Raw genomic sequence first — 57671 nt, 5'->3', positions numbered from 1 at the left:
CGCAACCCGGTCAGGTCCTAAACCAAATGCAAAACCTGAGTATTCTTTGGAATCGATCCCGGACATTTCCAATACATTCGGATGTACCATTCCAGCGCCTAAAATCTCGATCCAACCGGTGTGTTTGCAGACATTACAGCCGGCTCCCCCACATTTGAAACAGCTGACATCTACTTCTACTGAAGGCTCTGTAAATGGGAAGTAGCTTGGACGCAAACGAATGCTGCGATCAGCCCCGAACATTTTTTGCATCATGACTTCTAGTGTCCCTTTAAGATCACCCATCGTCACATTCTTATCGATTACCAGTCCTTCGATCTGATGGAACTGATGACTGTGAGTCGCGTCGTCGGTGTCTCTCCGGAATACTTTTCCTGGTGAAATCATTCGCAATGGCCCTTTGCTGAAATCATGTTTTTCCATGGTACGAGCTTGCACCGGTGAGGTGTGTGTCCGAATCAAGACTTCATCTGAAATATAAAAAGTATCTTGCATGTCTCTTGCTGGATGGTCTTTTGGCAAGTTCATTCGTTCAAAATTGTAGTGATCTTTTTCGACTTCGAATCCTTCAACCACTTGATAGCCCATCCCCACAAAAATATCTTCGATTTCTTCCATGATTTGCGTCAAGACATGACGGGTCCCTTGTGGCATCTGCTTGCCAGGCAACGTCACATCAATCGATTCTTCAGCCAATGCCTTTTCTAGTGCGGCTGCTTCTAATGAAGTTTTTGCTTCCTCAATCGCTTGTGTAATCGCATCCCGGATCTCATTGGCATAGCTGCCGACTTTTGGACGCTCTTCTGCTGACAACTCTTTCATTCCCCGCAAAACTTCCGTGATGGGTCCCTTTTTACCAAGGACATCCACACGAATTTGATTCAATTCATTGATTGAACGGCTTTCTTTGATCTTTGAAAGCGTTACTTCTTTCAATGACTCTAGTTTCTCTTGTAAAGACATGTTTTTCCTCCTTATTCTTTGTGAATAGCTGATAAGTCAAGACGAAAAAAAGACCCCGTTCCTAAAAAAGGAACGACGTCTCGTGTTACCATCCTCATTCGTGGACAAAGTCCACGCACTCACTTCTACTAACGACAGTAGGACTGCCGACTGATTCTTGTTCAGTAAGCTCCAGAAATGAAATTCATTTTTCGAATACAGAACTTGCTTTCAGTCTATGACAAGTCTCCCTTTCCTGTTTCAGCCAAACTACTAGTTTCCATCAACGCTTTTTAACTATTCGATTGACCTTAGTGTACCTAATTATTTGCCAGAAATCAACTGCATTCTTCTTCTCTGACCCAAGTTTCTGCCCAGCGCTTCACACTCATCATACTTTTTTCAAGTGCGACCCCTCTTGGTGTTAAACAGTAAAGATTGTCTTCTTTGCAGACGATTTCTTCACGTTCTAATTCTTTCAAGCGCTCCACCAATACCCGATCGCTCACTTGGGGGATTTTTTTGGCAAGATCCACAAACCGTTGTTTGCCATCTTCAAGAAGCACATCAATGATCAAGCCATTCCACTTTTTCCCTAGAATCGAAAAAGCTTTTTCAAATTTAGGACAAAGGGCGTAATCTGTTTCCACTTTTATCATTTTCTATCACCTCTTTGCATCATTATAGCACATCGCTTACGAATTGTAAGGAATCCCGTTCGAGGGCCTACCATTCGATTATTTTCTTAGCGGCTAGTAAAACCAGATATGTCTCAGTCACAGGTTTCTGCAAAGCTTGTTCTAACGCTTGGCAATACAGTTTTAGCTGTCCATAATACCGATCCCGCATGCGCTTTTCAATCTGTGCTTCACTGCCAAATACAGCATCCGTCTTAAAATCATACAAAATGATTCGATCTGGCAACTCCACATAGCCATCAATAATCCCGTGGATCAATAATTCGGCATCTGGTTCATCAAATCCTTCAAAAATAGTGGCAGCTTCTTTTAGCATTGAAAATGGCTGCTCCCGTTTTACCTGTGTTGCATACTTGATCAAAGTTTGCCCCACGGCTGTTTGATAGAACCACACGATGCTCCCTTGATCAATTTTGTCGGCAACATCTTTCGTAAAGAGCTGACGTTCAACCAATTCATCGATAAAAGCTGCTAAGGATGCTTCCGTCGGTACTTCAGTCAGCGGCAGCATTTGCATAACTAGATGCGTAGCACTCCCGATCGAAGCAGCTTGCGGTTTTTGTTCTTGTAAAAAACGCGGTTTAGCTAATTCAGTCTCAACATAACGAAAGCGCTGAGGTGCCAATTTTTGATCCGCGGAATGCCATTCCAGTAAAGTAATATCTTGATCGTCCGGATCATTATATAGACGTTTTAACTCTGAGACCGACTGATAGCTGGTGGTTTGAGTCGCTTTGCTGTAAGGATACTGATAGTCTAAACGGTTCAGCAATCTTTCTGGGGCTGTAGTACTTGGTGTCGGAGCCACAACTGCCTCTGTTGGCGGCTGCACCTGCAATTGCTGATCAATCTGATCCTGATTCCACCAATGGATCTGGAATCTTGCAGGATGATGGATCGTCATTTTTCGTTCACTGGCATCAGTAAAAAACTGCTCCATCTCTGGATGACGAATCAATGTCAAACCGACCCAATCCATTAGACTGCCTCTTGCAACTAAACGTAAAGCCGGGTCAAGGACTGTCTGACTTTGTGTCAACCCCGCTTGCCAAGCTTTAAAGGCTGCCTGCCGATCCTTATAAGAACCAACTAAATACAGTTTCTGCTCGGCCCGTGTCAATGCTACGTATAGTTTACGCATTTCTTCAGAGAGGGCTTTTTTCAAACGAACTTGTTTGATGGCTTGAAAAGGAATCGTTTCATATTTGATATTTTCCGAAGCATCGATATATTGGATACCTGCGCCAAGTTGTTCTTCAAAAATATAACGCTTTTGAAAGTCTTGGTAATTGAAAAATTTCGTTGTATCCAATAAGAAAACAACGGGAAACTCCAACCCTTTACTAGCATGGACAGTCATGACCCGCACAGCATTTTCAGCTGGCGTCGCCAACGGTTCTGCCAAATCTTTATCTTTTTCTTGCATTTTTTCAATAAACCGAATGAATTGATACAATCCTCGGAAACTGCTTTTCTCATATTTCTCTGCTCGGTGGATCAATGCAATCAAATTGGCATAGCGCTGTTGCCCTGCTGGCAAGCCAACCACGTAATCCAAGTAAGCCGTTGTATCATAAATATCCCATAATAAATCAGGGATCGGCAGTCTGCGAGCTGCTTCCCGCCAACGATTCAATTCGCTTAAAAAATCATCCACTCGTTTGCTTAAAGCGGAAACAGTCCCCTTTTGGTTGTCTTGATAAGTCAAGACCGCTTTGTAAAACTCACTGGTACGATCCGCTAGCCGAATCTCTGCTAGTTCGTCTTCCGTTAGCCCTACCATAGGTGAACGGAGAACAGCCACTAATGGAATGTCCTGATAAGGATTATCAATGATTTGCAACAATGCGATCATTGTTTGGATCTCTGTTGCTTGAAAATAGTTCTGGGCATCATTGACTTCCAGAGGAATCCCGAATTTTTTGAAAACATCTAAGATGACCAAATTATTTTTGCGGGTAGGAGTCAGTAAAACGATATCCTGATAAGTGACTGGACGTTCTTCCCGTCTTTTTTTATCATAGATCATAAATTGGGATTGGATCAGTTCTTGAATTTTGATTGCGGTGACGTGAAGTTCTCCTTCCGTTTTGTCTTCAATCAAATTCGTAGTACTTTCAGCTTCTTTTTCATAGAGCAAAAGTTCCGGAATGAATGCGTCGCTTTCAGGAAAACTCGGAAATCCCGGAACTAAAGCCGCTGCGTCATCATAAGGGATCTGTCCAACTTGTTCGTCCATCAATTGTTGAAAAACCAAGTTCGTAAAATCAAGCACTTCGCGGCGCGAACGGAAATTTTCTGCTAAAACGATTCTTCGTCCCCCGTTTTGATGTTCAAATGCCAAATATTTTTCTATAAACAAAGTGGGGTCTGCTAAGCGAAATGAATAGATCGATTGTTTGACATCCCCTACCATGAACATGTTTCCATGGTCTCCTGAAACTTGCCGAACCCAATACAGAATCGCTTCTTGCAGTCGATTGATATCCTGATACTCATCCACGAGCACTTCTTCAAATTTATCGCGGTAATAAACAGAAGCATCGCTGCCTGTGCCATCACCCAATAAGATTTTCAACGTGAAATGTTCTAAATCATTGAAATCCAACAACCCTTTTGCTAGCTTGCGGGCTTGAAAAGCAGTCAAAAACTCTTTGGTCATCTCTGCCATAGTCGCAACGATCGGTTCAGATAGTTGCAGCATTTGCAGCATGTCTGCTGGTGGATAAGGAAAATATCCTTTGAGTTGTTCTAATAGTTTTTTGGCATCATCCCGCAACGGTTTGATTTCCTGTGAAAGTTCTTTTTGTTCTTCTTTCCGATAGCTTGGGTAGCGATCAAAGGTCAAATGAGTCAAGCGATCATATAAGACGGATAGATCGTCTGTTGCCAGAACTCGTTGAATTTCTTGGACTTGAGAAATCTCTGCTTGAACGAGTGCTGCTGCTTTTTCCATTAATGGTGACTGATCTGCAAATTGTTTGGCCGCTGCCAGCAAATGCTCTGCCGTTGCGGCAATTTCTACCAACGTCGGTTTGATTTGAGCCTGATAGAGATGATTATCCCCTAAATTGTCCGCGGCTTCATAATTTACCGCTAAACCGTCCAGCCACTTTTCTGGATCAGGGTTGGCGCGGGCAAAATCATAGAGTGACAAAATCAAATCACCAACCGTCTCATCGGAACGATCACTGGCGAAGTTTTCGGTTAATCGAAAGAAGGCTTCATCATTTGCTTCGTAGTGTGCATCTCGCAATTGTGTCCAGATTTCCTCTTTCAGCAGCAAAATCTCCGTTTCATCTGTCAGCATCCGAAATCCAGGATCCAAATCGATCAGATAATAAAAACGCCGAATGACCGTTAAACAAAAGGCATGTAGTGTTGAGATATTTGCGGTAGGTAATAATTGCAACTGCCGAACGAAATGTTGTCTTTTTTGCTCTTGGCTTTCTTGATTAATGGCCGTTTGCAGAGCTACTTGGATCCGTTCTTTCATTTCTCTTGCTGCTGCTTCGGTAAAGGTCACGATCAGCAATTCGTCGATCTGACTTCCTGCTTTTAATTTCTCGATCACACGTCGCACAAGGACGGTGGTCTTTCCTGATCCAGCTGAGGCAGAAACAAGGAGATTGTCTCCTTTATCAAAGATCGCTTGCCACTGAGTATCAGTAAATGTTTCATTTTGTGGTTTTAGAGGGATCTTAGTCATTCTCTTCCTCCTTTAATCGCTGTAAAACCTCTTCTTTCGATAAATTCTCTAGACGATGATAATTATTTTCTTGCAGCATCACATCGAAATCGCAAATACTGCGAAATGGGCAAAACTCACAGGCGCGCTTTTTGTCTTTCAGCTTATAAGACGGATTCAAGGCAATTTCGCCACTGAGAAGTTTCTCCGCACCTTGCTGCATATTTTTGCGGTTGTGCTGCCTCAACAAGCGAATCTCTTCTTCAGTGTAAAACTTGTTTTTGGCTTGTGGTGTCTTTTGGTACGTCCCGCTTTTGTCTTTGCGAATCGGAAAAACTGCCGAATTGCTGCTGTCTGACAATTCATGATCCAAAAGTGGAAACAATGAGGGTTCATCCAGAAACAACCCATCATATTTGAATTGCTTCAACCGTTCCTCTTCAGAGGATTTTTGACCATCTAAGACTGGATCATGGACATGTAAATAATAAGCCCCAGCCGGGCGCACATTTTCTGTACCAACTAGCTGCACAGCATCATTCAGCGCAACGTCTAAATAAGTGATCAACTGCATTGCTAAGCCATAGTAAGCTTCTGTCAAATCAAATTCACGACTGCTTGATTTGTAATCTACGACTGAAAGCCACTGCTCTTCTTCGGTTTTTGCTGCATCTACCCGATCGATTTTTCCTCGCACATGCAGTTTGCCCCCACTGCTTAAAGGCAGCTCGATGCCATTGATCCCTTGAGCGCCAGCGATCTGTCCAAACAGTACTTCGGTTTTTTGCGGTGAGAAGTGCATTTTTTGTCCTTGCTTCGTTAATGCCCAAGCTACTCGCTGAATCGTCTTACCTAGTTGATAACGAATAAAATTCATTCTGGCCGAACTGGACAATAATGTATAGCGGACTTCTCCAAAAATCTCTTGCAACACTTTTTCAACAAATTGGAGCCGTTGATCCATGGTCAACTGCGTCAATGAGATGTTCTCACTGATCAATACTTTGACAAAGCGATCGAGTGCATCATGGAAAAATTCACCAGTCATCGCTGAGTTAAGTCCATAGATTTCCCGCTCTTTCAAGCGTAGTCCATAACTGACAAAATACTTGTATTCACACTGGTAGAATGTCTCCAGTTGCGAGATCGAACTGTAGATGGATGGCCCATATAAAGCAACGGCTTTATCTTGAGACAACGGGACTGGAATGTTTTGATGGGTCTGGCTTTCAAATACTCTAAGGGCTAATTGCTTTTCAGGCGAATGCAATAAAGCCTGTTTGAACCGTTGCCACTGTGCCGGCAAATTCTGTCGTTCTTTTCTTGCCTGCTGACTTAGATTATTCAACTGATAGATTAATCCCCGATACGTGCCGACGTAGGCTTCTGGATCACTGGTTAAAGATAAGATGCCCCGGTCTTGTAAAGAAACATCTAACCATTCAAGCAGACGAGCCAGATATGGGGACAATTTGATATTTTGCTGGGTATCAAAATTGCATGCATAAGACAAATAGAGTTTATCCGTGGAAGACAATAAGATCGCATAAAAAAGAAACGGCTCTTTGGCGCTACTTTCGATAATCGTATCGCGTAGATATTTTTCTCCCGCAAACAATTGATTGAGATGTTGTCTTTCTTCGTTAGTCAACAATGTTTTATTTTCGATCCTTCTTGGCAACACCGTCTCATTCAATCCTGGTACGAAAGTGATTTTTGCTTGCCGAGGTCGTACTAGATCAAAACGATTAATATTGACTTGATCGATTGCTGTCGGAATTTTCCCGAAAGTCAGATTCTCCAAACCCGTCATCAATACTTCTTCAAAGAGTGACTGTTCGAAAGGATCATCGCCATAAATAGCCACAAATTCATCTAAAAGATCGATCAAAGCTTGCCATGTTTGTTCATGGTTGCGAGCTTGCTCTAGTTTCCCTTGTGAGATTGCTTGATCTCGCCAATGAATCAATTGCTGTTCAACACCTGCTGAAAGTAAAAATTGGTATAAAGCACCTGCAGCTTCCCGGTTCGTCTTTGTCTCTTGAATGTTTTTCAAGGAGCCAAAAATATCTTGACGGAAATAGCGGCGCAATTGATTCGTATAATCTGTCAATTCAGCGATGCCAGATGCGTTTTCTCCTGTCAATGTATAGTCCACTAAGAGCCAGTCTCTCTCACGGGTCCAATCTTTTCCTTGGAAGTTATGAGCCAGTGCTTGGTTTTCTGTAATGTCTACTAATTGTCGAAATGCATCCCGGGCAGCCAGCCAGTCTTCTTGTTGTTGGAATGCTTGTGGCAAATAAAGTTCCGTACGCAACAGTCGAAAAATGTCATTTAAACGAAAGCCATAATCTGCACAAGCAAAGAAGGCATTCAAGAATTCAACGAGCGGATGCTGAGCCATGAGTTGCTCTTCGTCAATATAAAACGGAATCTCATATTCTTTAAAAATCGTTGGAATATATTGATGGTAGATCTCTGGTTGCAGTGTCAAGACTTGAATGTCTCGATAACGCAGTTTTGCTCCTTTTTGCTCGCTGATCAATGCGCGGATTTTCGCAGCCATTTGCCGGACTTCTTCTTCAGGATTGCCAACTTTCCACATTTCTAGATACGGTGAAACTGGTTGCTGCTGCTGATAATGGAGCTGATTCTGGGTTTTACGCCAAAAGGATTCCACTTCATTGTATGCGGCAGCTTTCTCTAGTGTCACTTGCTGTGCTTCAGAAGGTGAAAGCTTTTGATCCAAATAAATGGCGACATTTTCCGTTCTAGCGTCAAGAAATAATTGATGGTAACTGCGGCCCGATTCATAGAACAAATCTAATGGTGAAGGTAATTCTTGGGGATATCCATGATCTAAAAGCAAATCGACAACGACGTGCCCTTGTTTCATCAATTCTTTTAATACACTCTGTTCTTGAGTTGAAAATGCTGAAAAACCACTGATGATAAATAATGATTCCGAAAGATCAGGCCGATCGTTCATTAATTCATTGGGTTTAGACCCTTGCTGCAGAAAACGTGTTAGTAGTGCCAGCGGTTGTTCCACTTGCAGTTCCCGGGTCACCATTTCTAATTCGAAACGCTGAAAGATCAATGCGAGTTCGGAAAACTTTAACGCATCCTCTCCGTTGCTCCTATTCATCGTTCCACCGAGATGCAGATCTTCGGTTGCGATATTACTTGTCTGCATTTCTTGATAAAGAGACAACAGTTGTTGAATAAACCCAGGTTTATTGATTTCTCCTCGAAAAAGAATCAACTCCTCTTCCAAATCGAGAAGTATTTTGCGAAGGATCATGGTTGCACCGGTATCTGTGATGGCCGTTTTTGACAACCAGCCAGTTTGTTGAAGATAGAACCAGGCCAGACGGTGAAAACTATAGACTTGAGCTCGAATCGAGGCAAAATCTCCAGTGCCTTGTTTTAGCGCCTGCAGAATCTCTCTTTCTCGTTCAAACTTATTGTAGTTAGGGACAAGAAAAAAGACTTCTGTTTGTGGCTTTTCCAACCAAGCGTTAGCTGCGTCCAAAATCGCTTGTTCGTGATCGCAGCGTCCATCGCCTAGTATAAATCGTAAACTCATACGAAGACTCCTTTACTTTTATCGTCGCTTCTATCGTAAGTAAAGATCAACTCCTGCATCTACCAAACCTGCTCATGAAAAATAACAGTTTTGATGCTCTCTATTGATCCGTTGACAATTTTTCTTTCATTGTCTTCATAACAAATAGTATAACAAATTTTCTTTTAAAAAAAAGCTCTGAGCGAGTCGGACTTCCGCTTACTCAGAGTGTTGATTCGGAATGCTTCCGAAATCTTTAAGGGGCCAAAAAATAAATTTGACATCTCCTAATACGGCTGACTGATCAATCAAACCAATGGTCCGGCTGTCTTTAGAGATTCGGCGATTGTCCCCTAACACCAACAATTTTCCTTCTGGAATTTGTTCAACACCGAAATCAGCCATCGTAAAGTCAGAAGTCAGTGGATAACCATCGGTTAATTTTGAACGAAAAGCAGAAAGATAAGGCTCTTCATATGCTGCCCCATTGATGAATAAAGTGTCTTCACGGTATTCCACCACATCACCAGGTAATCCGATCACACGCTTAATGTAGTTTTTTCCCACCTCATCAGGGGCTTCAAATGTGATGATATCAAACCGGCTGATTTGGGTGTTTTTCATAGCGATCACACGCTCCCCATCATGCAATGTTGGATCCATAGAATCTCCTTTAACGATCACAGGGGTGAAGACGTATTGTCGCAACGAAAACAGTAACAGCCCAAACAGAGCAACGAACAAAACGGTTTTGAGGACCTCTTTTATTTGTACCAACAGCATCGTCCTCCTTTGTATGTAAACCTATTCAATTAAAACAATAAAGTTGATACTCAATTCTACCATATTCCCTTTATTTAAGGGTAAGACCCTGTTCTTCTTAAACAAAAAATAGCAAAACGTTCGGTCAGAAACCTAGCTTGCTTCCTGTATTCGGCGTACTCGAATTTTGCCAAAAAAATCAACTGGATAGTCCCTTAAATTAAAAAATTGACCGGGTCTCTTTGCTTTTGCAGTCAAAGGGGCCCGGCCAATTGATTCTCTCAATTTATATGATCGCTTAAAGAAATTCAATGACCTTTTGGCTCTTGATCAACTAGAATATCGATCGGTGTTCCTTCATTTAGATGCTCCGTCAAAAACAGGACCAATTCTTCCATTGGACGCTCGAATTTCAGCAGTGGTCCTCGCATCCCTCTTCGAAAGAAATTCATTTTGATCCATTGGTCCTTGCTCTCCTGATACAGTACCACCCGATCCACTTCCTGATACAAGATCCCGCGAATATTTAGTGGATGAATAATGAATCGATCTTCAGCTAACCCTCTGCTATCAAAAACAAAACTTAAGAAAAGCAATCCAGATACGACCCCTCGCAAGCGGTTCTCAAAGGTTTCTTCCATAAAAAACATTGCTATAATGACCACCAATGAAAAGAAAGCAATTGCTGCTTTTCCGCCTTTACGGCTGGCTGCAACAATTTGTATGTCTTTGCGGACGACAGCGAGAAACAAATACAAGACGACCGTGAACAGACACATTAAAAGCGTTAATACACTCATAGTTTTCTCCATTCTTTGTTGTTTCATCTATCTTACCAAATAATTTGCTGCTTCAAAAGCAGAATTATCCTACAACGCGTTTCTATTTTCTATTTTGAAAGAAATCCGCTACAATAGTAAAAAAAAGGAGGAACTGAACTTATGAATACTTTTTTCGAGAAAATCCAACGATACGATTTATTACGAGCGATTTTATTTTTGATTGCTGGATTGATTATTTTGATTGCTCCTCGCAGTGTCTTTAATACGATTGTCTATTTAGTTGCCGGATATGTTGCCTGCCTTGGGTTGATCAATCTCTATTCCAGTTACAAAGAAAAACGGCAAACCGGCTATGTGAATATGCAGATGACAACGGGGATCCTGCTTTTGATTGCCGCCGCAGCTATTCTCGTTTTTGCAAAGGGACTATTATCGATCGTACCATTCTTTTTGGGAATCATGATCACGATCAGTGGCTGTACGCGTTTGATGGCAAGCTTTAATCAAAAACGCAATGGCTTACCATTTATCACTGGTTTGCTTTTCAGTTTATTCGTGATTGTGGCAGGTATCATTCTTGTTTTCAATCCGTTTCAAACGTGGCTTTTGTTCTTCCAAATTTTTGGCGGAGTCTTGATTTTTATGGGGATCTCGGATTTAATCAATCATTTTCAAAGAAAACGTAGTTATTAAGATGAGAATGCGCTAAAAGAACAATTCTTTTGACATCTTCATGTAGACTTTTTGTTGCTTTGCTTTTACAATAGACTGTATCAACGAGAAATGATCAGTAAAAACGGAGCAAAAAACGCAGGAGGTACGACATGAAAAAAATCAAACAAGAAACAAAACATCCCAATGACGTCCCTGTGATTTTTTTGTATGACGATTTGGGAAATATCCAAAAAAAAATTTCAATCAACGAATGGCGGGATTTAAAAGCAAATTCCCAAAAAATCGAAGAATTTGAAATCAAGTTATACCGGGAAGCCATCACTTATTATACGCAAGAAGCGTATATGCAGGCAGCAGATCTATTGAAGTTTTTGATCAGCCAGACGGACTACACCCATTATGAATATGTGGAACGCTTAGCCAATATCTATCGAATCCAAGAAGATTTGATGCAAGAAAAACAATTATTGCTTGCGGCTCGTTCTTCTATCAGGAACCTCGAGTTTTCAGAAGGCATCATCAAACGAATCGATCAGCGCTTAGCAAAAATCGACCAATTTCCTCGCTCTTCTGCAGCGTACAATCAATGACATTGTTTAATAAAAAAGCGAACGCTTATGCTGGATGGCCATTAAATCAGCATAAGCGTTTTTTGATTATTTTTTTGATGTATGGGCGACTGTCTCACTCATTGGTGCAAGCATGCGCAAGCTGTTGAATAAAACGAGTAATGTACTGCCTTCATGAGCAAAGACGCCTAACCCAATATTCATTTTGCCTAGCAAATTCAATACGATCAGTAATGCCACAATAAACATAGAGAAGAAAATATTTTGCCAAATAATCCGATCTAGTTTTTTTGCGGTCTTTAGTGCGTAGGTAAAGCGTGTTAGATCATTTTTCATGATCACCGCATCCCCCACTTCAATTGCAACATCCGATCCTTCCCCCATAGCAAAACCGATATCGGCCTGTACCAATGCAGGCGCATCATTGATACCATCTCCAACCATGACTGTCTGACCGTATTCATTTTGCAACTGCTGGATAATCTGAGCCTTATTTTCTGGCAGAACATTTGCAGCAACTTGATCTACTCCAAGCTGATCACCAATCGCTTGTCCAGCTGCTTGACTGTCTCCTGTGATCATGACTGTTCGAATACCAGATTGCTGCAGTTCATCTATGACCGCTTTAGATTGAGGATTCGGTAAGTCCATCAATGCGATCAGTCCAACTGGCTGATCATCCACCGAAAAAACAACTACCGTTTTGCCTGATTGTTCCAGGGTTTCTCGTTGCTCAGCAAATGATGAATGCGCAAACGTCGCCGCTGGCTTGCCAATTCGATAGGTTTTTCCCTCAACTACAGCCGTCAGACCGGAACCAATTTGGTTGTTAACGGAAAGTTCTAATGGTTGTGCCTTTTCTTGTTTCTCAAAATGCTCTACGATGGCAGCCGCTAATGGGTGATTTGCTTGCTTTTCCATGGCCAAGATCAGCGATACCCACTCTTGACGGTGCGCTTCAGTTGTTTCTTCAGCAAAGAAAACATCGGTCACTTGTGGTTGACCAATCGTTAATGTGCCAGTTTTGTCAAAGGCGGCTACTTTTGTTTGTCCCATATTTGCAAGATAAGAACTGCCTTTAAATAAGATGCCCCGTTTTGCTAAGTTTGAGATAGCAGACAAGCTAGCAGGTACTGCACTAGCGGCTAATGCACAGGGCGAAGCAGAGATCATCATCACTAGTCCCCGGTAAAAACTGGTTGACCAATCCCAACCAAAAAGAAAGGGTGCTGTCAAAATAAATAAGGGTACCAAAATCAAGACCGTTGTCACATAAAGCGGCTCGATTTTTTTGATGCGGGTTTCTGTTTTTGATTGATTGTTTTGTGCCGATTCCACAACAGAGAGTATTTTAGCAAAAACTGTCTCACTGCTGTCTTTTGTCACTTCCATCATAAAAGTGCCGTTACCGTTGATCGTACTTCCGAAAACTTCATCCCCAACAGTTTTTTCACGGGGAACACTTTCACCGTTGATGGAGGCTTCGTTGATGCTGCTGATTCCCGAGAGGATTTTACCGTCTGTTGCGATTTGGTCCCCTGGTAAAACTTGCAGCCTATCCCCTTTTTTGACTTGCTCTGCTGCAATTTTCTCAATGCTGCCATCTGCCTTAACCAGACGGGCTTCTGTCGGATTCAACTTCAAGAGGTTCGTGATTTCTTTGCGGCTTTGGCCCTCTGCATACTCTTCCAAAAAGTGAGCCCCGGCAAAAATCAGAATCAGCAAGGCAGCTTCATTGAAGTTGCCGATCAATACTGAACCAAAGGCAGCCAATGTCATTAATAAATGAACATTCGGTTTAAAGTGTCTGCTTTTGCGGGTATCTTTGATGGTGTCTTCGATCCCTTCCCAAATAATATGATACCCTGCTAAAAGAATAGCGGCAGTGTATAATAAATCTTTAACGACCAATTGCGGTACCAATAAAGCAGCAATAAAAAGAATAACTCCTACTAAATAATTGCGTAACGGGGCGTTGCCATGGGAATGGCTTGCCTCTGCTGCATGGGTGTGTGGTGTTGAATGATTGCAAGAGTGGGTAGACATAAGAAAAGCCTCCTTCAAAGTTAGTTCATCATTTGCTTACAAATGAATATATGTTCATATCTACATTTTTATTATATATGAACGTGCATTCATGTGTCAAGCGTCAATTACTACTTTTGTCAGCGATCCCATCATTGCACACCGATCCTTCGTTCTTGTCGCTCTTCAGGTGACAGGATCATTGTTTTTGTTTGCAAAAAAAGCCACAAAAAAAAGACAGGCCCTCTGTGCCTGTCTCTCACTACATCCTATTTTTGGTCGAATTTATCTTTGACATCTTGTGCCATTGACTCAGATTTGTCTTTAAGATCTGCAATGATTTCTTTAGAATGCCCTGCTGCTTGATCAACAAAGCCTTCTGCTTTTTTTGTCGGATCATCCGTGATATCGCCTGCTGCCTCTTTGGCTTTACCAGCCACCTTGTCTGGAGTTCCAACCCCAATGGCAGAGGTCACAGAATTTTTCAAGTCCATTAGTACTTCTTTAGAAGCACCGACAACTTGATCCAATGTTCCTTCTGCTTGCATTTTTTCGTTGCCAACGACATTTCCCGCAACTTCTTTTGCTTTGCCTTTAACAGAATCTTTGTTGACAGTCATCTTCTGCATTTTATTATAAACTGCCAGACCAAAAGCCGCGCCAATCAAACCTACTACGAATCCAGATTTTTTCATATGTGTCTCCTCCAATTCTTTTATAGTTATTATTTTAACAGAAATCTGCTGAAATGCCTGTTTTCAAGCTTGCAGTCCTCGTTCTTTTACAGGTGCCATTTCCTCTAGAAGAACGTATTTCTGCTTAACTCCCTTTCTCTAAGCTACTTAAAAAAAAAGTTGCCTTTTTTAAACGTTAAGAAATGATATGTTTTCACACGCTTTCTCTTTAAGTGCTATCAAAAATCCTTGTTTATTCGTGTGCTTCTTATTTATTCATTCTTTGTGTTCATTCCTTTTGTCTCGCCGTTTCAGATCTCTTTATTCTGTCTTTTTTTCTGTATCTTTTTTTCTGTGTCTTTTTTCTGTAAAAACTTTCTGCCATTCAATCGGGTAGTGATTCCTCTTCACCAGTTGTTTTATTCCGTGATTTGCGTTGCTAGGTGTTTTTCCAGAATTGCCTTTCCTAGATAAATCGGGTAACATAGAAAAGAAGAATATTCGAGAATTTATTTTTCTCAGAAAGGATCGAATAATGAATGAAACACATGTAGGATTGTTAGTCAACAGTCGTGTTTTTCAAGAAACTCCGATGATGCTGACTGGAATCCAATTATTAGAAGACCATAAAATCATCAACTGTATTATTAAAGACCGTTACCTTTCTAGTTACGTTTTACGCTTACCTCTCAACAAGTACCAGCTAGAAGTCGAAGGCAAATGGAACAAACGTGAACAGTTAGTGATCAAACATATGAAAATCAAAAATATCGATGAATACATCAAAATTGTGGGAACCCCAGAATAAACGAACGGATCAATCCGCCAGCTTGGCGTTTGATCCGTTTTTGATTTTTCCTCTAAAATAAGTAGTCAGCTCGCCATCCGGGTAAACGTATCGATCAACTGTTGCTGCTCTTCTTTGATTCCGATCGCCATCGGTTTAATCAAAACCTTGATAGTTTTAGAAGGCGTCTGGATCAACACTTTTTTGTTCATGACACCAGTAATTTTCAATGTGGTGATCTCATGGATCAGCACGGTTTCCATGGCTTTTTGTTCAAAGTTCAAATCCAATTGAATCAAACTAATTTTTTCTTCATCAACGATTACGATATAATACTTTGGCAAAGGAATCGCCATTACTTTAGCTTCTTCAGCATAGCCAGCCAGTTTCCCATTGAATCTCGTCCGATATGCTTCTAGATCTTCTTTTTTTACGATCCACTTCATTGAAACCGCTCCCTTTCCAGTATAGGTTAAGAATACCCGATTTTGTAAGAGAACAACACAATTATGCTTGTAGCAGTATCTACAAGGAGAATCTTGCCAGATATCGATATAAAAAACAGTGTCATTGATCATTCTTTGAGACAGATCAATGACACTGGCAATGAATGCAATAAAGCGCTGAATCAGCAGATTGCACTAATGAATGAGCTTTTTAGCTGGATAATAACGGTGAAAAAGTCGTCGAAATATTGGCGCAAGTAGTCCATAAAAGAAGCCATTTCCAACAGCATGCAGCGTATCAAAACTTATTCCTTGCAGATAATAGCCCCAAAAGCTTGGTAAGCCTAGCAGATACACGCTGAGTAAGGAGACCACAAATCCATAAAGGAACCCTGCTAAAATACTAAAAATCACTTGCAAGATCAAGGAACGTTTAACGATGGGAACATGTCTTAATCCGCTCATCATGAGGATCACAACTGTATAACTTACTGCCTGAGCAATCGTCCAAATCCCCATCCCCATGTAAAAATTCGTAATCAAAAGGGATAACAATGCGACGATCAGTCCTCTGACACAGCCTAAATAAAGAGCCACCAATAAGAAAATAGCGGTCATTGGTTGTACATTTGGCAGTGGTTGAAACAATGTACGCCCCACCACTGATGCTGCTACTAGCAAAGCAAGATAAGCAATCTCTTGCACGGAAAAAGACATTTTTGTCGGTTTAAAATTTCTCATAGGTAAAAACGACTCGATCCTTTTCGGTAAGAGATGTATCTTTTGCGCCGGTATTGACCATCTCGTCATTGATCGTATAGGTCCAATAATAACCAGCCGCTTCATCTTGCGCTAATCCTTCAATACTGGTGATCATGCCTTTGTCTTCCACTAAATCAAAATTTTCCTTCATTATCTCCATTAAAGAGGTTCCTTCTTTGAATGACACCGTTTTGGCTGGTATTTGTTCAGGCTGCGCATCTGTCTTGTTCACAAATGAGATCTCAGCCGTCTGTTGCTTAACCACCGAGCTAGCTGTAGCTTGATTGCTGCCAGTCGTTGTTGTCTGGGTAGTAGCTTCAGAACAGCCGCTCAACCCAATCCCTGCCAGCCACAGCAAACTAAAAATAACGATTCGTTTCATTTTCTTCACTCCTTCTTTCCTATTTTACTAAAAGTCACACAGAAAGCGAACTAATTTTTAGTCGAAAGTTGATTGTCAATTTGTCTTTTACTCGCTATACTATGTTCAATTATCAACAAAATAATCTGAAGATCGGAGTTTTGTCAATGACACGCAAATCAGCTTCTTGTACAACCATGCTGGTAGGCAAAAACGCATCACTCGATGGCTCGACCCTCATTGCTCGCAATGAAGATGCCGGGGCAGTGTCCCTACCACAAAAATTTGTCGTAATCCAACCTGAACAACAGCCTGCTACGTTCCATGCTGTTTTAAGCGGGTGCAGTATTCCTTTACCGAAAGATCCCCTAAGGTATACTTCTACGCCTGAGGCAGATGAATTTCAAGGAGTCTGGGCTGCTTCAGGAATCAACAGCGCCAATGTCGCCATGACCGCCACAGAAACGATCACTACCAATGCGAGAGTTTTAGCTATCGATCCTTTGGTAAAAGAAGGCATTGGAGAAGCAGATTTTGTCAGTATCGTGCTGCCCTATATCCGTTCTGCTCGAGAAGGAGTCTTACGCTTAGGCGAGTTACTAGAAACTTATGGTACCTATGAGTCTAATGGTTTGGCTTTTGCCGATCGAGAAGAAATCTGGTATATGGAAACGATTGGCGGACATCATTGGGCAGCGATCCGAATTCCTGATAATGCTTATGTGATCGCCCCGAATCGAATGAATATCGCTACCTTCGATTTTGATTCTCAAGATACTTTATTTTCCGACGATTTACCTGATATGATTGTCAGCAATCACTTAAATCCAGACTTTGAAGGAATCAATTTACGTCATATTTTCGGCAGTGCAACAGAAAAAGATACTCGTTATAACAACCCTAGAGCTTGGTATATCCAAAAACAGTTCAGCGAAACCGCGTCGGATCCGCTTGACCAAGATCTACCTTTCATCTGTCTTCCGAAAAAGAAAATCAGCGTGATGGATGTAAAGTGGGCGTTGAGCAGTCATTTTCAAAATACCCCTTATGATCCGTACGGGAATGGAACGGCTAGTGAGAGAACTCGCTTTCGTTCGATTGCTCTCAATCGCAATCAGCAAGTGCATATTCTCCAAGTGCGCAGTCACGTACCTGATGAAATTGCAGGCGTTCACTGGTTAGCTTTTGGTCCCAATACCTTCAATGGAGTGGTCCCTTTTTACAGCAATGTGAATGAGACCCCGAAAGGTTATTGTGATACCACCACTACTTACGATCCGGGAAATAGCTATTGGTTGACTAAAACATTAGCACTGATCGGGGATCAAGACTATGATCTATACAGCGATCTAGCAGAACGGTTTGAACAAACAATCATGGCAAATTGTTTAGCGATTCAACAGAAGATCGATCAGACAATCCCATTAACAAATCAGTTATTGGAAGAAGCCAACCGTGAAATGGCCCAGCTTTACTTATCACATGCCACTCAATTACTAGGAGAAATGGTGGAAAGAGGCAATACCAAAATGAAACTGCGTTTTTCTTTGACAGATTGATTCTCCTTTAACCGATTATTTACATGAAATTGACTAGAACTCAATATCTTGCCTGTATACTATAGCTACCAATTAATTTTCTTTTTGCTTTGCAGCACGGCTTTTTCTCTACTGTCGTGCTGTCCCCTTCTGAAAATAATTGGAATCTACCTTGGAGGTATCGAAATGAATAAAGAAGAATTTCGCACAGTCACCAATGAGGTCGTACAAGGAATCGTCATCGTCAAGAATGACAATCAAAATGTCTGGATCATTCAAGACAAAGAAGGCTATTTCCACGTAGTAAGCAAAACGGCGTAAATCACTCACTGAATCTTATCAAAAAGAACCCGTGCTGCGAAAAGTTATCTTTTCGTTTACCACAGGTTCTTTTTAACTAGCAGTGTCTTTACTATGAAGAAGCAGATCAGCGGCAATAGTTCCCATTGACCCAAGCCATGCTAGTATTTTTGCATCAAGTTTTCAGTACCCTCTTGCCCATCACCATACACTGTCGATTGAATCGATGCAGTCGTATCGGCATGCTCTTTCCAATGCCCGAAAAAATACGTTCCGCATACTAAACTTGTTAGGAGTCCGATCCAGCCGTTGCTGAGCCATTCAACCAAAATCAGCAGTAAATAGATCAACTGCTGCGATTTTCTTGAAAGTTTCCGTAACAAGTACAGCCATTCTAGTAAAAAAACGACTAGCAGCACGGTCACAAAAGTTTTTCCTACAAACCACAATTCCCACAAGCTCATGGTCTTCCTACCTTTGGATTGTCCTAGCAGCTCTAACGAAATGCTGCAACTGACTCATTTAGTTCTTAGGAAGATCTTAGACGAGAAACCTTAAACTAACCTAAAAGTCGGCAATATTTTTCGGGGATGATTTCCATTGATCCAAAACAACTATTAATAACAGATCTTAGCCAATCATGACCGTTTCATCCGGGAATTTGTATCCGGCTTCTCGGCGGTTGGCTTTTGTCATCAATGAAAAAGCAACCGTCATGATGCCCACACGACCAATAAACATCAATAAGATGATCAATAATTTACCAAATACAGAAAGATACGGAGTCAATCCCATTGTTAATCCAACTGTTCCAAAAGCCGAAAAAACTTCAAAAGCAATGTACTCCAGTCCAAACTGAGAATTCCCCGGCATCGATTCTGTGATGGATAATAAAAAGATGGCAATAAAGCAAAGACTCAGTGTTAAGAAAAAGAGCGTGAACGCCCGCGAAACAGCCGCCTCTTTGATCGTTCTGCCAAAAACTTCAGCTCGTTTGCGCCCTTTCAACAAACTGCGAATCTTAATGATCAACACTGAGACCGTCGTGGTTTTCAGCCCTCCGGCAGTCGATCCAGAAGTACCGCCGATATACATGAGAATCATCGTCAACATTAACCCAGCCTGACTCATCTGGCCATAATCGATACTATAAAATCCAGCCGTTCGAGGGGTCACAGCAAGAAAAAATAACTGGAAAAAGCGACTAACAATGGAATCTCCTGATACGATACTGGAGTGATATTCGGTCACATAAAAACCAACCGTCCCTAAAATCAGCAAAACAATCATTGCCAACAAGGCAATACGGCTGTGCAACGAGCGTCTTTTTGAAGTAGCTAACAAGTCAAACCAGACCAGAAAGCCTAAGCCGCCGGCAATGATCAAAAGACTAATGACACCTAAAACAAAAGGATCCGACTGAAAAGAGACCAGACTATTCCCAAAAAGATCAAATCCAGCATTACAAAAGGAAGAAATGGCGTGAAAAATACTAAACCATAGGCCTTGCTGCCAACCAAAGCGTGGCACAAAAGACAGAGCCAACAGGCAGATCCCTAAAAATTGAATCAAAAATGCGATGCGGATAATGTACCAAGCCAATTGAAATTCGCCAGACATTCGGTCAAGATTGAGGGATTCTCTTAGAATCATCCGAGTGCTTAAATTGACCCTTTTTTTTGCTAAGATATAAAAGAAAACTGGGATCGACATAAAACCGATCCCCCCAATTTCGATCAAGATCAAAAGAATCGCTTGTCCGCCCATATTATACTGTTCAGAAATGGAAAAAGTCGAAAGTCCTGTCACACAAATCGCGGAAGTTGCGGTAAACAATGCATCTAAGAAAGGCACACCTTGCCCATCATTTGTTACAACTGGTAACATAAGCAACCCAGTTCCCATCAAGATCAACATCATAAAGACCAGTGTAACCAGCTGCGGTGCACTGATTTTTTTGGACATTCTTTTTTTCATCTTTCTTTCCTACCTTTATGCCAAGCAGATTTTCGACTGACGCGGCATTCACTTTGTTTTATTTTTTACCTTGATCATCCGAGTAACATTGGCGCGTTCATTTTCCTCAAGACGCATTTTGATCCCATAGATCGTCTCTTCCAATTCTGGTATCGTCAAATATTCTAGCGCATTGACCCGGCGGCGTGTTCGTTCTATCTCATCCGCCAGCAATTGACAGGTCTTTTCGATCTCTGTCAAAGACAATAGTTTAGGCAAGACATCGGTGAAACGTCCCATTGCCAGATCCAAAGGAACATTCGAGTTCACAAACCCATACTCGATCGGTGCCTGCATCACCACATCATCATAGTCGAATTGCATCACAGGCACTTCCACACTCATGATATTCTTGGTTGAGACATCAAGAGAAACTTCTGTTGCTGGCAAGATGAACATTTCTTCAATGTACTTTTCATTGATCGTGGCATTGGCTAGGCGAAAAGCCTTCATGGCACGATGTAATTGTGTTTCTACTTCTTTACGCAAAAGGTTGTTTTGTTTGATCAGTTCGATGAACTGACGCATCAACTCATCTTGTTTGTCTTTTAACAGTTTATGACCTCTTTTGGCAGTCGTCAACTGTTTGCTGAGGCGGCTTAGTTCCATGCGAGTTGGATTAACGGTTTGTCTGCTCATCTGCATCCTCTCCTTGTGGTAAAAACTCCTCTAGTAACGCATCGCTGATCCGTTTCAATTCTACTTTCGGCAGCATCGCCAACAGTTCCCACCCAAGATCCAACGTTTCTTCAATGGACCGATTTGTTTGATAACCTTGATCCAGGTATTCATTCTCAAAGCGTTCCGCAAACTTGGCATAGATTTTATCGACATCAGATAGTGCTGACTCCCCTAAAACGACTGCGAGTTCTTTGGCTTGCTTCCCTTGCGCATAAGCAGAGAAGAGTTGATTCATCGTTGATGCATGATCTTTACGAGTTTTGCCTTCACCTGTTCCCTTGTCCTTCAGCCGAGAAAGAGAAGGCAAGACATCAATCGGCGGCTGGATGCCGTTTTTGTATAACTCTCTTGAAAGAATGATTTGACCTTCTGTGATATAACCAGTCAAGTCAGGAATAGGATGGGTCTTGTCATCTTCTGGCATCGTCAATATAGGGATTTGGGTCACCGACCCTTTCACTCCCCGTAAGCGGCCAGCTCGCTCGTATAATGTGGAAAGATTCGTATAGAGGTAACCAGGATAGCCTCGGCGCCCAGGTACCTCACGACGGGCAGCTGATATTTCCCGCAACGCTTCACAGTAGTTGGTCATATCCGTCATGATAACTAAGACATGCATCCCTTTTTCATAAGCTAAATATTCGGCAGCTGTGAGAGCCATTCGCGGCGTAGCAATTCGCTCAATTGCCGGATCATTTGCCAAATTCATAAAGACAACAGACCGATCAATCGCTCCGGTTTGGCGAAAATCTTCCATGAAATATTCTGCTTCTTCAAACGTAATCCCGATACCTGCAAAAACAACCGCAAAGTCGTCCTCTGTGTCGAGCACTTGCGCTTGACGAGCGATTTGAGAAGCTAATTCTTTATGCGGCAGACCAGAACCAGAAAAAATCGGTAATTTTTGACCGCGAACAAGCGTATTCAAGTGATCGATAGAAGAGATGCCAGTTTGAATAAATTCATCTGGGTAATCTCGAGCCATCGGGTTGATTACTTCCCCATTAATGTCCATTCGTTTCTCAGCAATGATTTCTGAACCACCATCTTTGACTCGTCCTAACCCATCAAAAACCCGGCCAATCATTTCTTCAGAAACACCTAGCTCTAACGGATGTCCGAGGAAGCGCACACTGGATTCTCGTAAATTGATTCCGCCAGTACCTTCAAAGATTTGCACCAGTGCTTTATCTTCTTGAATTTCTAAGACTTGACCTTGACGAATTTCACCATTTTGCAGACGTACTTCGATCAGCTCTTCATATTTCACTCCTGAGACACGATCGACCGCCATCAAAGGACCGACAACTTCCCCGATCGTTTTATATTCTTTGATCATCCGTACGATCTCCTTTCTGCAAGATTTCTTTCATCGTATCTTTTATCTCGCTTTCCAATTTGCGGATTCCTTCTAAATCATCTTCCGGAAGATATTTCATGCGAGCGATTTTATCTCGCAGACGTTCTGTTCCCTGATAGATTTCTGTCAAATAGGCGCCTAATTCTAAAGCTTTTTGACCTTCGTCATGAAACAGTAAGATGGTCTGCAGCATTTCAAATTGTTTTTCTCGAGAAGTGAAAGTATCAACAGCATCAAAGGCATTTTGTTGTAAAAAATCTTCTCGCAATGACTTCGTGATCTCTAACAGTAGTTGATCTTTATCCGATAAGGCATCAATCCCAACTAGACGCACAATTTCAGAAAGTTCAGCTTCTTTTTGCAGCATCCGCATAGCCGTAGTCACATTTTTCGACCAATCCACTTGCAACTGACGATCCAGATAAGCGCCCATTTCATTCTCATACAGGGAATAGCTTTTTAGCCAATCGATAGAGGGAAAGTGCCTTTTTTGAGCTAACGTGGCATCCAGCCCCCAGAAAACTTTCACCACTCGCAGGGTGTTTTGCGTGACAGGTTCGGAGATGTCCCCTCCAGATGGAGATACTGCACTAATGGCAGTGATGCTCCCTTCTTGTTCCGAGCCTAAACAAATCACTTTACCGGATCGTTCGTAATACTCGGCTAAGCGACTGCCCAAATAGGCAGGATAGCCTTCATCACCTGGCATCTCTTCCAAGCGACCGGACATTTCTCGCAACGCTTCCGCCCAACGAGATGTGGAATCGGCCATAATCGCTACAGAATACCCCATGTCTCTGAAATACTCCGCAATCGTGATTCCGGTATAGATAGAAGCTTCCCGAGCGGCAACCGGCATATTGGAAGTGTTCGCGATCAGTACAGTACGAGCCATCAAGGATTCGCCACTTCGTGGATCAATCAGTTCCGGAAATTCATTCATTACATCCGTCATTTCATTGCCCCGTTCTCCGCAGCCTACATAGACCACTAAGTCCACATCTGCCCATTTAGCAATTTGATGTTGGACCACTGTTTTTCCCGCACCGAAGGGGCCAGGGACCGCAGAGGCTCCCCCTTTTGCGATTGGAAAGAAAGTGTCGATCACTCGCTGCCCAGTGATCATTGGCTCTACCGGATTTAATTTCTGTTTGACTGGACGACTGTGCCGTACGGGCCATTTTTGCAACATCGAAAAGGAGCGTTCTCCTTTTGGTGTCTCAAGAATATAAACCGTTTCATCAATCGTAAAATCACCAGCAAAAACTTCTTTGACCCGTCCTGTAACGCCATTAGGCACCATAATTTTGTGGAGGAGCAATGGCGTCTCTTGGACGACCCCGATAACCATTCCTGGAGTAACTTCCGTTCCCACCGCAATGGTCGGTTCAAAGGTCCATTTTTTCTCATGATCCAATGCAGGCAGCTGGACCCCTCGTTTCAAAAAGTTACTTTGGGTCAGCTCCATAAATGTTTCTAATGGCCGTTGAATCCCGTCGAACATTTGAGACATAATTCCCGGTGCTAACTCAACAGACAGCGGTTCTCCTGTTGTTCGGACGGGTTCTCCTGGTCCGATACCTGACGTTTCTTCATAAACTTGGATCGAAGCGATCGTTCCTCTCATCTCGATGATTTCTCCAACAACCCCCAGATCACCGACATAACAAATATCTTCTAAACTTGCATGGCCCATATCTTTTGCTAAAACTAACGGACCTGACACTTTAATTATTGTTCCTGTTTCCACAACATCAGCTCCATTCTATAGTATGTTTTGCCCAACGGCTTTTTCGACATTTTCCTGGATCATTTTCAGCCCTACCCCTTGGGATCCATCGTAATCTGGGATCAAGATGATTGCTGGTGAAACTTGCTGTTGGTATTTGGCAATTTCTTCTGGAATCAATGCCGCACATTTTTCTGTTACGTAAATCACCGCATACTCTTCTTTCACTAAGCACTGAAAGGCACGAGTCACTTCCGCTTTTGCGGTTGCGTAACACACTTGAAAGCCAAACAGCTGAAAAGGTAACACGGATTCTTTGCTGCCGATCACACCAATCTTAGCTGCCATAGTACCTCATCCTCTCTCTCAGCTCTTCTTCTGTGAAGCCACTGCGCTTTCCTACCAAAATCAGCCGCAAGTTCTGAATCTCCAATGTTTTGGCATTTAAAAACGCGAGTAATGGCATTGGTCCCAACGCTTCAGCAGCTACGAACTGCTGAGTAACTAAGTCATCTTTCACCAGTGCCAATGCAGCAAAATCGATCGTGGTCTCTTGTAATAGCGGCAGTAGCGCTTCTTGATAGCCAGTTTGTTTCAAAAAGGCGAGATAGTCAGTGAAGGAGGTTTCCGCAAAAGCGAGATAATCTTCTTTGGGAATACTTCCCACACTGACTAAAACAGCCGCCATAAAACTTTTTGATCTTTTTTGCAGCAAACAACGTGCAGCAATCGTGATATTCGTAAGGTCGATTCCTGTGATCACCGCATGTGTCAGTGCTGGAATATTTATTTTTTCGGCTAGGCGTCGTTGCTCATGTAAAAAGCGGCGATCGTAAATAATATCGATCCCTTGCAAAACAGCAGAACCTTCTAAGTATTCCCTTACTGCTTGGATCGTTTCAATGACTTTAGACGGTATACTTTCCGAAGATCCTGTTTGGATGGCATTTCTTAGTTCATCGATCGTATAGAATCCATCTTCGATCAGTAAATTGCTATAATCTCTCCCTGTTACATCTTCTTTGGTCAATACCTTCAAATTATGAAAGGTATACGGCAGCATGATCAAACGAAGCACATCAGGATCTGGAACGTTTTCTGCTAATTCTTGTATGGTTGTCAGCATTTCTTGATCCAGATACCCCTCAAATTTTTCGGAAAAATCAGCGCCCAGATAACGTTGATAATTCGTTTGCTGCAAGATTGCCATTACTTGATCCATAGACTCTGCTGCAATCAGCTGCTGCCAATCTTGCATTTGAAGCAAGGTTGTTTCTTTGATCCGAATCAGTGGATTCAATTGATGATAGCTCGCCATAGCTTACCCTCCTTTTTGGATCACTTTCAGCCAATGTTCTCTCGTTTCATTTTTGTATTCTTCTAGTAAAGCTTGGTAGGTGAAATTGTAGAAAACGCCATTGTCTTCTACTATAAACCCTGCTTGCTCCAATGGTTTGCCCATCCTTGCAAGATAAGGCAACCTTTGATTGACAGCAGTCAACCAATCTTTTGTCAAACTTGCTGACTGTTGCTGTCCACAACGAAAGATTACTTCTCCCGAAACGGGTAATTGCATTAATGTATTTTCCGCCAGATGTTGGACTGTATCAGGCGCCAATCCATTCATTTTTTGATAAGCTGCCGCGAATAATGTCTCCAGTTCTTTATGAGCTTGTTTAATCCCTTCTTGTTTGGCTGCTTTTATTCGCCGATTCATGTCTTGCTGATAGTTTTTTTCGATTTGTTTTTTTGCTTCTGCTGAATGGCGCTTGATTTCTAGTTCTTTTTGGGACCAGGCAGCTGCAAAATCGGCATCGATCCTTGTTTTAGTGTCCGTTTCGATTACTTGCCGTTTTTCTTTTGCTTCCCGATCTAGTTCAGCAATCATTTTGTCGATGGCATCCATTGCCTCCATTGCTTGTCGCCTCCTTTAAATGGACCCTAATAGTAGGAAAGAAATAACGAAGCCTAAGATCGCGTACATTTCCACCATGACTGAGAACATAACTCCTTTGAAAAAGTGTTCCGGTTTTTTAGCTAAGATTTGAATCCCTGATGCGGCCACTCTTCCTTGTGCGATCCCAGAGAACAATCCGGTAAAAGCTACCGGCAATGAAGCCATCAAATAGGCCATTCCGGTCACCGTCGACATCTCTGCTGCCAAACTGCCGTAGATCATAAAGGCAATCACAAAACCATACAAACCTTGGGTTCCTGGCAGTAACTGTAGAATCAGTGCCTGCCCAAATTTCTCAGGTTGATTCGTTGTCAACGCCGCAGCTGCTTCCCCTGTCATTCCAACACCCTTTGCTGAACCAATTCCAGAAAAAATCGTTGCGATTCCCATTCCTATAATCGCAAATACCATTCCACCGTTGTTATTAATCAAGTAATCAATCATCTTTCTTTCCTCCGTTTTCTTTTTCAAAATCGACATATTTTTCACTCGGCTTAAAGGTGTCGAACGCCCGGCCGCCACCTGTAAAGAATTTGCCAAAAAATTCTACATATTGTAAACGCGCTGCATGCACGTAAGCACTTAGTAATGACAAAAAGATATTTAGCGCCTGTAAGATCACTAACAGGATGATCCCAACAGAAAATCGTGCTACCGGCGGCATATAGCCCACTAATAAATTAAAGGCAGCGGCGATACTGCCGCCAGAGATCCCTAACGCCATCAAACGACTATAGCTGACAAAATCGCCAATATAGCTTGTTACCCCATAGAGATCATAGATCCCCATGAAAAAACCGCCAACTTTGGACTTTCCTTTAATGATCGGCACAATCACGATCAGCAGCCCGCTAAGTCCTGCTATAATCAATCCTAATGTGACGAGTGCTGGGGCGGTAAAGAGCCAATTTCCGGCAGCAGCAACCAAAAGTCCCGCCAGCAAGCCTTGCCAAGAAAAGCCTTGATTGACAGCTGCTAAAAAATCTTTCTTGCGAATATTTTCCTTCGCGGCCAAATAAAGACCTGTAAACAATTGGATCCCTCCAAAAATCATGGATAATCCAAAAATAGCCATAAAGTCTTTCGCTGGCGATAACAAATGAAATGGCAAAGTCGCTCCGAAAAACGAGCCATAGATCAATCCCCAAATCATCGTAGGAACGGATAATGTTTGAAACAGCTTCATAAACCGTTTCGTCCCTTTAGGTAAACGGAAAAAGTGCAGGCCAATAGTGGTCACCAGTGCCATCAATCCGCCATAGCCCAAATCAGCAACCATCATCCCAAAGAAGACATAATAAAAAGGTGTCATCCAAGGCGTTGGGTCGATCTCATCATATTTAGGCAAACTATACATTTCCGTCAACATTTCAAATGGTTTGATAAACGAAGCATTTTGCAGTTTGACTGGAACTTGATTCGCAGTCAATTCTTCTAAGGTAGGTTCATTGAATGAGCAATAGACTTCGCCGTTAAAAGAATCTGCCAGCTCTTTTTCAAGAGTCTGTTGATCTTGTTGCGCGACCCAGCCTCTCAAAACAGTATGATGTTTGCCAGTGACCAATCGTTTTCGTACCATTTTTCGTTGTTCTTTTGTCAAAAAATATTCTTCTGCTTGCTGCAAACAAGCAATCTTAGTTTTATACGTGCCAATCTGATTTGCCAGCTGTTTTTGCTGATCCGCTAGCTCTCGCAGTTTTGCCTGGGCCTCGTGCAACAGCACTTTTGGTTTTTTCAGACTGTCCGTATTTTCTTTTTTTACACTATATCGCTGAAAAACATTCTCAACTTCTGCAGAAAGCTTCTTCGGGTAAAGACAACTGAAATTTGTCTTTTTTGTATCCGAATAAATCATTTCCAGGTAAACAGCATCAAGTTGTTTGAGGGTCGCTGATATGGCTTCCCAATGAGAACTTTCAACACTGCCACAAAAGAAAGTGGCAAATGCCAACTCTTTTTCTTCGAGAGAAACATCCAGGTTTTGCCATTCCATTCCCCAGGTTTCTGATTGAGAAGCGGCTTGCATCGCTTCATGATTTTTTTGCCATTGCAACTGCAACTCTTCAATTTGTTCGACAAGCGTCAAGACAGTTTGCTCTTGAAAGGAGTCTTCAAATGCAGGCAGTTGTAAAGATTGGCGTTGCCACTCTCGTATTTTGCCGCTTCCGCCTTGTCGCCGAATGAACAAGATTGCTTCTTGGATCCTGCGAAGCGTCTCTGCGTAGCTAGTCGCTGTCTCTTGTTGATAATCAGCAAAAAATTCTTTGAGCCATGGTTGATTTTCTGCATTTTCAAAGACATCTTCAATCTCAACCATCTGTAAGCTTTGCAGTTTTTTCAATAACCGCTCTTGATGGTTTTCGGGGGCGATCAAGGTCAGCTTACTTAGTTTCGTGACTGCCATAAGTTTGGATCACTCCTTCAACGATCTGATCGACCACTTGTTCTTGACAGCGACGAACATTTTCTTGGAGATCTGCAATAAACTGTTGTTTCTCTGCTTCGATCTGTTCCGTCGTTTTTTGCAACGTTTGTTGTAATTGTTGTTCAAGTGCGGACTGTTCACGCAGACATGCTGCTCTCAATTCAAGTACACGCTGTTGTAGTTCCTCCTGCTTCTCTTCTTCGTAATCAGACAGCGCTCGTTGCAATTGCTGCACCTGCTGTTGATTATAGGCTTCTGCCTCTTGCAGGCGTTTCAGTGCCTCTTCCATCAAAATATCCCTCCTATTGTCAAAGTAAACAAGACAATTGAAAAATAGACACAAAAAAGGCATACCTCGTAAAGAAGTATGCCTTCAAAAAAAAGATCGGCACGCCTTCAAGAATGTTCTCCTCACCCCTTGGAGAACGTGATCCTTGAAGCATCGAAATGCTCAACCTTTGTCTGTCTTCTATTCAATTCACTAAACAGTATAGCAAAAAAAGACGGACGATTCAAGTCAGTAAAGATTTCACTGAACCAATAATGACTTTAGCCTCTCTCACATTTATCCTTCTAATTTAAAAGCAGAGTAGTTCCGTTTTTGCCAGAATTATGTTACATCTATAGGGAAAGGATTGATTTTCTTTATGATTAGAACATTAGTTATTGCCAGTCATCCGTCCTATGACGACTCTTTATCTCAACGTTTTTTTAGCGAAAGTGCCAAGATGCCTAATGTCAGTGTTCATATGCTTGACAAAGTTGCGGGGGATTTTGATTTAGAGATTGAGTTAGAACGATTGCAAACGATCGATCGTCTGATTTTCCAGTTCCCCCTTTATTGGTACCAAGTTCCTGCAAAAATGAAATGTTGGATCGATACGGTTTGGGAGGCAGCCAAACCCTACTTATTAAATAAAGAAATCGGCTTTGCGCTTTCTACAGGCGTTGCAGCCAAAGAATTTCAACTAGGTGGAAAAGAAGGAGCCAGTTTTTCTGAAATTTTGCGACCTCTAACTTTAATGGCACAAAAATACCAAATGACCATCTTACCGGTTCTCGTTCTCGATCAGTTGATGTATAAAACAGAAAAAGAGAAACGGCGATTTGTGATCGACTACCAGCAGCTGCTGACAATGGAAGCCCCCTTTTCATTTGCTGCCAAACAACAGTGGTTTATTCAAAGACTAGAAGCATTGACAGCTGAAAATCCAAAACTCGCTCCTCTTCTCGATCAACTTATCCAAAATCAGGAAACCTTACTTGAATTAGATGAAGCTCTTGCTGAAATGGAGGCTTACGAATGAATGAGGCATGGATCCACTCCTTGATTGAAGAACAAACCACGGAGACACTCAATTATCATGAGAAAGCCTTCTTGCAAGAATTAGAAGCGCTTTTGACACAACAACAAACACGAATTCAACTGAAGCAAGGCGAGTTGGACAGTAAATTATGGAATCCCCAAGACTGGTAAGACCATTTTTGACAACATGAAACGCCCAACAATTGATTGCTAAGCCCAGTAAACGACGTGTCTGAATGAAACAGAAACTTGAAAAATCTAAGTGTTCTGCTAGCACGTCTCTGATTCCTATTTCAACTAACATCTACTAAATGGTGAAATCCCCCAAAGAGGTCGCTAGTCAGCTAACTCTTTGGGGGATTTCTATCTCAGGTGGGTATATTGTTTGGAGTCAGTTCTTTTTGGTTGCTTCAATATACGCTTGTTGTAGTTTAGCAGTCACAGCCCCTTGCTGTCCAGTTCCCACCGGATGACCATCGATACCAACAATTGGCACGATTTCCCAGACAGAATTGGTAATAAAACACTCATCAAATTCTGCTAATCGATCAATCGCAACGGCTTCTTCCTTAATTGGTAGTTTCAATTCCTGACACAAGCTTAAAACTTTCATTTTTGTGATCCCAGGTAAAACCAGATTGCCATCCGGATGCGTATACACCGTTCCTTTGGAAACAAACCATAAATTTGAAGCGGAGGCTTCCGTAAAAAAGCCCTCTCGATGCAGTAGTGCTTCATCATAACCATTGGACCGAGCCTCCTCTAAAGAGAGCAGATTCCCCAAAAGGCTTAATGATTTGATGTCACAATGAAGCCAACGCTGGTCAGGGATTAATGTGGCTTGAAGACCATTACGCTGCATGTCCACTGGACGATGGAATGGAATAACATTTGCAGTAAGGACACTTTTTATCGTCCCTTGAGGAGGAAAAACATGATTTCGCGGACTTAAAACCCCTCTTGTCACTTGCAAATACACTTCTCCGTCAGTGATTCCCTCAATGTCGATCAATGAACGTAATCTGTCTTTGAGAATGGTGGTTTCATAAGGCAATGTCATTTTTATTTTAGCGGCACTGTTCTCTAGTCGCTGCAAGTGCTCTTCGGCCATGAACATTTTTCCTTGATAAATGCGAATAACTTCGTAGATTCCGTCTCCATACTGGTAGCCGCGGTCTTCGATATCGATTTGAACCTCTTGTCGATCAACGATCTCTTCATTCCATAAGACTTTCATGATAGCCTTCCCTCACTTTGCGATTTTATCAAAATTTTTTTTGGTAGATATAGGATAGGTCTTTACTATACCATTTTTCACCAATTTTTTTAAAGCCATTTTTTTCGTAAAAGCGCTGGTTTCTAAGGGAATATGCTGGTGTTTCTAGTATCCAGTAATCGACGGGAAATCGTTTTTCAAATAATTGCCAAGCAAGAGTCCCAGCCCCTTTACCAATAAAATCAGGGTCGAGACAAAAGTAGCAAATCTGGTGTTTACTAGGATTTGCCACAATCAAACCAATAATGCCATTTTCTTGCAGCAGGTAAAGACTGAGATCTGGATCTTGCTTCACTCGTTTCAATAATTCTCCATTATGATAGCCAGATGGACCGTCTCGTTTGTCTGCCCCCAAATGGTAGGCGGTATCTGCATCAAAAGAGGTCCGTATTATTTTTGCTAGTACAAAATCTTCTTTGTCCCCTGCATATTCAACGATTTTCATTTTCTTTTCCTTCTTGCTTTACATGTTTTTGCTGTTGATAATAGCGGGTCAACGTTCCTGCCATGTCCACCACGATCGAATAGACCGGCAGCGCAACGATCATTCCTACAAATCCTAATAAATTCCCGGCGATCAATAATAAGAAGACGGCAATGATAGGATGGATATGCAGCACTTTATTCATGACGATTGGTGAAACAACATACGACTCGCCAAATTGAATGATCGTAATGCCAATAACTAACAAGACTGCTGTTTTCATATCTTGACTCAGAGCAAACAAGAATGCTGGTGCCGCGCCGATAAAAGGACCAAAATACGGAATGATATCTAGAACACCACAGATTAAGCCTAGTAGCAAGGCATTTTGCAAGCCTAAAAATGTAAAGATTAGATAGCTGAAGACGCCAACATACAAACAGACAAGTAGCTTTCCGCTAATATATGCTGAAGCAGCTTGATGAAAATCTTGACACAACTGCAGAATAAGAGAGCGAAATTTTTTTGGTGCTTTCGAGACCAAAAGATCAGGAACCTTATGTCCATCTTTAAACATATAAACCAATAGCAACGGAATCGTGAACAAAACAATCGCTGAATGAGAGACGATTGCTACCAAACTTGTCAGACTATTCGTAGCCCCAGTGATAAACTGAGCAGCGAGATTACTGATTTGGTTGATATCCAATGAATCTAACAGTGGACCAAATAATTCCTCAAAAGAAGAATGATCGATATTGTCAATGATTCTGTTGATGATGTAAGGAATCTGATTGATAAAACGTGCCATTTCGTTAATCAGTGCCGGACCGATCACCTGAATGATTAAATAAGCAGCAAAGAGGATCAGAAGCAATGTGACATAAAGAGCGAGATGTTGATTGCTGCTCCTTTTTTTGATCAAATTGAAAAAAGGCAAAAAGATATAAAAAATAAATACAGAAATCAAAACGGGTAAAAAGACACTAGCAAAAATGGCTTCTAGCGGGCGGAAGACAAACAGAATATTTGAATAGATCCATATGCCTAGTCCCACCAAACAAATAAACACAAGTACTGCAAATAATTTCGACTTTTTTAATAGCTCCAAAGAAAAACCTCCTGTTTTTTTGTTAAACAATCATTATTAGTTTAGCATATTCACTATGTCTTAACCGATTTTTTTGTCACAAAAACAAATTTTCAATAAAATTATTTCATTAATGTTATTAAATTTGACGTTTTCTGAGTTCCCGCTAGAAAAATGAAACAAGAGGTTTGCTAGAGACAAGTCCTTGCTACGATCAAAAAAACTAGTGGCATCAGTCTGATAAACCTTCGATCACAACAGTCAAGATCAGCCATTATAAGACGACATCCAGAGGACGGCTTCTTTAGTGATCGAGTGTGTCTTCTTGGTTAAGACTTATGCCACTAGTTTTTCCTACTTCTTTTCTTACTTATTTACCTACTTACTTCCCTGTTTACTTTCCTACTTCTTTTCCTATTATTTGTTAGGAAGATAGACCTTCACTAACTTTGTTAGCGGCATATAAAAAGGCGACCGCATGACTTTTCTCCACTGTTTGGAACCCGCAAGCTTCGTAGAAAGCCCGCGTTTTTTTCGTATCGTCAGTTAATAAAATTTTTTGACGAATTTTCGGGTAGTCTCCTACTATTTTTTTTAGTAACGTTTGCCCGATTCCCTGCCGCTGGAATTCTTTCAATACGAGTAAATCTTGGATATACAAAATCGTTTGCTGATCCGTTATTCCTCGCACCAAACCAACTAAGCGCTCTTGCTGCCAAGCAGTGATCACGTGGGATTGCTGAAGTGCTGCCCACAAGACTTCTGGTTCGCGAATATACAAGGACCAGCCAGCATCTTGATACAACGAAAGGACTTGTTGTGGGTCCTCTGGAAGGTGTTTGCTATAGTGAATCGTTGATGAATTGTTTTCTTTCTTTTGAATTGCTGTTCCTTGGCCGTTCTCTGAGACAGCTAGCCATTGGTTATACGTGAGGCTAGTAAAGTGTTCTTTTCTTTGTTCATTTAACAGAGGAACCTCGACTGTTTGAGTTAACTGATAGACAAAACCGCATTTCTGTTGGACCCGCCAAGATTGTTCATTACCATCATAATAGCCTGCCCAAACCGTTAGCTTCGGTTCCCTGGCAAACTGATCAGCAAGGATCGCAGTCAACGCCTCCACTGTATAGCCTTGTCCCCAGTAAGCTTTCCCGATCCAGTAGCCTACTTCAACTGCAGGCGGGAGCATAAATTCTTTGCTGATTGGCATAATACCAATACTGCCAATCGGCGTGCCATCTTTCAGACAAATAGCATAAGTCGTTTCATTCGTGTTAAAAACATCCGTAATAATTGTTTCGCTTTCTGCCACAGATTGATGCGGCGACCAGCCGGCTCTTGGGCCGATAGCAGGATCTTTTGCCAACTCAAACAACTCTTTGGCATCAGAATTCTGCCAATGTCTTAAAATTAAACGCGTTGTTTCTATCATCTCTTTCCCCTCTTTCGGACCTTTGCTGTGAGCATCCTATATATTTTTTGCATTTCTAGCGCTATTTCTACCATTATTGGAAACACTTGCGTATTGTTGCAAAATAGCTTGATTTTTACTGAAAGTTATCTTTGCTAGCTTATTTCCTGCGATCAATTACGGTTGCGCACCGTCGCCTTTCGCAAATGCTTGCCTTTCCTGTGCTTGTTTTCTTAATTTCTTTTGCGCTTTCTTCGATCCACGGTCGATATCTCGGTTAAATTTCCGTTCTGCAAATGAATGGAACAGACTCTCCAAGTCATACCCTGCTGGATATAATTCTTCACTAGACATCAGAAGCTTGACTTTTCTAGTGGGAACGATAACCAATGATTCATCCAGCAAAATCTGTGCTTGATTGCTTTCTAAATAAGCATAAAACAAGCCCGTTTGATTTGTCTCTGTGTAAGAGATGCGATCGCCTTTTTTTAAAGTAGCCACGGATACTTGCTGTCGTTCTTTCTGGATGCCTTTAAATACTGCTTTTTCCGTTGGATACTGTTTCGTTTCTAAGTATCGTTGTGCTTTAGCAACGATTTCTTTAGAGACTGACATCTTTTCTGCGATCCAAAAGGCATTACTGGTACCCACAGCATCAGAAAGCAGCCGATATTTAGGTGTCAATGTTTCTGGATCAAAAGCCATTGCAGCCGTATGGAAATCTTGATGATCAATAGCAAACTGTTTGATTTCCCCATAGTGGGTAGTAGCGATCAAAAGCGCTCCTGAATGATAGATGGCTTCCATGATCGCAATCGCTAAAGCAGCTCCTTCATTTGGCTCTGTTCCGCTGCCGATCTCATCCAGCAATACAATGCTTTGCCGTGAAGCATGCTTGACGATTTGGGCAATGTTGTTCATATGTCCCGAAAAGGTACTTAATGCGTTCGCTAAACTTTGTTGATCCCCAATATCCATCCACAGATTTTTCAAAAATGGAACCTGACTTCCCCCAGCATGTGAAGGAAAGAGACCATAGTGCGCCATCACACAAACCAGTGCCACAGTTTTTAACACCACCGTCTTCCCACCGGCATTGGGACCTGTGATCACCAGACAGCGAGCATCGTAACCAAGTTGTAATGACAGAGGAACTGCTGCTGCTCCTAACAATGGGTGTCGAACTTCCTGTAAGTCGATTACTTCTGCTTCATTGATTTCTAGCGGAACACCATGAATTTCACGACAGTATTTTGCTCGAGCAAAGATGATGTCCAATTCAACCAATACATCCAGACAGGTAAAAATTTCTGTTAAGTTTTCTGCAAGCAGTCCAGTCAATCCAGCTAAGATTTGATACTCCTCGGCAGTCTCCTCTGCTTTGGCCATTATCAAGCGATCGTTCAAGCGAATCACTGCTTCTGGTTCAATGAAAACTGTTGCCCGTTTATTGGAGCGTTCAATAATCTGCCCTTTGATCTGATGTTGAAATTCGGAGCGCACAGGTAGTGTGTAGCGATCATTTTTTTGAATGATTCGTGCATCTTGTAATAGTCGTGGATCTTGCAAAAACTTTGAAAAGACTTTTTTCAATTCTGCTTCATGCTTGGCTATTTGTCCCCGGATTTTCCTAAGTTCACGACTTGCATCGGTGTCAATCCGGCCATTTCGGATTTTGTCAAAAATTGTTTGTGCGGTGTCTGAAAAATCCGTTAATCCTTGCGCATAGCCAGTAAGCCGCGGTGTCTGCCACTGGTTTTTTTCAAACATCTGACGGATCAATCGAAAAGACCGTAAAAAGTCTCCATAATCGATTAATTCTCTCGGCTCTAAAATCAAGCCTTTTTCGATTTTTGTCGTATGATGCAGAATATCAGACAGGCCCATGAATGGCACTTGTTGCCCAGAGCCTAAGAGGGCCATTGCTTCTTGTGTCTCCGCTAGTCTTTTTCTAGCGGAATGAATAGAAGAGGCCGGTTGTTGTTCGGCAAATCGTTGCTTGCCATAATCACTAAGGATTCGTTGACTAACAGTTGTTTTAATTGTGTCAAATTCAGTTTCTTGTGGGATATTCATATGAGGTCCTTTCTTGTGCCCGTGAAACGTCTCTCCTCCACGTTCAAAAAAAGTGTACAAAAAAGGTGACAGTTCCCCATCACCTGTTTTTATCAATAACGATTTTGATCGGTATCTGCAGGCACAACAAATAAACTTAGTATTGTTTATTTGTTTAAATTTGCTGGTTAGATACCTAAGACACTCATCAAGAGACCTCTTTCTTTTTTTGAACGATTTTCTTTATTTTAGTATATCTATGATCGAATTGTCAACATCATCTATTCTGCCGGTTCATTATGTGTTTGCATATCCAATTCAGAATGTAATCGCTGGATCGCTAGCTGTCGTTCCTCATCAGAGATTGCTTGGTAAGAAATCCCTGCTTCTCCTTGCAAGCCATCTCCCGTAAAGCCTGTCCCCTGTATTTGATAGAGATCAACTGTTGTTAGGGCAGTCTGGTAACTCGTTATTAATCGTGAGATCTGCTGAAAAGTGAGATCCGTTTGGCCGTTTTCTCCAACGATCGACATGAGCTCTTGGTACTGGAACAAACTTGACAGAGACAGCAATTCTTTAGCGAGGAGCTCAGTCACTTGTCGTTGTCGTCTCTGCCGGCCATAATCCCCTTCTGGATCATCTTTACGCATCCGAGTATACTGAAGTGCTGCCCAACCATCTAATTGAAGCTCCCCCTCTGGGTAATGAATTTTCTCAGCCGTAAACTCAAAATCGTTGTAAACTGTGATTCCGCCAATCGCATCTACAAGATCTGCCATGCCATCCATATTGATCGAGAAATAATGATGAATTGGGATCTGTAAAAATTGTTCGATCGAAGCGATCATCATTTCGGCGCCCCCAAATGAGTGGGCATGATTGATTTTATCTTTGAAACCTTTACCAACAATCTCTACATAAGCATCACGAGGAATACTTGTAATGGATGTCCGCTTATTTTTTGGATTCAATGTCACGATCATGATCGTGTTCGCACGATAGTCTGTTTTTCGCTTTGAATCATTTGCGATACCCAAAAGGAGCAGACTTAGGGGTTCTACCTCTTCAATTACTGTTGCTTCTCGCCCTTTAATCGGTGCGTGCATGGTTTGAACCGTTTGTTCTGCACGAAGAACGATGCGCAGCGCATAGACTGTTCCAACGGTCACAAGCAGTGTTAAACTAACCAAAAGCGTCAGCCAAACTTTCTTTCCATTCGTCATGGTCTTCTCCTTTGCTTGAATTTATCGGATAAATTGTTACTTTTACTCGTAAGAATCCTTTCAGTCCATTCATAAGTCATCAATGTGATCCCACTTGCTAAACAGATACTTGCGAGGGTATCGCTTGGGTAATGAACGCCTAAATAAAAGCGGGAAAATATTACTAAAAGAATGAAAGAGCCGCCGAGGATAGCCAACAGACCTTTTTTCTTAAACAAAAATCGAGTGAAAAGCAAACAGGTAGTCACCAGTGTAACAGCTAGCAGGGTATGGCCACTGGGAAAGCTGTGTGAATCGCGAACCATCCCAGCTTCTAGGACTGGGCGTGGCCGCTGAATCAGCCATTTCATCACTTGACCGATACCACTCACTACAATCAGATTTCCTATTCCCCAGATTGCCCAAACTCGTTGCTGCTTTTTCCATAAATAGATGCCCAAAAGCAGAAATAAACCAGTTATTGGTAGGATCGTAGCAGTCGAAGCGATGGCCAACATGATTTGGTCTCCTAAAGCAGTGCGCATCTGAGGCAAATTCCAAAAGAGTCGGTCTATCCTTTGAAACCAGTGTGGCTGATGCAAGACTAGGATCGTCAATAAAAAAAACAATGCAATAAAGCTAAAACTGACCGTCATCCGACGAGTTCGATTGAACATTTTAGTAAACTCCTTTAATTTATTGGGAAAGTTTTTTTCGGGGCATACGCCTTCTCCAGCCCAAAAATAATGCCTAAAGAGAGACCAACTGCAATCAGCGAGGTCCCACCTTGACTCAGAAATGGTAGTGGAATACCCGTCAAAGGCAGTAATCCAATCGCCGCCCCGATATTTTCAAAAATTTGAAAGACCAAACCAAAAACAAACGTGATCGATAGATAGACCGAGGCTTTATTATTTGTCCGCAATGCTGCAAAAATGATCTGATAGATCAAATAAAAATAGAGAAAAATCACTAATGAACTGCCTAAAAATCCAAATGATTCTCCGATGACTGTAAAGATCATATCGGATTCACGCACAGGAACGTAGACAGGAATGTGCGTGTCACTTGCCCCGAGGAGACCACCTGAACCAATTGCCCACATACTTTGTACTTGTTGGTAAGCAATCGAGTCTTGATAAGCAAAAGGATCTGCCCAAGCTTTGACTCGATCCAATTGATAGGGTTTAAAATGCAATCGAAACAACATCGTATTCCCCCAATCAGTAAAGACTAATAGCAATAACAGTCCGCCAACCACAGCCAATACCGTAAAAATTGCTGTCAATAGTTTCCAATGGACACCGGAAATAACAAATAGTGCGCCTAGCATTACGATGAAAACCAAACTAGTACCAAAGTCCCGTTGCATATACATCAATAGAAAAGTCGGCAAACTATAAAGCACTATTTTTAGAATGTAGAAACAGTCAGATTTGATTGTTCGCTGAATCTGTCTTTTTTCATATAAGAGTGTGAGATACACCATAAACAATACAAAAGCCAATTTCATAAGCTCAGAAGGCTGCAATGTGAAACTGCCGATCCGGATCCAACGTTTTGTATGGGTCAACTCAAACATGACGGGATCATAAAACCAGTACAATAATGTCATCAATCCTAGAGAAAGAACATAAAAGATGCTAGAGAACCGCAATAAAAAAGTCGTCGAAAGTAAACTGCCCGCAAACAATGCGATTGCGGCAATGATGCAAAAAAAGAGTTGCCGCACAACAACCGGTCCCGGATCAATGCCATCCAGCACACTGGCACCATATTGAACCGCAATACTCAATAAAAAAAGTAAGAAAACCGGTAGAATCAGTGCATAATTCACTTCATGTCGTTTGAAGTACTTCATTTGCTTCCCTCCCTCTTTCCAATTTGAGGCAAATACCAAAAGCAAACGAAAGAATAAAGTAACTGGAGCCACCATAACTAATAAATGGTAAAGGAACCCCTGTCATAGGCATTAACCCTAAGATACTTGCGATGTTGATACTTGTTTGCAATAACAACAATGTGGCAGTTCCTAATAGAATCAAGCCTATTTGTGAATCAATAGCTGTTGCCGAACGAATAAACAGGCGCAACACAATTAGAAATAATAATCCAATTACAAAAATCCCTACCAAAAGACCAAGCTCCTCTACCAATACCGAAAAGATGAAGTCTGTCTCCGCAACGGGTAAGAACCCTTTTTTCGTGATGCTATTGCCTAAACCCAACCCGCTTAATCCGCCATTGAATAATGCATAATAGGAATGAATCATTTGGAAACCTTGACCATATGGGTCAGAAAATGGATCTCCAACAAGTTGGATCCGGTTGTATACATGCATGAAGAATTGTGGTAACCAGCCGTGTTGTCCTAAAAAGAGGACCGCACCTCCTAAAAGAAATAAACTGGAAATCAGTGCAGTAAATAGCAGGAATGTGACTTTGACTGGCACTTGAACAGTCGTGATCATAACAAAAGCCAAAAATAGTAAAATCATTACTCCTGCAACTTTAGGCTGCATTAGAACCAGCCCACAACATAGAAATAAGAGAAAGAGCGGCTTTTTTAATTCATTGAAAGATCGTTTGTCCTTAAAATAGTTTGCCAAATAAAGAATCATACCGACATTTGTTATTTCTGAAGGCTGAAACTGAATACCAAAAATCGAAATCCAGCGCTGAGCACCGTTAACTGATACCCCGAAAAATGGCAGGTAGGCCAACAGTAACATGACAATGCCAAAGGCCAATAGTCCCACAGCTAACTTTTTGCTTAACAAAATTTCGACGCGGGTTTTTTGAATCAAAAGAATCATTCCCCAACTCAACAGCAGAAAAATCAGTTGTCGCTGGAACAACGCGGCCGGTGCACCCCCAGCAGTCATCAACCGGTAAGAACTTGCACTATAAATCATTAAAAGACCGATGATACTCAACAGCAAATAAGCTGTGATAAGTAACCAATCGATCTTTCTCTTTTTACTCATATCGTCCACTCCTTCCCTTGGAGCAGGTGATTTCAGACGTTATTTATTTTATCCATTTACGTTTTGAAACATACTCAAGAAAAGAAAAAAAGCCAAACTTCTCTCAAGACGTTCGACTTCGCAAGCAATCTCATCGTCCGAGTTTTGGCACTATACAACGTAAAGAAGAAGCAAATTAGTAGTATTTATTTCTTCTTAGCTATTTTATGAAGAGCCTTAATCCGACAATTCCTGTTTTACACATTGGCGTCTTTCGACGTTTCTGCGCAATAGCTTATGTTTGTATAGGAGCCTCACCTAACAAGGTTATCCGTTATTTTTATTCATCCTGAATGTTACCTTTTGTTCCTCATGATGACAACTGAATTCCGCAATTTTGTGTTTTTCTTTAATTATTCTTAAACATCTTTAAGCAATTGACTAATTCCCCTGTTTTCTCACAGCTCATTGAATCGCTGCCTTTTTTAGTTAGAGATTTCTCGTTATTTTCAGGACAAAAAAACTGCAACAGCCATTTGCCATCGATCCATCGAGACCCAATCAACTGGCAACTATTTGACTGAAGTTCAGCCATCAGCTGCAATGATCATGGATCAAAAATGAATCAACTTAGTAAACGGCGTTGCAGTCATTCCTTGTACCTATTTAAAGGATCAGTCCGCATTTGATTATTGGCGAATCAAATAATCAAATGCGCCTAACGCTGCTGTTGCTCCTGAACCCATCGAAATAATAATTTGCTTGTAGGCACTGTCTGTACAATCTCCGGCAGCAAAAACTCCAGCAAGATCTGTAGTTCCATGTTTGTCGACAATGATTTCATTGCGTTCATTCAAAGCCACTCGATCTTTCAGCCATTCTGTATTCGGCATCAAGCCAATCAAAATAAAGACGCCTTCCACAGCTAAAGTGGCTTCACGATTTGTCTGCCGATCCACATAAGTCAGCTGCTCCACATGATCGGAACCCGCAATTTCCTTGGTAGCAGCATTGGTGATGACCGTCACGTTTTCCAATGTTGCTAGTCGTTTTTGTAAAACAAGGTCTGCTTTTAATTCCGGCAAGAACTCCAATACATAGACATGTTTTGCCATACCTGCCAAATCAATCGCTGCTTCAATACCAGAATTACCGCCACCAATAACTGCCACTTCTTTACCAGCAAACAACGGACCATCGCAGTGAGGGCAATAAGCGACCCCTTTATTTTTAAACTCTTGCTCTCCCGGAACGTTAATGTTCCGCCACCGTGCACCAGTGGCAAGGATCGCTGTCTTTGTTTTCAAAACAGCACCATTCTCTAATTCCACTTCCACGAATTCATTTTTGCGGATATCTTTGGCACGTTGTCCTTTCATGACATCTACATTATACTCATTGACATGTTCTTCCACTTGACGCATTAATTTTGGTCCTTCTGTGTAAGGTGTACCGATCATGTTTTCGATTCCTAATGTTTCCATCACTTGACCACCGAAAGTTTCCACCACCATGCCTGTATTGATCCCTTTACGGGCAGCGTAGACAGCAGCACTTGCCCCCGCTGGACCGCCCCCTACGACCAACACGTCAAACAGGTCTTTATCTGCAAACGAGTCTTTGCTAGTCGGACCAGCAGCTTGTTCAAGTAATTGTTCGATCGTCTGACGACCGCTAGCGAATTCTTCCCCGTTCAAAAAGACGGTTGGTACGGCCATAATTTTTTTGGCATCTACTTCCGCTTTGAACATACCACCTTCGATCATCGTATGACTGATATTCGGATTCAAGACAGCCATGATATTCAACGCCTGTACGACATCCGGACAATTATGGCACGTCAGACTAACATATGTCTCAAAATGCAAAGGCTGAGAGATTTGTTTGATACGGTCTTGAATCGCTTGTTCGACCTTTGGCGCCCGGCCACTAACTTGCAATAAAGCTAAAATAAATGAAGTAAATTCATGCCCGAGTGGAAGACCTGCAAAAGCAATGCCACTGTCGATACCTGGTTGCATAATTGTAAAGCTGGGTGTCCGATCTGCAGTTGCTTCTTCGATCGTAATACGTTCGGACATTTCTGCGATTTCTTCTAAGAAATCACGAACCTTTTGTGAGGCGTCATCTGTACCAAGACTAGCTGCGAAAACAATTTCAGATTCCAGCATTGCCAGATACTGTTTCAGTTGTTCCTTAATTCCATTATCTAAAGCCATGTCAACCTCCTATATTTTTCCAACTAGATCAAGACTTGGTGTTAAGGTGTCTTCTCCTTCTTTCCATTTAGCTGGGCAAACTTCACCTGGATGTGTCCGCACGTATTGGGCAGCACGAATTTTGTCGATCAATCCACTAGCATCGCGTCCAATTCCATCCGCATTGATTTCAACCGTTTGAACAACGCCATCAGGATCGATAATAAAAGTACCTCGTTGTGAAAGGCCACTTTCTTCATCCAGTACATCAAAAATACGAGAGATCGTGTGAGAAGGGTCAGCAACCATAATGTATTCGATCTTGCTGATTGCATCAGAGTGATCATGCCATGCTTTGTGGGTATAGTGAGTATCTGTCGAAACAGAATAAACTTCAGTTCCTAGTTCTTTCAATGCTGCATATTGACCTTGTAGATCTTCTAATTCCGTTGGACATACAAATGAAAAATCTGCTGGGTAAAAGCAAACCACATTCCATTTTCCTTTGAAATCTTCAGATGAAACGTCGATAAATTTTCCGTTGTGATAAGCTTGTGCTTCAAATGATTCAATTTCTTTTCCAATTAATGACATAGCGATTCCTCCAATTAGAATTATTATTTGAGAATAATCTCTCTTAATTATTAGTCTAAAGCCAGTGGAATTGCAATAGTCTCTTTGCATTTTTTTAAACAAAATGAATTTCTCCTCATAAATGAGCGTTTCACTTTCATTTTAAAATGATTTCTGGGAAAATAAATAGATTCACTTTTCTAATAATTATATACCAAAGGTCACTCATTCTCATTTACAAGGATATTTTCTCAATAACTTTAAGTCACTTTTCACTTTGTCAAGTTCATCAAAGTGAAAAGTTTTTATTTGTCCAAACCGATAAGAAAAACACCTGAAGGACTCCTCTTCTGCTCTAGCAGAACCTCGGATCTTTCAGATGTTTATCAAAAACTATTTCAAGAAATTCCTTAGCGCTTATTTTTCTGATGAGGCAAAAAGAAATCTTGAAAAACCCCACCCAAGATGAAGATCACCCATGAATAGGCCCAGCTTCCTGTTGAAAATGACCAGAGGAAGTAAACTACCACGATCACTGGCCAATAGACCGTATTAAAAAAACGAACTTTTCCTGCGGATTCTCCATAAATGTGTTGCGCTGCCCGTGGTCCGGGTTCATCTTCATTAGAAATAAAGTAAACGCCATCGGCCATTTTGGCAAATCCTGTGCGGATGATACTGACATAGACGATAAAGAATACTCCTAATGCAACTGCCGCAAAAAACAGTCCTAAAGCTAAACCACTGGGAATGTAAAGAATAGCTTCCATCAAGAAAAAGGGCGTCACCGACAGAATACATGCAGAAATCCCTAGCACCAGACCAAATCGAAAACTCTTTTCATAATCTTCCAATTGCTTCCGCGCCTCTTGTTTTACTTCTTGATCAAATGGACGATCGTTTAATTTTCGTTTTGATGCAGAATAGTTCAAGCCGGAGGTAATAATAAAGCCCACGCCCAATGCAACAAACATGAACATGACTAATAGTCCTAAGCCACTATCGATTTCATTGGCAAAAAAGAGAAATATTCCAAGAGAAGCGATACATAACGCAATACCTAAAGAAAGTGAGAAGGCAAAACGGCGAATCTTCCCCCAAAAATCAAAGGCTTCATCGATTGTAATAGCATCTAACCAGGCTTCTTCTGCAGTATCTTCTGACTGCGCTACTTGCAGTTCTTGAAGCAACTCATCAATTGATCCAAATTCACTGATCACAGCCCCGATTGCTTCATGCTCGCTCTTTCCTTGTTCAATCAATTCATGGTAATGGTCTTCCATGATCGCAGCCAAATCCTCTTTGGCTTTCTTTGTTTCTGGCGTGGTGGGTACATTCAAAAACAAACTATCTAAATAATCCCGGATGGTTTTCATTTTGCTCCTCCTTGTAAAAAGCGCTCAACAACAATTTTTGTTTGCTGCCACTCTTGTTTTTTTACTTCTAAAAATTCTCTTCCTGCCTCACTGATTTGATAATAGGTGCGTTTCTTTCCATGAGTCACTTCTCCAGGATACGAGCGGATCAATCCCTGTTTTTCCAAACGTGTGAATGCAGAATACAATGTTGTTTCCTTAATGATATAGAGCGAATCTGTTTTTTCACGTATCTGTTTTGAAATGTCGTATCCATAGGAATCATCTTTGGAAAGAATCGATAAGATGATTGCATCATTGTATCCCCGAATTCCATCGCTGGATATCACTCGATCCCCTCCTTAAAATTACTTTACCTGTCGTAATAATTATAAATCAATTACTACGACAGGTAAAGTAAATCTGTGATTCTTTTTTTAAATCAGTCTTGAGACCGAGAAACATCCGCTAACGGTTGAACATCAATTACCGGTAAAAACACTTCATCAAATTTTATGAAACTCCCACCTTCTGTTAAAACTTTGATCTGCTGTCCTTCTCGAAGCTGCCAACTGTCGCTGCTTTCGAAATAATACAGACCAAAATCTGATGAATAACGGGATTCCGCGTTTTTCTTCGTCTGAAAACATGCATACCCATCCTCATAGACTTTCATGACCGTCCCTTCGACCCATTCCTTTTGAGGCGGGAAAAAAATCATCTTTACGCAGATTATCCAAAGCGCAAGTAAACCCGCACCGACCAAATAGTTTTTGTGCCCCGGTTTGGAGGGCCAATAATAGGAAATGAAAACCAACAACAAAATAGCTAATCCGCTGCCCATTAAGACTGTCCCCCACTTTGGCGCGAGTCCCACCTCAGTTTGTAATGTAATTTTTTCTGCCAAAGTCAATAGCTCAAAGTCTGCGATCGGGATCAGGTTTACCCGAAGAAATAATCCCCCTATTAACAGTACTAAACCTAAGGCAGCCGCCAGCAAATATTTGTGCATTTCGGAATCCGCTCCTTCCCTTTGAACCTAGCATACCTGAAAAAAACTAAATTTGGTTTAAATTGAATAAATTGTTTTCAATACAAAAACAGTTGCGAACATCCAACATTCGCAACTGTTTCTCATTTAAGCCATCCTTATCCGATAACAAGCCTTTAATCTTTTGCAACAGCCGGTTCAACATCAGACAACATAATGTCCAATGATTCGATCCCAGATCCTGCTAAATACCAAACTTGCGGATTTAATTCGATCACTTTCCCGTTTTTTCCAGCAGTTGTTTGCTGAACCAATTCATTTTCAGTCAACGTACTCTGGCTTGTATCCCCACCGATTGCTTTTGTACGATCAATAACAAAAATAATATCGGGATTTTTTTCCAGTAAATATTCATAAGAAATATTCTGCCCATGAGTCGATGCTTCTAATGTATCATCGACTGGCGTAAACCCAAATGTATCATAAACAATGCTATATCTTGATCCCAAACCAAAGGCAGAAAGACTACCTTCATTCATCATGACAACTAATGCTTTTTCCTTGCTGGCTTCTGCAGTTTCAGAAAGATTCGCGATTCTTGTTTGCAGAGCAGTCAACTGTTTCTTGGCTTCCTCTTCTTTTCCGAAGATTTGGGCAATAGTTTGAATGTTGTTATCGATCGATGACCAAGTGTTTTCGTTGTCTACACTTAGAAAAATCGTTGGTGCAATTGCTTCCAGATCTTTTTGAAAGTCTCTTTGGCGGCCAGAGATAATGATCAAATCAGGTTGGATCTGATTGATTTTTTCTAAGTCAGGTTCTTTGATACCACCTGCAGAATCAACCGCAGCATAACTCTTTAAATAGTCAGGCATATTGCTCGTAGCAGCTCCTACAACACGATCTCCTACGCCTAAAGCATCCATTGTATCAAGTGCACTGTTATCGAAAACAACGACTTTTTTTGGTGAAAATGGCACAGTCACTTTGCCATTACTATCTGTCACTTCGATTTCGGCAGGCGCCGCTGCAGCCGTTGAGGCACTTGTTGACTCTCCTTTTTCTTGAGAGCCGCATCCTGCTAACCCCGTGATCATTACCAATACAGCCAAACTAAATACTATTTTTTTCATATACTCCTCCTATGGTCTCTTAATTAAAATAATAACAAAAGCGCTGTCCATCCACTTCGACTATCTTAACTTCTAAGTCATAAAGTTCTTTTAAAACAGGCTCTTGGATCACTTCTGCAACTGTGCCTGTTTTGAACAAACTTCCTTCTTTCATCGCTACGATATGGTCTGCATATCTGGCAGCAAAGTTGATGTCATGCAATACGATCAATACGGTTTTCCCATGATCTTTGACTAATTTCTCCAATAAGTGCATCAACTGATTGGCATGTTTCAAATCCAAATTATTCAGCGGTTCATCCAAAAGGATATACTCGGTATCTTGGGCAAGAATCATCGCCAAATAGACCCGTTGAAGCTGCCCACCAGATAATGCATGGATCGAGCGTTGCCGAAATGATTCTAAAGATAAAAGTGTTAATGATTCTGAAATGATTTGTTCATCTTCTGGCGTTGATCGTCCCCGATTATAGGGAAACCGACCAAAAGACACCAGTTCTTCTACGGTCATATCAACCGTAAAACCGTTACTCTGTTGCAAAAAAGCGAGATTCTTAGCTAATTCTTTCGAACGCCATTGTCGAATCTCCTTTTCTTTGAAATAAACTTCTCCAGTAGTCTGCTCCAACATGCGGCTGATAATCGAAAGCAATGTACTTTTTCCGGCACCATTTGGACCAATAAAGGCAATCAATTGATTTTCCGGCAACTGCAAGGACAAATCAGTCAACACGCGCTTGTCTTGATAACTCTTTTCGATTCCTTTTGTTTCAATCATTGTCCTTTCCTTTCTTTGACTAGTTTTCCTAAAAAGAAGATTCCGCCTAAAAATTGAATCACTGTATTGATCGTTGTGTTCCATTGAAAGACTTGCTCAACAAAAAATTGGCCGCCGACTAGTAATAAAAACCCTAAAAGTGCTGATCCAACAAACAATGTGCCATGTTTATATGTTGGAAATAACTGATAGGCAATCGTTGCCACGACAAATCCTAAAAAGACGGATGGTCCTACTAAAGCAGTAGCAGTCCCCGATAATAAAGACAGCAAGAAAAGACAACTCTTCTGGATCATTGAAACCGATAGGCCTAAACTTTTTGCATTTCGAACACCCAAGACCATAACATTCAATTCTGGAATCAATAGCGATAATCCAATCAGCCCAATTAAAATAATTCCAGCAGCCAGTAATAAATGCTGACTATTGACATTGCTAAAACTTGCAAATAGACGCCCTTGCAACAAATCATATTCATTGGGATCCATGATGACTTGAAGAAATGAACTGATACTAGTGAACATAGTACCGCTGATCATTCCCGCCATCAGTAATAGAAACAATTGATTATTGGCTTTTTTATAAAAGGTCTGAATGATGACACTGCTTAATGTCCCGGTAGCTAAAATCGAAAACAAAAAAACGAAAGGTGTTTCCTGACTCAACATGCGGATTCCTCCTAAGAAGAAAAATAGTATCGTCTGGATCAGCACATATAATTGATCCAATCCTAAGATACCGGGAGTCAGATACCGATTTTGTGTCAGTGTTTGTAAAGTGATCGTGCTAAACGAGACAGCTATTGCTACTAAGCCAAAGGCTACTATTCGCTTTCCCCGTAATTGCAGTGCGAAGGACCAATTGCCATATGTATTGTAGGTAAGGTATGCGCCAACAGCTATCCCGATGAGTATGAACAAGAACATATAACGCCGGATAATTCTCATACCATTTTTCTCCTCATCAATAAGACTAGAAAGCTAATACCGCCAATCGTTCCTGCTACAACGCTGACCGGCAATTCATATGGGGCTATTAAAATCCTTGCTAGCAAATCACACAAGAGCAAAAAGGCACTGCCGGAAAAACTGATCAGAAAAAGGTTGTTTCGAACATGGTCTCCTGCAAATAAAGCAACGATATTAGGGATGATCACACCAAGGAATGGAACACTGCCTACTAAAAGCAAGACCACACTACTGGCAAAAGCAACCAGTGCAAATACGAGCAAGCGTAAAACGTGGTAGTTGATGCCAAGATTTTTTGCAGCTGTCTCTCCTAACCCGGCAATCGTTATTTCATAGGCAAGGAAATACAAAAGAGCAAAAATTGGTAGTGTCAGATAAATCAATTCATAATTGCCCTCGATCACGGTAGCAAAGTTCCCCTGTAACCAGGAAGAAACATTTTGCACAAGTTGAAAGCGGTACGCAAGAAAGGAACTGACTGCGCCAATCACATTCCCGAACATCACACCCGTTAAAGGCAAAACCATCGGATCTTTCTTAGGGATCAAGCGACTTAGCCATAAAAATAGCAAAACTCCCGCATAAGAAAATAAGAAAGCAGCGGTTGTTCGCAGGAGTCCAGATGCATTGGGCAGCCATAACATGACGATCAAGATCCCTAGGCGGGCACTGTCGGTCAAACCGATCACGTCTGCTGCAACAAATTTATTTTGCATCAGATGCTGAATGATTTTTCCACATAAGCTCATGACAGCCCCTGCAAGCAAGAGACTAATCGTACGAGGAACGCGTACTTTCAGCAATATCATCCAATGACTCTCTTCTCCTGCCATTAAACCAGCTAGAGACATGTCATGTGCGCCCACAAATAAAGACCCAGTGATCAACAAGAGAAGCAAAATGGCCAGACTCATTTTTCTCATATACTAACCCTTTCTAATGAGAACGATTCTCATTCTCTCTAGTTAGTTTAAGCGATTCCGCTTTTAATGACAAGGCTTTTTGCAAAAAAAAAGATAAACCTACTCTTAACGTAGGTTTATCGAATAAAAAAACTTTTAATATATAACACATTTAATTCACATGAGATTTCAAGAGACCTTCGATGGCCAATTGATTCAAAAAGTGCAGCGGAAAAGATATCGTTGGATTGAAAAAGTAATCCATCGTAGCCAATTGATCCAGAGTCATGTAAGATGTGATCAACGTAGAGACCGTATTGATGATCTCCAAACTGCCGCGATCGCTTGTAATGATCTGCCCTCCCATGATTACTCGTGTTTCCTTGTCAAATACCAATTTCAATGTCACTTCAAAATTATTTTCTACTTCGAAAAACGTACGTGCATGGAACGTACGTGTGACAGAATCGACGTCAAAGCCATAATAAGGTGCTTCCGTTTCATTGATTCCAGAGCTGCTCACAAAATATCCAAAGAGCTTGCTGACCACTGTGCGCTGCATTTTAGGAAAAGGGATTTTTTTTGCAGACAAAATATTTGTTGCCGCGACGATACCGGTTCTATACGCATTGGTCACCAGCGGTACATAGAGTGAACTGTCTGAATGATTGAATGGGATCGAGACTAAGTCGCCGACAGCATAAATGCTTGGATCGGAAGTTTGCAAGAATTCATTGGTGTCGATCGTCCCATCTGGGTTCAACTTCAGAAAGTCAGCGACCAAGTCAACATTCGGTCTTGGATTGACAGCATAGACAACGATATCCGCTGGCAAAAAAGTCCCATTGGCAAGTTCAATTCCCGCCAGCTCTCCGTTCGCAGTTTGTTTTGCTGCGACCACGCTGCTGTTCAGATAGATTTGTAAATTTTCTGGAAAACGTTCGATCAAAATCTGAGAAATCTCTTGGTCGAAGTAACGGAAAAGCAAAGTATCCATCCGATCAATCAAGAAGACCTCTTTATCCTGTCCACTTAGTGATTCCGCTAATTCAAAACCTATCAGACCGGCACCCACAATGGCCACTTTCTTGGCTTCCTGTACTTTGCTTAGAGCTGCTCGAGACTGGGCAATCGTTTTGTACGTGGTAATGTGCTCTTTGACTTCTTCCGTAAAAGCATTCCGAAAATTACTAGACCCCATAGCTAAAATCAAATAATCATATGAGATCGTGTCTTTTTCGACACAACTAGCCGTTGATGTTTCAAAAGAAACGTTTTTTTCTGCCGCTGCAATCTTTACGACGCGGCTATTGAGCATCACATTGATCCCTTCTGACAGTAATTCACTGGCAGTAGCAGTGCGGGAATCTTCTAGACGCTCAATATATCCCTCTAATACTAAGTTCAAACTGCTAGCGATATAGCCCAATACATTGGATTTTTCAATGATGATCACTTCAATTTTATCATCCATCTGTTTTAAATGGCGGGCTGCTGCTATACCAGCATGAGAGCCTCCAATAATGACAATCCTCATAACTTCTCCAACTCACTTTCAAGATTTTCCCTTCGAATTTCATCAATCACTTGATGCAGCCGTTGCTCTTCAAAACGATCGATCACACCTGTCAAGACCAGGAGCTTTTTGTAGTGATAGTTTTCGGCAATCTGCGGTTGATCCACAATCAGCAGATCATAATCGGTTGCTAGTGCAGTTTCCACCTGCATGTAAGGATACCCAGAAAGCTGTTTGGCCAAAAACCGCCGCAAAACATCCGTACGTAATTGATTTTGAGACAGCAGAACACCGATTTTCAGCTCTTTTTGTTGTTTCTCTTGCAACCATTCAATAACAAACGACAAATCATGGATGAGCTTTCTCTGTTTCTCCTCAGAAAAAGGCCCAGTGGCTTGTGCCAATGTTTCAACTGCTTGATTCGCTACTTCCGTGATGGTTCCCCGCAAAAAATGCGGAGGAAAATCGGCAAATGAAGTCAACGCGCCCTTCAAGTAGCGTGCTCTAAGAATGATGATTGCTAAAAAACGACTGATTTCTGGATAATGAACTTGTATATCAAGAGATTCATCCGCAAAAGTTTTCATCAATACTTGACTCTCAGCGGCTAAATCAAGCATAAATTCCGAATCAGTGTCCTGCTGGTGATCCATGACTACTAATCCTTCCATCATCAAAAACAAATAGAGGTAAACAGCTTCGTAGTCACTCCACGAAATGGCAAAACGGCTGAGATAACGTCCTAAAATATTTCGTAGCACTTGAAAAGTAGGATCATTTTCTACTTGTTTTAAGAGGCCTTTCGATGACTCATGTTGCTGGGAACTCCTAAAATCGAAACGGGCTTCCATCAAACCAAACCATAAGACCAATTTCCAATTATTCCGTGGATCAATTGATAAGCCAAGTTGCTGTTCAATCACCCGAATCAAGTTTCGAATAGCTGGACTCTTAAAGGTTTCATTGATTTTTGCTAACGGATAACTCTGCGAAAAAAACGAATAAAAGAAAAAGCGGATTTGGCACTCATCGCCGATCAGTTTCTTATTTTTCAATTGAAGACTAAATTCCTCCAACAAGTGATTGATCGATTTGAAATGACGAAAAAGCGAGGCCTCGCTAAGCGTCAAATCCAACATGAGTTTCGTTGTCGATCCTTCGCGATGGAAAAAGAGATATTCAATAATTTGAAAATCCACCGCTTCTGATAAATACGCATAAAAAAAATGCTGAATAGAAAAATCAAGCGGTAATGTTAAATGCAAACGATCATTCTCTTTTGTTTCTAACAATGCCTCTGCATGGAAAACAGAAAGATTGTCACTCAAATGCTGAATCTCCTTTTGGAGCGTCGGTGAAGAAATGGATAACTTATTTGCAAGAGTTTTATAGGAAATTTCTGAACCATGCTGAAAGAAGATGGTCAGTATCTGAAAATGGACTTGCTGATTTTTTTCTAATAGTTGCATCAAATTCATCGATTCTGCTCCTTTTTCAGTCTAGTTCTAATTTCCCAATAAACGCTTCGTTTGTCAACCATATTGAGCGATAGGATTTCACAGTATATGTCAAAACCGAGAATATTTCTTTGCTTCTCTAAAAGAGTCCATGGTAAAATTTGAAAGAAAGGAGCACGCATGTTAAAAAAAATATTCTTCTTTTTCCAAAGCGACTTATTATTTACGATTTCTTTCTTTTTGGCGCTTGTTGCGAGTTCATTTGGACGTTTTGATGTCCACTTTATTGATTTTCAAGTGATTTTGACCTTGTTTGGTCTCATGCTGACTATTATTGGGCTTGAAAAAGCCGGTTTGTTGAATTTCATTGGTCAACGTTTGCTCTCTAAGAGTCATTCTCTCCGAGCACTGATTCGAACGATTGTTTTATTAAGTTTTTTCAGCTCGATGGTACTAACGAACGATGTGGCGATCCTGACTTTACTACCTATGTATCTTCTGATCACCAAAGGCATTCAGGAACAAAAAAGCGTTCTTCTCGGCGCAGTTTACCTGATTGTAGCCGCTAATTTAGGCAGCAGTTTATTTCCCTTTGGGAATCCGCAAAATCTCTTCTTGTTTTCTTTTTATAATTTACCTTTGACTACTTTTTTGCAAACGACAGGCATGATGGTCGTCCTATCATTAACTCTGTTAGTAGGATCCATTCAATTATTGCCAGCATCTCCTCTCATCATCAAAAAAACCACGCATTTTTTTGAGAAAAAATACACGGTACTTTATCTTGGTTTAATGGCACTGATGATTTTGGGAATCTTTCATGTCGTTCCTTTCGTCCTCTCGGCATCGATCGTAGCATTCGTGGTCTATTTTTTTCAAAAAGAGCTCTTTCGTTCAGTGGATTACCGTCTCTTAGTCACATTCGCTTGTTTCTTTGTGATTATCGGAAATATCAACGAACAAGACAAGTTGATTGAAATGATCCAACCCTTCTTCCAAAAAGAACAACAAGCCTTTTTAGGCAGCATCACCCTTTCTCAGGTGATTTCCAATGTCCCAGCAGCGATTCTGATTGCTCCTTTTACAACCTACAAGAAAGCTGTTTTGTTGGGGGTAAATGTGGGTGGCTTGGGCACATTGATTGCTTCGTTAGCGAATTTGATTGGTTACAAATTGATCAAGCAAGCTCTCCCTCAAGAACAAAAAAGATTCCAACACAAGTTCTATATGGTGAATATCCTTTACTTATTCATAATCGGTTCAATCGGCTATCTCTATTTAGGGATAGGCTAATAGACACTAGTAGGCAAGCAGCTGTCCCTGAATATACAGGACAACTGCTTGCCTTCAAACGATTAGGAGTTCATAATCGATCTCCGTCTTACTAATTGCTTTTTTCTTTTCTCCAAAAAGGGAACGGCTTAGCTGCAGCAATTCTGACTGTGGAATATCCTGTTGAAAATAGCGGTAAAAAAATTCCCGATCAATGATTTCTTCATAAGCATAAGAAAAAAGATGAGTAGAAAAACTGATTTGTTCTTCCAGAAGCCATTTCTTATAGACAGAAAGTAGCTTTTCATCTTTGTGATCGTTCTGTTCCAGTGGTTGAAAGATATTTTCTTTGGTCCGAACGATCCGCAAAATCAATAAGCGACGACTTTTTTCTACCAGAGAAATCAGCTGATCTTTCTCGGTCAACGCTGGATTCATTGCAGTAAATATCAAGGGATAGGTGGTCTTATCAGCAAGAAACTCTGCTTGTGTTTGCAGTCGAAAGTCTACTTTTTGTTGAGGATCTTTTACATAACGTCTAGCTGCTTTCAACATTTCCACTGAAAAATCAATGGCCAGATAACGCTTTGTATCAGGTAAAATCGCTGGAATATAGCGGCCACTTCCCGCAGCTAAATCAACAAAAGAGCTTATTGGCAAAATTCCGTTTGTCTTTAAAAATGTTGCTAGATCCTCAGCAATCGTTAATTGTGATTCTTGCTGGATCTCTGCATATTCTGCCGCAAAATCATCCCAAAATTCTTGTTCCTCACTCATGGAATCCTCCGGAGATGACTACCTTCCCTGGACTGCCTTTTTCTACTAATGCGGTTGCTTCAATCAAATTTTCGATCGTCAGGCCTGTTTCAAAACAGGTGGTGATCGTAGAATGGATTTTTTGTTCATTGACTAGATCAACAATTTTTTTTAAGATCGCTCCTTGACTAGCCAAATCCACTTGATAATCGGTTTTTGCAAACATATATTCCCAGTAAAAGTCCACTCCGATATTTTTAAATGGGTTAAGATCTAATGGACCGCGCGTATTAACGATCATTCCGATTTTACCAAATGGGCGGATCAATTGAGCAAATTGATCGATGTAATCGGAAATGTCATAAAAGACAGCAATATAGTCAAAGGTGGTTTCAACCTGATCTTGTAGCGGGTAATGGTAATCGAGTGGGTGCGCTACCCCATTTTTATCTAGCCATTCATGATTTGTGGGGCTGGCAGTGCCATATACTTCAAGCCCGGACCAATGTGCCAGCTGGGCGGCAATCGATCCCACTCCACCACTTGCATTGATGATCAATAGTTTTCCTTGATTGGCTTTTTCTTTAGGAATCAACCCAAATTTCTCAAATAGAAGTTCCCAGGCAGTGATACTTGTTAAAGGCAATGCTGCCCATTCCGCTAAATTTTCTAAAGAGACTTTCGCTACTAAGCGTGCATCCACCGCTTGATATTTCTGGTTCGCCCCGTCTCGCTGTGTTGTTCCACTGTACATCACTGGGTCGCCCACTTGAAATTCTGTGACCTGATCGCCAACTTTTTCAATGATTCCGCAAGCATCATATCCTTGGATCACGAAATGACCAGATTTTGTCGTCGTTTGGCGACGCTTCGCATCAATGGGATTGACCGATACGGCTTCAACTTTTATCAATAGATCATTTGCTCCTATTGAAGGCATGTCCAAATCTTTCGTTTGAAAAACATTGCTGTTATCTAAAGGCATTCCCTCATAAAATCCGATCGCACGATTCAACATTACATCATTCTCCTCTCCTAAAAAAAGCTAAAATAACCTTGATGATTATTTTAGCTCTTATGCTTGTTTAATGCGAATAACTAGGTACTACTAATGGAACTAAAAATTCGTAAGAAGTGAAGAAATCTAACAAGGAACGTTTTCTTCGATCTGAATCAATAAACAAATGGGTCCGATCATCAGCCATCCGAATCGTCAAGCGTTGTTTTTTGTCTAAGAAGATCTCATAGTCTTCATACTCTGCTTTGACAAAATCATAGTCTTGATTTTCCATCGTAGTAATAAAGATTTGGTCCAAAATGTCTGTTGTGATCGGAAACTCAGTCTCTAAATCCACTGCAAGTTCTTGCGTATTATCAATGAGACTTGGTGAAACCATAAATGAAGATGCGCGAAAATGAGTTAAGAGTAAATTGATATCGTAATTAAACAGTGACAATTGATTGACCGTAAATATTTTATCTGTATACCATTGCCGCAATAGATATAAGATTTGATGGTCGTTGACCCGCACTTCTCGTGTGTCAGAATAAATCGTGAGTAGCGGCAAGTACTGTGATTCATATTGAGAATTGATCGGATTTAATTTAAAATATAAATCCATTGCTTTTTCCTCATTTAATTGAAACTTCACCAAGAAGTGCTTTGTTTTCCAAACATCGTAGTTGTCGGTTGGCATCAATCCAATCGATCGCAAGGGTTTCAAGAATTCATAAGCATAGTATTCCAGTAACGTCTTTTTAGCGATAATTGAAATATCCTGGTTGCCAATGATCAATGTTTGGTAGTGATGACATAATTCATCAAAATCAGCTTCCATAATGGCTTTGCGTAAGCGCAAATCTGCTAATTCAATTTCTGCTTGTTCAATCAAGCTTTCAATTCTTTGGTGATCGCTTTCTTTCGTTTCATAGTATTCATCATAAGGTTCTCCAGGTGCTTCAGGTATTTCAAGCTCTGCAGACTCTGTAGAGTCAATGATTAGCCTTTCGCTATGGCCTTCTTCAGCAGATTGTTGGTACAAGTCTTCCTGATCAATTGCCGTTGCTTCAAGCTCATCCGATTCTATTTCAACTGTTTTTAGTTCATCAGCGGCGGTTGCCCACTCATTTGTTTCCATTATTTCCAGTTCGCTCTTTGACGTAGCTGTTTCGCGAATCCCATCTTCTGTTTGTTCTTTCATTAGGGGCGTTTTTTCTTCCTCATTATTCATCTGCGATCGACTCCTCTCCTAGATAGCTCATTAAGAAAGCTTGCAATCGTTCGTTCATCTCTTGCAACGAACCAAAATAGTGATCGATTTGACGAAATTCTTTTTCGACGATTGCCTTTTTTAAGCGCAAGGCGTGATATTGCTGCATTAATCGTTCTTTTTCAAGAAGCACGTCTTGTTCGTTTTGGGAATAGCGAGACCATTCTTTTTGTTTCGCTTCTACTTTTTTTCGTTCTTGGACTAATGCTTCTAATTCCTCATCGATTTTTCCGCGATTAAAAAATCCTTTTGATTCTGACAACTCGTTTTCACTACGCTTAATGCGATCGATCTCCTCTTGCAGTTTTTGAATCTCGGATTGAGCCGCAATGGCTTTGGCGTCTAAATTATCCATCTGTTGTTCAATGGCTGTCAGCATATCACGATTGCCGCGTTGAAATTTACGCCACTCATCATCAATAGCAGGAATCACAAAGATTTCTGGAACACTGGCATCAATGCCAATTGTCGGACGTTCATGGTAGTATTCACCTATTTTATAATAATGAACCGTAGGTGAAATTCGATCGGCATGTATCATGAATGGAAAAGTAGCGACAAAACTGTCATGGATTTTTCGCGCCAGCAACTCATCGATTTCATGATTTTGATTGGATGTTTCTTTCAATTCTTTGTGCAGGCGGCCATTGTAGATTCGATAAATCTCCGGAATGTCTTCCTTTTCAATCGCTGTTTCGAACGCTTGCAGGTCTTGAAGCATCTGACCAATATTTTTTGAAGCGACTTCTTTGATTTCTGTAAATGGAACTGCCGACGACGTTTCGTTACGTTCATTGTCTACTGGATCCTGTTCTTTTTTAAGCTCCTCAGTCATACTATCCCTCCTAAAAACTCTTCATAAACAGTGTATCATTTTTTCGCAAAAAAAGTTATTTTAAGTCACCTAAATTTTTTGCAACATGTTTTTGGCAGACTCATCGCTGATTCCGTTACTTTTAAACAAAAAAAAACCTTATATCAAATATTTGATATAAGGTTAACTTGCGTGGCGACGTCCTACTCTCAC

The 57671-nt window shown here is 41.3% G+C and carries 54 protein-coding genes, 1 rRNA gene, 1 pseudogene, 1 riboswitch and 1 other annotated feature (2 of these 58 cut by a window edge); of the genes and pseudogenes, 8 read left to right on the top strand and 48 right to left on the bottom strand.

The window, feature by feature from the left end; genetic code table 11:
* The 6 genes from pheS to FE005_RS12055 all read right to left on the bottom strand — a co-directional run.
* Window positions 1-963: the 5' portion of a phenylalanine--tRNA ligase subunit alpha gene (gene pheS / locus FE005_RS12080; protein ID WP_138371849.1), read on the bottom strand. It extends 81 nt beyond the left edge of the window; the window shows 963 of its 1044 coding nt (coding positions 1-963); the start codon lies at window positions 961-963; its stop codon lies off the left edge, out of view.
* A 317-nt stretch (window positions 964-1280) separates the two neighbouring features.
* Window positions 1281-1601: a helix-turn-helix domain-containing protein gene (locus FE005_RS12075; RefSeq protein ID WP_003126685.1), complete on the bottom strand. Its 321-nt coding sequence runs from the start codon at window positions 1599-1601 to the stop codon at window positions 1281-1283.
* 67 nt (window positions 1602-1668) lie between these two features.
* Window positions 1669-5349 (bottom strand): helicase-exonuclease AddAB subunit AddA, encoded by a 3681-nt coding sequence (gene addA, locus FE005_RS12070; RefSeq protein WP_138371848.1) that lies wholly within the window; start codon window positions 5347-5349, stop codon window positions 1669-1671.
* A complete protein-coding gene (locus FE005_RS12065) occupies window positions 5342-8917 on the bottom strand; it encodes a PD-(D/E)XK nuclease family protein (RefSeq protein WP_138371847.1) in 3576 nt (1191 codons plus the stop codon). The genes addA and FE005_RS12065 overlap by 8 nt, the downstream gene beginning before the upstream one ends.
* 198 nt (window positions 8918-9115) lie before the next feature.
* The gene (gene lepB, locus FE005_RS12060) at window positions 9116-9673 is read right to left on the bottom strand and encodes a signal peptidase I (RefSeq protein WP_003126688.1); all 558 of its coding nucleotides are present in this window, start codon (window positions 9671-9673) and stop codon (window positions 9116-9118) included.
* A 293-nt stretch (window positions 9674-9966) separates the two neighbouring features.
* Complete coding sequence (locus FE005_RS12055; protein WP_003126690.1) at window positions 9967-10458, bottom strand: hypothetical protein; 492 nt, start codon at window positions 10456-10458, stop codon at window positions 9967-9969.
* 141 nt (window positions 10459-10599) lie between these two features.
* Here FE005_RS12055 and FE005_RS12050 point away from each other — a divergent pair, with 141 nt between their 5' ends.
* Together FE005_RS12050 and FE005_RS12045 are read left to right on the top strand one after the other, a co-directional pair.
* Window positions 10600-11133 carry an HdeD family acid-resistance protein gene (locus tag FE005_RS12050; RefSeq protein ID WP_060814337.1) on the top strand — a complete coding sequence of 178 codons (534 nt, stop codon included), beginning with the start codon at window positions 10600-10602 and terminating at the stop codon, window positions 11131-11133.
* Between the two features lie 131 nt (window positions 11134-11264).
* Window positions 11265-11705: a hypothetical protein gene (locus tag FE005_RS12045; protein WP_005473243.1), complete on the top strand. Its 441-nt coding sequence runs from the start codon at window positions 11265-11267 to the stop codon at window positions 11703-11705.
* 66 nt (window positions 11706-11771) lie between these two features.
* On the opposite strand, the gene FE005_RS12040 is transcribed toward FE005_RS12045, so the two are convergent.
* Window positions 11772-13730, bottom strand: a complete 1959-nt coding sequence (locus tag FE005_RS12040) for a heavy metal translocating P-type ATPase (RefSeq protein ID WP_138371846.1) — start codon at window positions 13728-13730, stop codon at window positions 11772-11774.
* A gap of 248 nt (window positions 13731-13978) precedes the next feature.
* Window positions 13979-14404 (bottom strand): CsbD family protein, encoded by a 426-nt coding sequence (locus tag FE005_RS17205; protein ID WP_071870114.1) that lies wholly within the window; start codon window positions 14402-14404, stop codon window positions 13979-13981.
* Between the two features lie 514 nt (window positions 14405-14918).
* Here FE005_RS17205 and FE005_RS12030 point away from each other — a divergent pair.
* Entirely contained in the window at window positions 14919-15191 is a 273-nt protein-coding gene (locus FE005_RS12030) for a hypothetical protein (protein WP_003126697.1), read from the top strand.
* Window positions 15192-15256: 65 nt separating this feature from the next.
* Here FE005_RS12030 and FE005_RS12025 read toward each other — a convergent pair whose 3' ends face one another.
* The 3 genes from FE005_RS12025 to FE005_RS12015 form a co-directional block, all read right to left on the bottom strand.
* On the bottom strand, window positions 15257-15616 hold the full coding sequence (locus FE005_RS12025) for a hypothetical protein (RefSeq protein ID WP_005473249.1): 360 nt from the start codon (window positions 15614-15616) through the stop codon (window positions 15257-15259).
* A 195-nt stretch (window positions 15617-15811) separates the two neighbouring features.
* Window positions 15812-16357, bottom strand: a complete 546-nt coding sequence (locus FE005_RS12020; protein ID WP_003126700.1) for an ECF transporter S component — start codon at window positions 16355-16357, stop codon at window positions 15812-15814.
* Window positions 16344-16760 carry a DUF4430 domain-containing protein gene (locus FE005_RS12015; protein ID WP_005473251.1) on the bottom strand — a complete coding sequence of 139 codons (417 nt, stop codon included), beginning with the start codon at window positions 16758-16760 and terminating at the stop codon, window positions 16344-16346. Before FE005_RS12015 ends, FE005_RS12020 begins: the two co-directional genes overlap by 14 nt.
* Window positions 16761-16906: 146 nt before the next feature.
* Between FE005_RS12015 and FE005_RS12010 the strand changes: the two genes are divergently transcribed.
* A complete protein-coding gene (locus tag FE005_RS12010) occupies window positions 16907-18298 on the top strand; it encodes a C69 family dipeptidase (RefSeq protein WP_138371845.1) in 1392 nt (463 codons plus the stop codon).
* A 165-nt stretch (window positions 18299-18463) separates the two neighbouring features.
* The gene (locus tag FE005_RS12005; protein ID WP_005473255.1) at window positions 18464-18598 is read left to right on the top strand and encodes a hypothetical protein; all 135 of its coding nucleotides are present in this window, start codon (window positions 18464-18466) and stop codon (window positions 18596-18598) included.
* Between the two features lie 140 nt (window positions 18599-18738).
* Here FE005_RS12005 and FE005_RS12000 read toward each other — a convergent pair whose 3' ends face one another.
* From FE005_RS12000 to FE005_RS11950, 11 genes are all read right to left on the bottom strand, one after another.
* Window positions 18739-19041: a hypothetical protein gene (locus FE005_RS12000; RefSeq protein ID WP_003126704.1), complete on the bottom strand. Its 303-nt coding sequence runs from the start codon at window positions 19039-19041 to the stop codon at window positions 18739-18741.
* A gap of 166 nt (window positions 19042-19207) precedes the next feature.
* The gene (locus FE005_RS11995) at window positions 19208-20554 is read right to left on the bottom strand and encodes a TrkH family potassium uptake protein (RefSeq protein WP_003126705.1); all 1347 of its coding nucleotides are present in this window, start codon (window positions 20552-20554) and stop codon (window positions 19208-19210) included.
* Window positions 20555-20602: 48 nt separating this feature from the next.
* Window positions 20603-21232 carry a V-type ATP synthase subunit D gene (locus FE005_RS11990; RefSeq protein WP_005473260.1) on the bottom strand — a complete coding sequence of 210 codons (630 nt, stop codon included), beginning with the start codon at window positions 21230-21232 and terminating at the stop codon, window positions 20603-20605.
* Entirely contained in the window at window positions 21213-22613 is a 1401-nt protein-coding gene (locus FE005_RS11985) for a V-type ATP synthase subunit B (RefSeq protein WP_103301105.1), read from the bottom strand. Before FE005_RS11985 ends, FE005_RS11990 begins: the two co-directional genes overlap by 20 nt.
* Window positions 22597-24384: a V-type ATP synthase subunit A gene (locus FE005_RS11980; protein WP_060814343.1), complete on the bottom strand. Its 1788-nt coding sequence runs from the start codon at window positions 24382-24384 to the stop codon at window positions 22597-22599. The genes FE005_RS11985 and FE005_RS11980 overlap by 17 nt, the downstream gene beginning before the upstream one ends.
* A gap of 15 nt (window positions 24385-24399) precedes the next feature.
* Window positions 24400-24711, bottom strand: coding sequence for a V-type ATP synthase subunit F (locus FE005_RS11975; RefSeq protein WP_003126710.1), 312 nt, complete (start codon window positions 24709-24711; stop codon window positions 24400-24402).
* Window positions 24701-25681, bottom strand: coding sequence for a V-type ATPase subunit (locus FE005_RS11970; RefSeq protein ID WP_003126711.1), 981 nt, complete (start codon window positions 25679-25681; stop codon window positions 24701-24703). Before FE005_RS11970 ends, FE005_RS11975 begins: the two co-directional genes overlap by 11 nt.
* A gap of 3 nt (window positions 25682-25684) precedes the next feature.
* Entirely contained in the window at window positions 25685-26278 is a 594-nt protein-coding gene (locus FE005_RS11965) for a V-type ATP synthase subunit E family protein (protein WP_230320919.1), read from the bottom strand.
* 15 nt (window positions 26279-26293) lie between these two features.
* On the bottom strand, window positions 26294-26764 hold the full coding sequence (locus FE005_RS11960) for a V-type ATP synthase subunit K (RefSeq protein WP_003126713.1): 471 nt from the start codon (window positions 26762-26764) through the stop codon (window positions 26294-26296).
* Window positions 26757-28724 (bottom strand): V-type ATP synthase subunit I, encoded by a 1968-nt coding sequence (locus FE005_RS11955; protein ID WP_138371844.1) that lies wholly within the window; start codon window positions 28722-28724, stop codon window positions 26757-26759. Before FE005_RS11955 ends, FE005_RS11960 begins: the two co-directional genes overlap by 8 nt.
* The gene (locus tag FE005_RS11950) at window positions 28702-29034 is read right to left on the bottom strand and encodes a hypothetical protein (protein WP_230320918.1); all 333 of its coding nucleotides are present in this window, start codon (window positions 29032-29034) and stop codon (window positions 28702-28704) included. Before FE005_RS11950 ends, FE005_RS11955 begins: the two co-directional genes overlap by 23 nt.
* Before the next feature lie 116 nt (window positions 29035-29150).
* Window positions 29151-29202: a sequence feature (sodium ion sensor (DUF1646 type); this cis-regulatory element may regulate processes involved in with the transportation of sodium ions), on the bottom strand.
* 190 nt (window positions 29203-29392) lie between these two features.
* Between FE005_RS11950 and FE005_RS11945 the strand changes: the two genes are divergently transcribed.
* Both FE005_RS11945 and FE005_RS16865 read left to right on the top strand, forming a co-directional pair.
* Window positions 29393-30052 (top strand): NAD(P)H-dependent oxidoreductase, encoded by a 660-nt coding sequence (locus FE005_RS11945; RefSeq protein WP_005473272.1) that lies wholly within the window; start codon window positions 29393-29395, stop codon window positions 30050-30052.
* Window positions 30049-30222, top strand: a complete 174-nt coding sequence (locus FE005_RS16865; protein ID WP_175413547.1) for a hypothetical protein — start codon at window positions 30049-30051, stop codon at window positions 30220-30222. Before FE005_RS11945 ends, FE005_RS16865 begins: the two co-directional genes overlap by 4 nt.
* A 220-nt stretch (window positions 30223-30442) precedes the next feature.
* Here FE005_RS16865 and dat read toward each other — a convergent pair whose 3' ends face one another.
* The 21 genes and pseudogenes from dat to FE005_RS11845 all read right to left on the bottom strand — a co-directional run bounded on the left by dat (window position 30443) and on the right by FE005_RS11845 (window position 52367).
* Window positions 30443-31288 carry a D-amino-acid transaminase gene (gene dat / locus FE005_RS11940; protein WP_103301101.1) on the bottom strand — a complete coding sequence of 282 codons (846 nt, stop codon included), beginning with the start codon at window positions 31286-31288 and terminating at the stop codon, window positions 30443-30445.
* Window positions 31289-31316: 28 nt separating this feature from the next.
* Window positions 31317-31772, bottom strand: coding sequence for an N-acetyltransferase (locus FE005_RS11935; protein WP_138371842.1), 456 nt, complete (start codon window positions 31770-31772; stop codon window positions 31317-31319).
* Window positions 31759-32862: an AI-2E family transporter gene (locus tag FE005_RS11930; RefSeq protein ID WP_138371841.1), complete on the bottom strand. Its 1104-nt coding sequence runs from the start codon at window positions 32860-32862 to the stop codon at window positions 31759-31761. Before FE005_RS11930 ends, FE005_RS11935 begins: the two co-directional genes overlap by 14 nt.
* A 403-nt stretch (window positions 32863-33265) precedes the next feature.
* The gene (locus FE005_RS17040) at window positions 33266-33694 is read right to left on the bottom strand and encodes a GNAT family N-acetyltransferase (RefSeq protein WP_060814369.1); all 429 of its coding nucleotides are present in this window, start codon (window positions 33692-33694) and stop codon (window positions 33266-33268) included.
* A 207-nt stretch (window positions 33695-33901) separates the two neighbouring features.
* Window positions 33902-34273, bottom strand: a pseudogene (locus FE005_RS17035) (GNAT family N-acetyltransferase); the annotation flags it as partial.
* Window positions 34274-34429: 156 nt separating this feature from the next.
* Window positions 34430-36328, bottom strand: coding sequence for an endonuclease MutS2 (locus FE005_RS11920; RefSeq protein ID WP_138371840.1), 1899 nt, complete (start codon window positions 36326-36328; stop codon window positions 34430-34432).
* 260 nt (window positions 36329-36588) lie between these two features.
* A complete protein-coding gene (locus FE005_RS11915; protein ID WP_096710966.1) occupies window positions 36589-37530 on the bottom strand; it encodes an LCP family protein in 942 nt (313 codons plus the stop codon).
* Window positions 37527-38186 (bottom strand): phosphatase PAP2 family protein, encoded by a 660-nt coding sequence (locus FE005_RS11910; protein ID WP_138371839.1) that lies wholly within the window; start codon window positions 38184-38186, stop codon window positions 37527-37529. Before FE005_RS11910 ends, FE005_RS11915 begins: the two co-directional genes overlap by 4 nt.
* Before the next feature lie 14 nt (window positions 38187-38200).
* Window positions 38201-39370 (bottom strand): FtsW/RodA/SpoVE family cell cycle protein, encoded by a 1170-nt coding sequence (locus FE005_RS11905; protein ID WP_138371838.1) that lies wholly within the window; start codon window positions 39368-39370, stop codon window positions 38201-38203.
* Window positions 39348-40496, bottom strand: a complete 1149-nt coding sequence (locus tag FE005_RS11900) for an FtsW/RodA/SpoVE family cell cycle protein (protein ID WP_021149610.1) — start codon at window positions 40494-40496, stop codon at window positions 39348-39350. Before FE005_RS11900 ends, FE005_RS11905 begins: the two co-directional genes overlap by 23 nt.
* Before the next feature lie 122 nt (window positions 40497-40618).
* A riboswitch (M-box (ykoK) riboswitch) is annotated at window positions 40619-40808 on the bottom strand.
* A gap of 356 nt (window positions 40809-41164) precedes the next feature.
* Complete coding sequence (ahpF, locus tag FE005_RS11895) at window positions 41165-42694, bottom strand: alkyl hydroperoxide reductase subunit F (protein ID WP_003126732.1); 1530 nt, start codon at window positions 42692-42694, stop codon at window positions 41165-41167.
* 9 nt (window positions 42695-42703) lie between these two features.
* The gene (ahpC, locus tag FE005_RS11890) at window positions 42704-43267 is read right to left on the bottom strand and encodes an alkyl hydroperoxide reductase subunit C (RefSeq protein ID WP_003126733.1); all 564 of its coding nucleotides are present in this window, start codon (window positions 43265-43267) and stop codon (window positions 42704-42706) included.
* 389 nt (window positions 43268-43656) lie between these two features.
* Entirely contained in the window at window positions 43657-44622 is a 966-nt protein-coding gene (locus FE005_RS11885) for a permease prefix domain 1-containing protein (protein WP_138371837.1), read from the bottom strand.
* On the bottom strand, window positions 44619-44951 hold the full coding sequence (locus FE005_RS11880; RefSeq protein WP_003126735.1) for a PadR family transcriptional regulator: 333 nt from the start codon (window positions 44949-44951) through the stop codon (window positions 44619-44621). The genes FE005_RS11885 and FE005_RS11880 overlap by 4 nt, the downstream gene beginning before the upstream one ends.
* Window positions 44952-45043: 92 nt before the next feature.
* Window positions 45044-45613 carry a hypothetical protein gene (locus FE005_RS11875; protein ID WP_003126736.1) on the bottom strand — a complete coding sequence of 190 codons (570 nt, stop codon included), beginning with the start codon at window positions 45611-45613 and terminating at the stop codon, window positions 45044-45046.
* 155 nt (window positions 45614-45768) lie between these two features.
* A complete protein-coding gene (locus FE005_RS11870; protein WP_003126737.1) occupies window positions 45769-46725 on the bottom strand; it encodes a siderophore ABC transporter substrate-binding protein in 957 nt (318 codons plus the stop codon).
* Window positions 46726-46744: 19 nt separating this feature from the next.
* Window positions 46745-47503 carry an ABC transporter ATP-binding protein gene (locus FE005_RS11865; protein WP_003126738.1) on the bottom strand — a complete coding sequence of 253 codons (759 nt, stop codon included), beginning with the start codon at window positions 47501-47503 and terminating at the stop codon, window positions 46745-46747.
* Window positions 47500-48441, bottom strand: coding sequence for an iron chelate uptake ABC transporter family permease subunit (locus tag FE005_RS11860; RefSeq protein WP_171917500.1), 942 nt, complete (start codon window positions 48439-48441; stop codon window positions 47500-47502). The genes FE005_RS11865 and FE005_RS11860 overlap by 4 nt, the downstream gene beginning before the upstream one ends.
* 5 nt (window positions 48442-48446) lie before the next feature.
* Complete coding sequence (locus tag FE005_RS11855) at window positions 48447-49394, bottom strand: ABC transporter permease (RefSeq protein ID WP_003126740.1); 948 nt, start codon at window positions 49392-49394, stop codon at window positions 48447-48449.
* Between the two features lie 151 nt (window positions 49395-49545).
* Entirely contained in the window at window positions 49546-50910 is a 1365-nt protein-coding gene (locus tag FE005_RS11850; protein WP_113849745.1) for an FAD-dependent oxidoreductase, read from the bottom strand.
* Complete coding sequence (locus tag FE005_RS11845) at window positions 50907-52367, bottom strand: helix-turn-helix domain-containing protein (protein ID WP_138371836.1); 1461 nt, start codon at window positions 52365-52367, stop codon at window positions 50907-50909. Before FE005_RS11845 ends, FE005_RS11850 begins: the two co-directional genes overlap by 4 nt.
* Before the next feature lie 159 nt (window positions 52368-52526).
* Here FE005_RS11845 and FE005_RS11840 point away from each other — a divergent pair, with 159 nt between their 5' ends.
* Window positions 52527-53639 carry an SLC13 family permease gene (locus FE005_RS11840; RefSeq protein WP_138371835.1) on the top strand — a complete coding sequence of 371 codons (1113 nt, stop codon included), beginning with the start codon at window positions 52527-52529 and terminating at the stop codon, window positions 53637-53639.
* Window positions 53640-53693: 54 nt separating this feature from the next.
* Here FE005_RS11840 and FE005_RS11835 read toward each other — a convergent pair whose 3' ends face one another.
* The 5 genes from FE005_RS11835 to rrf form a co-directional block, all read right to left on the bottom strand.
* Window positions 53694-54395, bottom strand: a complete 702-nt coding sequence (locus FE005_RS11835; RefSeq protein ID WP_081132072.1) for a class I SAM-dependent methyltransferase — start codon at window positions 54393-54395, stop codon at window positions 53694-53696.
* The gene (locus FE005_RS11830; RefSeq protein ID WP_003126746.1) at window positions 54388-55392 is read right to left on the bottom strand and encodes a zinc-binding alcohol dehydrogenase family protein; all 1005 of its coding nucleotides are present in this window, start codon (window positions 55390-55392) and stop codon (window positions 54388-54390) included. The genes FE005_RS11835 and FE005_RS11830 overlap by 8 nt, the downstream gene beginning before the upstream one ends.
* A gap of 67 nt (window positions 55393-55459) precedes the next feature.
* Window positions 55460-56605 (bottom strand): hypothetical protein, encoded by a 1146-nt coding sequence (locus tag FE005_RS11825; RefSeq protein ID WP_254696985.1) that lies wholly within the window; start codon window positions 56603-56605, stop codon window positions 55460-55462.
* Window positions 56598-57479 carry a hypothetical protein gene (locus FE005_RS11820; protein WP_003126748.1) on the bottom strand — a complete coding sequence of 294 codons (882 nt, stop codon included), beginning with the start codon at window positions 57477-57479 and terminating at the stop codon, window positions 56598-56600. The genes FE005_RS11825 and FE005_RS11820 overlap by 8 nt, the downstream gene beginning before the upstream one ends.
* Window positions 57480-57648: 169 nt before the next feature.
* Window positions 57649-57671 (bottom strand): 5S ribosomal RNA (gene rrf, locus FE005_RS11815) (it continues 93 nt past the right edge of the window).

Origin of the sequence: Enterococcus sp. M190262 (assembly GCF_005843965.1) — a bacterium.
In the GTDB taxonomy this organism is placed as follows: domain Bacteria; phylum Bacillota; class Bacilli; order Lactobacillales; family Enterococcaceae; genus Enterococcus_D; species Enterococcus_D gallinarum.
The sequence above is the reverse complement of the archived record's forward strand: the minus strand, read 5'-3'. Positions and strand labels throughout refer to the sequence as shown.

Coding starts and splice junctions, on each gene's coding strand:
- FE005_RS12075 (WP_003126685.1), bottom strand. CDS start 1,601: ATGATAAAAGTGGAAACAGATTACGCCCTTTGTCCTAAATTTGAAAAA.
- addA (WP_138371848.1), bottom strand. CDS start 5,349: ATGACTAAGATCCCTCTAAAACCACAAAATGAAACATTTACTGATACT.
- FE005_RS12065 (WP_138371847.1), bottom strand. CDS start 8,917: ATGAGTTTACGATTTATACTAGGCGATGGACGCTGCGATCACGAACAA.
- FE005_RS12055 (WP_003126690.1), bottom strand. CDS start 10,458: ATGAGTGTATTAACGCTTTTAATGTGTCTGTTCACGGTCGTCTTGTAT.
- FE005_RS12050 (WP_060814337.1), top strand. CDS start 10,600: ATGAATACTTTTTTCGAGAAAATCCAACGATACGATTTATTACGAGCG.
- FE005_RS12045 (WP_005473243.1), top strand. CDS start 11,265: ATGAAAAAAATCAAACAAGAAACAAAACATCCCAATGACGTCCCTGTG.
- FE005_RS12040 (WP_138371846.1), bottom strand. CDS start 13,730: ATGTCTACCCACTCTTGCAATCATTCAACACCACACACCCATGCAGCA.
- FE005_RS17205 (WP_071870114.1), bottom strand. CDS start 14,404: ATGAAAAAATCTGGATTCGTAGTAGGTTTGATTGGCGCGGCTTTTGGT.
- FE005_RS12030 (WP_003126697.1), top strand. CDS start 14,919: ATGAATGAAACACATGTAGGATTGTTAGTCAACAGTCGTGTTTTTCAA.
- FE005_RS12025 (WP_005473249.1), bottom strand. CDS start 15,616: ATGAAGTGGATCGTAAAAAAAGAAGATCTAGAAGCATATCGGACGAGA.
- FE005_RS12020 (WP_003126700.1), bottom strand. CDS start 16,357: ATGAGAAATTTTAAACCGACAAAAATGTCTTTTTCCGTGCAAGAGATT.
- FE005_RS12015 (WP_005473251.1), bottom strand. CDS start 16,760: ATGAAACGAATCGTTATTTTTAGTTTGCTGTGGCTGGCAGGGATTGGG.
- FE005_RS12010 (WP_138371845.1), top strand. CDS start 16,907: ATGACACGCAAATCAGCTTCTTGTACAACCATGCTGGTAGGCAAAAAC.
- FE005_RS12005 (WP_005473255.1), top strand. CDS start 18,464: ATGAATAAAGAAGAATTTCGCACAGTCACCAATGAGGTCGTACAAGGA.
- FE005_RS12000 (WP_003126704.1), bottom strand. CDS start 19,041: ATGAGCTTGTGGGAATTGTGGTTTGTAGGAAAAACTTTTGTGACCGTG.
- FE005_RS11995 (WP_003126705.1), bottom strand. CDS start 20,554: ATGAAAAAAAGAATGTCCAAAAAAATCAGTGCACCGCAGCTGGTTACA.
- FE005_RS11990 (WP_005473260.1), bottom strand. CDS start 21,232: ATGAGCAGACAAACCGTTAATCCAACTCGCATGGAACTAAGCCGCCTC.
- FE005_RS11985 (WP_103301105.1), bottom strand. CDS start 22,613: ATGATCAAAGAATATAAAACGATCGGGGAAGTTGTCGGTCCTTTGATG.
- FE005_RS11975 (WP_003126710.1), bottom strand. CDS start 24,711: ATGGCAGCTAAGATTGGTGTGATCGGCAGCAAAGAATCCGTGTTACCT.
- FE005_RS11970 (WP_003126711.1), bottom strand. CDS start 25,681: ATGGCGAGCTATCATCAATTGAATCCACTGATTCGGATCAAAGAAACA.
- FE005_RS11965 (WP_230320919.1), bottom strand. CDS start 26,278: ATGGAGGCAATGGATGCCATCGACAAAATGATTGCTGAACTAGATCGG.
- FE005_RS11960 (WP_003126713.1), bottom strand. CDS start 26,764: ATGATTGATTACTTGATTAATAACAACGGTGGAATGGTATTTGCGATT.
- FE005_RS11955 (WP_138371844.1), bottom strand. CDS start 28,724: ATGGCAGTCACGAAACTAAGTAAGCTGACCTTGATCGCCCCCGAAAAC.
- FE005_RS11950 (WP_230320918.1), bottom strand. CDS start 29,034: ATGGAAGAGGCACTGAAACGCCTGCAAGAGGCAGAAGCCTATAATCAA.
- FE005_RS11945 (WP_005473272.1), top strand. CDS start 29,393: ATGATTAGAACATTAGTTATTGCCAGTCATCCGTCCTATGACGACTCT.
- FE005_RS16865 (WP_175413547.1), top strand. CDS start 30,049: ATGAATGAGGCATGGATCCACTCCTTGATTGAAGAACAAACCACGGAG.
- dat (WP_103301101.1), bottom strand. CDS start 31,288: ATGAAAGTCTTATGGAATGAAGAGATCGTTGATCGACAAGAGGTTCAA.
- FE005_RS11935 (WP_138371842.1), bottom strand. CDS start 31,772: ATGAAAATCGTTGAATATGCAGGGGACAAAGAAGATTTTGTACTAGCA.
- FE005_RS11920 (WP_138371840.1), bottom strand. CDS start 36,328: ATGAATATCCCACAAGAAACTGAATTTGACACAATTAAAACAACTGTT.
- FE005_RS11915 (WP_096710966.1), bottom strand. CDS start 37,530: ATGACGAATGGAAAGAAAGTTTGGCTGACGCTTTTGGTTAGTTTAACA.
- FE005_RS11910 (WP_138371839.1), bottom strand. CDS start 38,186: ATGTTCAATCGAACTCGTCGGATGACGGTCAGTTTTAGCTTTATTGCA.
- FE005_RS11905 (WP_138371838.1), bottom strand. CDS start 39,370: ATGAAGTACTTCAAACGACATGAAGTGAATTATGCACTGATTCTACCG.
- FE005_RS11900 (WP_021149610.1), bottom strand. CDS start 40,496: ATGAGTAAAAAGAGAAAGATCGATTGGTTACTTATCACAGCTTATTTG.
- ahpF (WP_003126732.1), bottom strand. CDS start 42,694: ATGGCTTTAGATAATGGAATTAAGGAACAACTGAAACAGTATCTGGCA.
- ahpC (WP_003126733.1), bottom strand. CDS start 43,267: ATGTCATTAATTGGAAAAGAAATTGAATCATTTGAAGCACAAGCTTAT.
- FE005_RS11885 (WP_138371837.1), bottom strand. CDS start 44,622: ATGAAAACCATCCGGGATTATTTAGATAGTTTGTTTTTGAATGTACCC.
- FE005_RS11875 (WP_003126736.1), bottom strand. CDS start 45,613: ATGCACAAATATTTGCTGGCGGCTGCCTTAGGTTTAGTACTGTTAATA.
- FE005_RS11870 (WP_003126737.1), bottom strand. CDS start 46,725: ATGAAAAAAATAGTATTTAGTTTGGCTGTATTGGTAATGATCACGGGG.
- FE005_RS11865 (WP_003126738.1), bottom strand. CDS start 47,503: ATGATTGAAACAAAAGGAATCGAAAAGAGTTATCAAGACAAGCGCGTG.
- FE005_RS11855 (WP_003126740.1), bottom strand. CDS start 49,394: ATGAGAAAAATGAGTCTGGCCATTTTGCTTCTCTTGTTGATCACTGGG.
- FE005_RS11850 (WP_113849745.1), bottom strand. CDS start 50,910: ATGAGGATTGTCATTATTGGAGGCTCTCATGCTGGTATAGCAGCAGCC.
- FE005_RS11845 (WP_138371836.1), bottom strand. CDS start 52,367: ATGAATTTGATGCAACTATTAGAAAAAAATCAGCAAGTCCATTTTCAG.
- FE005_RS11840 (WP_138371835.1), top strand. CDS start 52,527: ATGTTAAAAAAAATATTCTTCTTTTTCCAAAGCGACTTATTATTTACG.
- FE005_RS11835 (WP_081132072.1), bottom strand. CDS start 54,395: ATGAGTGAGGAACAAGAATTTTGGGATGATTTTGCGGCAGAATATGCA.
- FE005_RS11830 (WP_003126746.1), bottom strand. CDS start 55,392: ATGTTGAATCGTGCGATCGGATTTTATGAGGGAATGCCTTTAGATAAC.
- FE005_RS11825 (WP_254696985.1), bottom strand. CDS start 56,605: ATGAATAATGAGGAAGAAAAAACGCCCCTAATGAAAGAACAAACAGAA.
- FE005_RS11820 (WP_003126748.1), bottom strand. CDS start 57,479: ATGACTGAGGAGCTTAAAAAAGAACAGGATCCAGTAGACAATGAACGT.